This window comes from Burkholderia sp. AU16741, assembly GCF_002223345.1.
Classification (GTDB): Bacteria; Pseudomonadota; Gammaproteobacteria; order Burkholderiales; family Burkholderiaceae; genus Burkholderia; species Burkholderia sola.
The window spans coordinates 746195-790237 of sequence record NZ_NKEZ01000007.1; the positions used below are offsets into that span (position 1 = coordinate 746195).

The following is a 44043-nucleotide window of genomic DNA, read 5'->3' on the forward strand; positions in this document are numbered from 1 at the left end:
CGCCGGCCGCGCATGCGGCTTCGGCGAGCGGGGCGAGTGCCGCGACGGCGGCAGCGGCGGGCGCGTCCGTTTCGAGCGGCGTTTCGGCGTCGATCGGCGCGTCGGCTACCCATGGCGCGTCGGCTGTCGATGGCACGCAGCCGGCTGCGCCCACGGGCGGGGCGAGCGGTCCGCATGTATGGAGCGGTGCGATCCAGTCGGCGCCGTCGTCCGCGAGCGAGGCCACGGCGCAGTCGATGCCGGGCAACCCCGTTTCCGGCCTGCGCGAGCCGGCCGGCGCAGCGCCCGCCGTGGGTGCGTCGCAGCCGCGGCCGTCGAGCCTGCAGCAATTGCTCGCGTTGAAGAACCGCGTGCTGATGGAGTTGCAAAAGCACGGCATCGGCAAGCCGGCGACGACGACCGGCGTCGCGCCTGCTCCGGCGCCCGCCGCGCCTGCGGCCGCGAGTGACGCGGGTGCATCGGCCGCTGCAGCGAGGGCGGACGAAGCCGCGTCGGGAGCGGCAGCCAGTGCGCCGCAACCGGCATCGGCGTCCGTGCAACCGGTCGCGCCTGTCGCGACCCCGGCGCGTCGTACCGAACAGATGGACTGGCGCCCGGCCGCCGCGGCCGGCGCTGCCGTGATCGTGCTCGCGGCCGGCTTTGCGTGGCGCAAACGCCGGAAGGGGCGCCGCGCGGGTGAGGCGGGTTCTGCTGCGACCGCGGCTGCAGTAGGCGCCGCCGCTGCTGCAGAAGCGCAAGCCGCGCCGTCCGTCGAACCCGAACTGCCGATCACGCCCGAGATGCCGGTCGCACGCGATGCGGCAGCCGACATGAATCTCGCCGAGGCGACTGCCGCCGCGGCGGAGACGATCGAGCCGCCGGCAGCGGATACGTCGCCCGCGCCCGAAATGGCGGCGCTGCGCGACGAGTCGCCCGAACTGCCGGCTGCTGACGCTGTCGTGTCGGCCGCGAACGAGGTGACCCCGGTTTCGGCTGAGACCCCGCACGACGCAGAACCGGCGGAAGAACCTCCTGCCGCCGATGAGCCGGCCGAGCCGACCGTCGCACCTACCGCACCTGCTGCGCCTTCGAGCACCGACGCGCAGCACGCGGCACTGATGCAGAACGCGATCAGCGCGCTCAACAGTCTCGACATGCCGTTGCCGCCGCGGACGGGGGACGAGCCGTCGACGGCGGCGGAGGAACCGTCTGCGCGCGCACCGCAGTCCGACGCCGATGAAATTGCAACTAACGGTCAAGCCGCCCAGCACCCGCCGATGAGTGCGGCTGAAACGACACCGGAACATCCAGCCGACCAGGACGACGAGTTCGACTGGGATCCGGACGCGGCGACGCCTGTCGGCCAGGCGGGTATCCCGCCTGCGACAACTTCGCTGCCGCCGCTTGGCGGCGCGCAGTTCGGCGCGCTGAAGCTCGACTTCGATCTCGACCTCCCGTCCACGCCGGGCGTCGCGTTGCCCGCGCTCACGCCGGACGAGCTCGCGCGCATCGCCCGCAACAAGCTCGACCTCGCGGCCGAGTACGTCGAACTGGGCGACCTGTCCGGCGCGCGGACGCTGCTGCAGGAAGTGGTCGACGCGAACGACGCCGCGACGCGCGACGATGCCCGCGCGCTGCTCGCGAAACTGGCGGACGAGGCGTGATGCGGATCGCGCTGGGCATCCAGTACGACGGCGCGGCGTTCTGCGGCTGGCAGGCGCAGCCGCACGGCAAGACCGTGCAGGACCGGCTCGAACATGCGCTGGCCGAGTTCGCGCGGGTGCCGCTGCATACGACGGTGGCCGGGCGGACCGATACCGGCGTGCACGGGCTCGGGCAGGTCGTGCATTTCGACACGGATCTCGAGCGTGAGGTGTTCTCGTGGGTGCGCGGCACCAATGCGTTCCTGCCGCCGACCGTGTCGGTGCAGTGGGCGAAGCCGATGCCGGACACGTTCCATGCGCGCTTCTCGGCGTTCGAGCGCACCTATTACTACGCGCTGTACGTGCATCCGGTGCGTTCGCCGATGCTGGCCGGGCGCGCGGGCTGGATCCACACGCCGCTCGATGACGACGCGATGCGCGCCGCCGCCGCGCACCTGATCGGCGAGCACGACTTTTCGTCGTTCCGGTCGTCGGAATGCCAGTCGAAGACGCCGGTCAAACACCTGTATCAGATCGACGTGCGGCGCGCGGGGCATTTCCTCCATTTCCGCTTCCGCGCGAACGCGTTCCTGCATCACATGGTGCGTAACCTGATGGGCTGTCTCGTCGCGGTCGGGCGCGGCCGCTATCCGGCCGACTGGCTCGCCGACGTGCTGGCCGGTCGCGACCGCAACCTCGCGGCCCCGACGTTCATGGCCGACGGGCTGTACCTCGCCCACGTCGGCTACCCGGCGGAATTCGCCGTCCCGCCCGCGCAGCTCGGCAGCGTGCCGTGGAGCAGCGTCTGGGCGGATCTGGACCCACAAACATGACGGAGCACGCCGTGTCTTCTTCGACTTCCGCCGCGGCCGTCCTGCCGCCGCGCACGCGCATCAAGCTGTGCGGGCTGTCGCGCCCCGAGGACGTGCTGCACGCGGCGGCGCTCGGCGCCGACGCGATCGGCCTCGTGTTTTACCCGAAGAGCCCGCGCGCGGTGACGATCGCGCAGGCGGCCGAGCTGGCGAGCCTGGCGCCGCCGTTCGTGTCGGTGGTCGGGCTGTTCGTGAATGCGACGGAAGCCGAGATCGAAGCCGTCGTGCGCGACGTGCCGCTCACGATGCTGCAGCTCCACGGCGACGAGACGCCGGCGCAGTGCGACGCGCTCGGCCGCGCGGCCCGCCTGCCGTGGCTTCGCGCGGTTCGCGTCGGCCCCTCGACGCAGCGTGCCGATTTGGTAGAATCGGCTCTTCATTATTCGAAAGCGCGCGGCCTCCTGTTCGACACTTTGGTGCCGGATTACGGCGGTAGCGGCAAGGTCTTCGATTGGTCTCTTATTCCCGCAGAGCTCGCGCGTCGGGCCGTTTTGAGTGGTGGCTTGAACGCGCAAAACGTCGGTGATGCGATCCGCCAGCTGTGTCCGTTTGCTGTCGATGTCTCGAGTGGCATCGAAGTGGAGGGCGCGAAGGGCGTGAAGGATCACGCCCGGATGGCGGCGTTCGTACGCGCGGTGCGCGAAGCGGACGCCGGGTGATGCAAGCCGGTGCGGCCCCGAAAGCGGGCGCACCGACCGATCGAGAGAGACACCATGTACAACCTTCCTGATGATCGCGGCCATTTCGGCCCGTATGGCGGCGTGTTCGTCGCCGAGACGCTGATTCACGCGCTGGACGAACTGCGCGCGGCGTATGAAAAGTTCCAGAACGATCCCGACTTCGTCGCCGAATTCGAGCGCGAGCTGAAGTATTTCGTCGGCCGCCCGTCGCCGATCTATCACGCGCAGCGCTGGAGCGAGATGCTCGGCGGCGCGCAGATCTACCTGAAGCGCGAGGACCTGAACCACACGGGTGCGCACAAGATCAACAACGTGATCGGCCAGGCGCTGCTCGCCAAGCGCATGGGCAAGAAGCGCGTGATCGCGGAAACGGGCGCCGGCCAGCACGGCGTCGCGACCGCGACGATCTGCGCGCGCTTCGGGATGGAATGCGTCGTCTACATGGGCTCGGAGGACGTGCGCCGGCAGGCCGCGAACGTCTACCGGATGAAGCTGCTGGGCGCGACGGTCGTGCCGGTCGAATCGGGTTCGCGCACGCTGAAGGATGCGCTGAACGAAGCGATGCGCGACTGGGTCACGAACATCGAAAGCACGTTCTACATCATCGGCACGGTCGCGGGCCCGCACCCGTACCCGATGATGGTGCGCGACTTCCAGCGCGTGATCGGCGACGAGTGCAAGGTGCAGATGCCGGAACTCGCCGGCCGGCAGCCGGATGCCGTGATCGCCTGCGTCGGCGGCGGGTCGAACGCGATGGGCATCTTCTATCCGTACATCGACGACCAATCGGTGCAGCTGATCGGCGTCGAAGCGGCCGGCGACGGCCTCGACACGGGCCATCACGCGGCATCGCTGATCGCCGGCAGCCCGGGCGTGCTGCACGGCAACCGCACCTACCTGCTGCAGGACGACAACGGCCAGATCATCGAGACGCATTCGGTGTCGGCGGGCCTCGACTATCCGGGCGTCGGCCCCGAGCACGCATGGCTGAAGGACAGCGGCCGCGCGCAGTACGTGCCGATCACCGACGATGAAGCGTTGAAGGCGTTCCACGACTGCTGCCGGATCGAGGGAATCATCCCCGCGCTCGAGTCGAGCCACGCGATCGCGTATGGCGTGAAGCTCGCGCCGACGTTGCCGAAGGACAAGATCCTGCTCGTCAACCTGTCGGGCCGCGGCGACAAGGACATGCACACGGTCGCCGAGCGATCGGGCATCGAGCTCTGACCCCGACCGATGCGTGACCTAATCGAAGAGCCGGGCGGCGGCGCCGCGAGCGAGGCGGAGGCGGTTCAGCCCGCCGCTGCCGTGCCGCGCGCGCTGCCGTCCGGTATCGAACTGCACAACCGCGATTTCCTGACCGATGCCGCGCACCTGCCGGACGCGTCGATCGACCTGATCGTCGCCGATCCGCCGTACGGGCTCGGCAAGGACTACGGCAACGATTCGGACAAGCGCTCGGGCGACGATTTCCTCGCGTGGACGCGCGGGTGGCTCGAACTGGCGATTCCGAAGCTGAAGCCGAGCGGGTCGATGTACATCTTCTGCACGTGGCAGTACGCGCCGGAAATCTTCAGTTTCCTGAAGACGCAGCTCACGATGGTCAACGAGATCATCTGGGACCGGCGCGTGCCGAGCATGGGCGGCACGACGCGCCGTTTCACGTCGGTGCACGACAACATCGGCTTTTTCGCGGTTTCCAAGGCGTATTACTTCGATCTCGATCCGGTCCGCATCCCGTACGACGCCGACACGAAGAAGGCCCGCTCGCGCAAGCTGTTCGAGGGCAGCAAGTGGCTGGAGATGGGCTACAACCCGAAGGACGTCTGGTCGGTCTCGCGCCTGCACCGGCAGCACGCGGAGCGCGTCGATCATCCGACCCAGAAGCCGCTCGAAATCATCGAGCGGATGGTGCTCGCGAGCTGCCCGCCGGGCGGCCGCGTGCTCGATCCGTTCATGGGCAGCGGCACGACCGCGGTGGCCTGCGCACGGCAGGGGCGCGACTTCGTCGGCTACGAGATCAACGAAAGCTATTGTGCGATCGCGCACGAGCGCGTGAGCGCGCTCGCCGCGCCGGCGTGCGCGTGAATCGCGCCGCCGCATCGCCGAACGCATCTAGGAAAAATTGCCATGTCCCGTATTCAGCAGACCTTCGCCGCGCTCGCCGAACAAGGCCGTAAGGGCCTGATCCCGTTCATCACGGCCGGCGACCCCGATCCCGCGAAAACCGTCGAATTCATGCACGCGCTCGCCGCAGGCGGCGCGGACGTGATCGAACTCGGCGTGCCGTTCTCCGATCCGATGGCCGACGGCCCCGTGATCCAGCGCTCGTCGGAACGCGCGCTCGCGCGCGGCGTCACGTTGAAGAGCGTGCTCGCCGACGTGAAGCGTTTTCGCGAAACCGACCCCAAAACCCCCGTCGTGCTGATGGGGTATGCGAACCCGATCGAACGGATGGGCGTCGACACGTTCGCGGCCGAAGCGCACGCGGCTGGCGTCGACGGCGTACTGGTGGTCGACTATCCGCCGGAAGAGGCGGGCGTGTTCGCGGAAAAGATGCGTGCCGCGCAGATCGATCCGATCTTCCTGCTCGCGCCCACGTCGACCGACGAACGCATCGCCGACGTCGGCAAGATCGCGAGCGGCTACGTGTATTACGTGTCGCTCAAGGGGGTGACCGGCGCGGGAAATCTGGATGTTTCGAGCATTGCGGGTAAAATCCCGGCCATCAAGTCGCGCGTGCCGGTTCCGGTGGGCGTCGGCTTCGGCATCCGCGACGCCGAAACGGCGCGCGCGGTGGCCGAAGTATCGGACGCCGTCGTGATCGGCAGCCGCCTCGTGCAACTGCTCGAGAGCGCCGCGCCGGAAGGTGCCGCCGCCGCGCTGAAGTCGTTCATCGCCGAGCTGCGCGCCGCCCTGGACGGTGCCGGCAACACGGCGCGGTAAACACAACACAGGAAGCGGGAACGGGCCGGTCGGCCCGCCCCGCCACGGAACAGGAAACCATACGATGAGCTGGCTCGACAAACTGTTGCCGCCGAAGACCAAGCAGACCGACCCGAAAAGCCGCAAGGGCATTCCGGAAGGCCTGTGGGTCAAGTGCCCGTCCTGCGAGGCCGTTCTCTATCGCAACGACGTGGACGCGAACCTGCACGTGTGCCCGAAGTGCGATCACCACATGCGCATCGGCGCGCGCGAGCGCCTCGACGGGCTGCTCGATCCGGAAGGCCGCTATGAAATCGGCCAGGAAATCGTGCCGGTCGACTCGCTGAAGTTCAAGGACAGCCGCAAGTACCCCGATCGTCTGAAAGAAGCGATGGACGAAACCGGCGAAACCGACGCGATGGTCGTGATGGGCGGCGCGATCCACACGCTGCCCGTCGTCGCGGCCTGCTTCGAGTTCTCGTTCATGGGCGGCTCGATGGGTTCGGTCGTCGGCGAGCGCTTCGCGCGCGGCGCGCAGAACGCGCTGGAGCAGCACGTGCCGTTCATCTGCTTCACCGCGTCGGGCGGCGCCCGGATGCAGGAGAGCCTGCTGTCGCTGATGCAGATGGCCAAGACCACCGCGATGCTGACCAAGCTGGCCGAAGCGAAGCTGCCGTTCATCTCGGTGCTGACCGACCCGACGATGGGCGGCGTGTCGGCGAGCTTCGCGTTTCTCGGCGACGTCGTGATCGCCGAGCCGAAGGCGCTGATCGGCTTCGCCGGCCCGCGCGTGATCGAGCAGACGGTCCGCGAGAAGCTTCCGGAAGGCTTCCAGCGCGCCGAATTCCTGCTGAAGACGGGCGCGATCGACATGATCGTCGACCGTCGCAAGATGCGCGACGAGATCGCGCAGTTGCTCGCGCTGCTGCAGCGACAGCCGGCCGACGCGCTGGCCTGACCGGCGCAAGGTTGTGACTCTGCGCGTCGCCTGGCTTCAGCGTCAGGCGGCGCGCTTCGTTTTTTGGCGTAGTGGCGGTACCGATCCAGATTTGATCCGATGAGCACTTTTCCCACTCTCGACGCGTGGCTTTCGCATCTCGAACGCGCGCACCCGGTCGGCATCGACATGGGCCTGACCCGCATCGGGCAGGTCAAGGCGGCGCTGCAGCTCGAATTCGCGTGCCCGGTGATCACCGTCGGCGGCACGAACGGCAAGGGCTCGACCTGCGCGTTCCTCGAGACGATCCTCGTGCGCGCGGGCTACAAGGTCGGCTGCCATACGTCGCCGCACCTGCTCGAATTCAACGAGCGCGCGCGCGTGAACGGGCAGAACGTGACCGACGACGAACTGCTGCCGCACTTCGAGGCCGTCGAAGCCGCGCGCACGTCGCTGGCCGAACCGGTGTCGCTCACGTATTTCGAATTCACGACGCTCGCGATCCTGCATCTGTTCGCGTCGCGCGGGCTCGATGCGGTGATCCTCGAAGTCGGCCTCGGCGGCCGGCTCGATGCGGTGAACATCATCGATACCGATTGCGCGATCGTCACGAGCATCGACATCGACCACACCGAATACCTCGGCGACACGCGCGAGAAGATCGCGTTCGAGAAGGCCGGGATCTTCCGCGCGGGCAAGCCGGCGATCTGCGGCGATCCGGCCGCGCCGCAAACGCTGATCGACCACGCCGAAGCGATCGGCGCCGATCTGTGGCTGGTCGGCCGCGATTTCCGCTACGAGGCGCAGGCGGGCGCCGAGCGTCAGCAATGGAGCTACCTTGGCCGCGACAAGCGTTATCCGGCGCTCGCTTATCCGGCGTTGCGCGGCGCGAATCAGCTGATCAATGCGTCGGCCGCGCTTGCCGCGCTCGAGGCGCTGCGCCCGGTGCTGCCGGTGTCCGCGCAGGACATCCGGCTCGGGCTGGCGAACGTCGAGCTGCCGGGGCGTTTCCAGGTGCTGCCCGGCAAGCCGGCGATCGTGCTCGACGTCGCGCACAACCCGCATGCGTCGGCCGTGCTCGAGCAGAACCTCGGCAACATGGGCTTCTTCCCTTACACGTACGCGGTGTTCGGCGCGATGCACGACAAGGACATCGACGGTGTGCTGCGGCACCTGAAGGGCGAGATCGACCACTGGTGCGTGACCGACCTGCCGCTGCCGCGCGCGGCCTCGGCGGAGCAGCTCGAAGCCGCGCTGCGCAAGGCTGGCGTGGAGGAGGGGCCCGATTCGAGCGTGACGCGCTACGCGTCGCCCGCGGAAGCGTTTCGCGATGCACTAAAAAGAGCATCCGAGAATGATAGAATCGTGGTTTTCGGCAGTTTCCATACGGTTGCCGGCGTGCTGGCCTACCGTAAATCGCAGCAACACTGACTGACGGGCAGTTTCGGACTCAGCCATTCATGGGAATTTTCTCGTTCGGCAAGAAAGACGACGACGCGCCCCCGCGGCGCGGCGGTCGCACCGGGGCCTCCCGGAACGTGCGCACGGAGCGCACTGAGCGCGTCGAGCGACGCTCGCGCCGTACCGAGCGTCCGGAATCGGATGCCCTGCTCCTCGATCCGACCCTTCCAGAAAAGCAACGCGCGCGCCGTCGCCTCGTCGGCGCGATCGCGCTCGTCGTGGCCGCGGTGATCGTCCTGCCGATGGTGCTCGATTCGCACCCGAAGCCGGTCACCGACGACATCGCGATCGACATCCCGAACCGGCCCGCGCATCAGGCGGTCGCGCCGCGCGACGACGATGTGTCCGACGTGCAGGCAGGCGTCGCGCATGACGAACCGCCGGCCTCCGACACGACCGTTGCGGCCGCACCGGCGCCCGCACCCGCGCCGAAGGATGCCGCCAAGCCGGTGGCGAAACCCGATACGACCACCACCGCGAGCGTGACGCCGCCGAAGCCCGCGCCGAAGCCGGCCGCAGCGCCCGCGCCGAAACCTGCCGCGCCGAAGCCCGCCACCGTCGCGAATGACGGCGCCGCGAGCCCGGACAGCGGCGACGCATCGTCGCCGGCGTCGCCGGCCGGTGCGCGCTTCGCGGTACAGCTCGGCTCGTTCAAGGACGACGCGACGGCCCGTTCGTGGGCGACCAAGTTGAAATCGGCGGGCGTGCCCGCATATGTCGAGCATCGCAAGCAGGCAGACGGCAGCACGGCTACACTGTTGCGTGCCGGCCCGTTCGCGGATCGCTCGGCGGCCTCCGCCGCGATCGCGAAGGTGCGCGAAGCCGGCCTGACGCAGTAAGGCCACGATGCTGACGGCTTTCGACTACGCTGTATTGGCGGTGATCGTGTTGTCGGCGCTGCGCGGTGCGTGGCGCGGCTTCGTGTCCGAGATTTTCGGGCTGATCGGCTGGATCGCGGCGATCGTGATCGCGGGCCGCTACGTCGGGATGGTCGTGCCGTACATTCCGGCGAACTGGCCGGGCGGCGCGCTGACGCAGTGGGTGATCGCCTTCGCGTTGCTCGTGATCGGCGTCGTGCTGGTCGCCGGCGTGGCGAACGCGCTGCTGTCGCGGATCGCGCAGGCGAGTGGCCTGGGCGGCGTCGACCGCTCGCTGGGCATGATGTTCGGGCTCGTCCGCGGCTGTGTGCTGGTGGTGCTGCTGGTCGCGGCGGCCGGGCTGACCGAACTGCCCAAACAGGATTTCTGGCGCAATGCGCTATTGCGTCCTTTTGCCGAACAGGGCGTGCGCGAGCTGAAGCAGCTCCTGCCCGACGGCATGGCCCAGTACGTACGCGTGTGACGACGCGGCCGGGCAGGACGGAACCGATTTTGTCATTCTGAAGGACATGCCATGTGCGGCATCGTAGGCGTTATCTCCCAATCCCCGGTCAATCAGCTGATCTATGACAGCCTGCTGCTGCTGCAGCATCGCGGTCAGGACGCGGCGGGCATTGCGACGGCGGATGGCAGCAATTTCCACATGTACAAGGCGAACGGCATGGTGCGCGACGTGTTCCGCACGCGCAACATGCGCAGTCTGCCCGGCACCTACGGCATCGGCCAGGTGCGCTACCCGACGGCCGGCTCGGCGTCGAGCGAGGCCGAGGCGCAGCCGTTCTACGTGAACGCGCCGTTCGGGATCATCCTCGCGCACAACGGCAACCTGACGAACTGGATGCAGCTGAAGGACGAGATGTTCCGGATCGACCGCCGGCACATCAACACCAACTCCGACAGCGAAGTGCTGCTCAACGTGTTCGCGCACGAGCTGCAACTGTCGACCACGGGCCTCGAGCTCGATCCGGCGTCGGTGTTCAAGGCGGTCTCGGGCGTGCATCGCCGCCTGCAGGGTTCGTACGCGATCGTGTCGCTGATCGCCGGCTACGGCCTGCTCGCGTTCCGCGACCCGTTCGGCATCCGCCCGCTCTGCATCGGCAAGCTCGAAACCGAGCACGGCACCGAATGGATGGTCGCGTCGGAGTCGGTGGCGGTCGAAGGCATCGGTTTCGAATTCGTGCGTGACCTGGAGCCGGGCGAAGCCGTCTTCATCGACAAGGCCGGCAACTTCCACAGCCAGCAGTGCGCGGAGAACCCGACGCTGAATCCGTGCATGTTCGAATACGTGTATCTGGCCCGTCCGGATTCGTGCCTCGACGGCGTGCCGGTCTACAACGTGCGCCTGCGCATGGGCGACTATCTCGCCGAGAAGATCAAGCGCGAACTGCCGAACGTGCCGATCGACGTCGTGATGCCGATTCCCGATTCGTCGCGCCCGGCCGCGATGCAGGTCGCCGCGAAGCTCGGCGTCGAGTATCGCGAAGGCTTCTTCAAGAACCGCTATGTCGGCCGCACCTTCATCATGCCGGGGCAGGCGGTGCGCAAGAAGTCGGTGCGCCAGAAGCTCAACGCGATGAGCATCGAGTTCAAGGACAAGCACGTGCTGATCGTCGACGATTCGATCGTGCGCGGCACGACCTCGCACGAAATCGTGCAGATGGCGCGCGATGCGGGCGCGAAGTCGGTGATCTTCGCGTCGGCGGCGCCGCCCGTGAAGTTCCCGAACGTATACGGCATCGACATGCCGACGCGCGGTGAGCTCGTCGCGCACGGCCGCACCGACGAGGAAGTCGCGAAGATCATCGGTGCCGATCATTTGATCTATCAGGACGTCGACGATCTGCGCCGCGCGGTGCGCGACATCAACCCGAAGCTCGAGCGCTTCGAGGCGTCGTGTTTCGACGGCAACTACATCACCGGCGCGGTGACGCCCGAGTACCTCGATGCGATCGAGCGCGCGCGCCTCACGCCGGCGTCGCAGGCCGATCGAGACACGGCCGGCGACACCGAGCGTTCGCAGATGAACCTGCAGCTGTCGGTCGAGTAACGCCGGCGCACGCTTTGATCGAGGCGTGATAGGATGTGGCCTTGCGTCGATTTGATATCAGCTTGCGGACGCGGGGCAACTTCCCAAAACAGCTAAAGCGAAGGCCGGCGGCAGCCGGCCCGAGTCGATCGCTGTCGTACCGCACCCGAAGCCCGCTGATGCCGACGCATAGCGGGCTTTTTGCTTTTTGGCCTCGGTTTTGACCGACGCCGCGCCTCATGCACGACCGTCGGCGCGGCCCTCGAATACGGAAAACGGAACATGGACGACTCCCTCAACTTCGACACGCTCGCGGTGCGCGCGGGCACGCTGCGCAGCGACTTCAACGAGCATTCGGAAGCGCTGTTCCTCACGTCGAGCTTCTGCTTCTCGAGCGCGGCCGACGCGGCCGAGCGTTTTGCGAATTCGGAAGACTATTTCACGTATTCGCGCTTCACGAATCCGACCGTCACCATGTTCCAGGAGCGTCTCGCGGCGCTCGAGGGCGGCGAGGCGTGCATCGCGACGGCGTCGGGCATGGCCGCGATCATGTCGGTCGTGATGTCCGCGCTGCAGGCGGGCGACCACCTCGTCAGCTCGCGCAGCCTGTTCGGCTCGACGCTCGGAATGTTCTCGCAGATCTTCAGCAAGTTCGGGATCACGACGACCTTCGTCGACCCGACCGACCTGAACGCGTGGCAGGAAGCGGTGCGGCCGGAAACGAAGATGTTCTTCCTCGAGACGCCGTCGAACCCGCTGACCGAACTCGCGGACATCGAGGCGATCGGCAAGATCGCGAAGGCGGCGAACGCGCTGTTCGTCGTCGACAACTGTTTCTGCAGCCCGGTGCTGCAGCAGCCGCTGAAGCTCGGCGCGGACGTGGTGATGCACTCGGCGACGAAATTCCTCGACGGGCAAGGCCGCGTGCTCGGCGGCGCGCTGGTCGGCTCGAAGGAATTCATCATGGGCAAGGTGTTCCCGTTCGTGCGCAGCGCGGGCCCGACGCTGTCGGCATTCAACGCATGGGTGCTGCTGAAGGGGATGGAGACGCTGTCGCTGCGGGTCGACAAGCAATCGGCGAACGCGCTGGAAATCGCGCGCTGGCTCGACGCGCATCCGGCGGTCGCGCGCGTGTTCTATCCGGGGCTCGAATCGCATCCGCAACATGAACTCGCGAAGCGTCAGCAGAAGGCGGGCGGCGCGATCGTGTCGTTCGAGCTGAAGGGCGACACGCCCGAGCAGCAGCGCGCGAACGCATGGCGCGTGATCGACGGCACGAAGCTGGTGTCGATCACCGGCAACCTCGGCGACACGCGCACGACGATCACGCATCCGGCCACCACGACGCACGGCCGCATCACGCCGGAAGCGCGCGCGGCGGCGGGGATCACCGAGGGGCTGATCCGCCTCGCGGTCGGCCTCGAGCACGCAGCCGACGTTCGCGCTGATCTGGCGCGTGGTCTGGGCGGCTGAGCGATACAGCCGGTTTTCGCTCGGCATCGGTGAAACGGGCCGCTCTCGAGAGAGAGCGGCCCGTTGTCGTTTCTGCGCATGCCGTCGCGCGCGTGTTGTGCCGTCGTCAGCCGGCGGTGTGCCCTGATGGTGCGGCGCGCATCGCGTCCACCATCCAGCGCAGCGTTTCGTCGAGCGGCGTGACCGGTAATTCGCCCACCGCGCGCCGCAGTTTGTCGCGCGACCCGCTCAGGCTTTTCACTTCGTTGTGCCGCACGAAGCGCGGATCGATCGTCACGTCGATCACGTAGCCGGCGATCCGCGACAGCATCGCCAGTACTTCCTTCAGCGAATACGCACGCTCGGAGCACACGTTGAACGTCTCGCCGGCCGGCGCGGCTTCGACCAGCTTCAGATAGGCGGCGGTCACGTCGCGCACGTCGGAGAAATCGCGGCTCACGTCGAGGTTGCCGAGCGAGATCCGCGGCGCGTTGCTCGCATAGTGCGCGACGAGCTTCGGCACCAGATACGCATCGCTCTGGCCGACACCCGTGTAGTTGAATGGCCGCGCGATCACGATCGGCAGCCGGTCGGCCCACAGCTTCGCCGCATATTCCATCGCGAGCTTGCTGATCGCGTAGTCGTTCGCCGGCGCGGGCGCGACGGTTTCGTCGAGCACGCCGGCCGTCGAGTTGCCGTAGATGTTCGCGCTGCTTGCCAGCAGCACCGCCGACGGGCGGCGGTCGAGGCCGGCCAGCGCCGCCAGCAGGTTGCGCGTGCCGACGATGTTGACCGCGTAGGTCTGCGTCGGTTCGTCGTCGGCGACATGCGCACGGGCGGCGAGATGCACGACCGCGTCGGGCCGTGCGTCGGCAGCGGCCGCGCGCATGGCTTCCGCGTCGAGCAGGTCGACGGGCAGCAGCGTGCAGTGTGCGAATGCCGGATCGGCGGGACGCGGCGTGCCGGGCGCGACCGTGCCCCAGACGTCATAGCCGGCCGCCTGCAGGCGTTCGGCCATGTGGCGACCGGTGAAACCCGTCAGGCCCGTGACGAACGCACGGCGCGACGGACGCCCGGTTTCAGAACGTGTCATGGTGTTGGTTCCGCGTCAAATCCGCTTCGACCATCATCTGACAAAGTTGTTCGAGCGTCGTTTTGGGTGCCCAGCCCAGTTTGCTTTTCGCCTTATCCGCGCAACCGATCAGCAGGTCGACTTCGGCAGGACGGTAGAACTTCGGGTTCACTTCGACGAGCACGTTGCCGGTCGCCGCATCGAGGCCGCGTTCCTGCTCGCCCTTGCCGGTCCATTCGATCTGGTAGCCGGCCGCCGCGAACGCCATCCGCACGAAGTCGCGCACGGTTTCGGTGCGGTTGGTCGCCAGCACGTAGGTGTCGGGTTCGTCGGCCTGCAGCATGCGCCACATGCCTTCGACGTATTCGAGCGCAAAGCCCCAGTCGCGCTTCGCGTCGAGATTGCCGAGCTCGAGCTTAGTCGCCTTGCCCAGCTTGATCTTCGCGATCGTGTCGGTGATCTTGCGCGTCACGAATTCGCGGCCGCGCAGCGGCGATTCGTGGTTGAACAGGATGCCGCTGCTGCCGAACAGGCCATACGATTCGCGGTAGTTCACGGTCATCCAGTGCGCGTACAGTTTCGCGACGCCGTACGGGCTGCGCGGATAGAACGCGGTGGTTTCCGTTTGCGGAATCGCCTGCACCTTGCCGAACATCTCGGACGTCGACGCCTGATAGAAGCGCGTTTTCGGGCTCACGACGCGAATCGCCTCGAGCAGGTTCAGCGGGCCGATGCCGGTCACTTCGGCGGTCGTCGCCGGCTGGTCGAACGACACGCCGACGAAGCTTTGCGCGGCCAGGTTGTACAGCTCGTCCGGCTGCGTGCGTTCGAGCAGGCGCAAGCTCGAGCCTGCGTCGGTCAGGTCGTGTTCGACGAGCGTCAGGTTCGGGTGCGTGTCGACACCCAGCTCGGCGATGCGCCAGAAATTCACCGAGCTGGTGCGGCGGTAGGTGCCGGTGACCTCGTAGCCCTTGTCGAGCAGCAGTTTGGTCAGGTACGCACCGTCTTGCCCCGAAATTCCGGTGATGATGGCCTTTTTACGCGTTTGGCTCATGGCGTTGTCCTGGTAGAAACGTTGGATGATGAAATTCACGCAGCCGTGCCGGCGGCGGCTGGCACCGCGCGGCGCGCGGGCCCGCGCGTCAGGCGCCGTTCGAAGCCGTACCAGCTCAGGGTCGCGTACGCGAGCGTGATCGCCAGCGCGAGCGCGGCCGTGACGAAGCGGTTCAGGTGCAGCGGCCACAGCGCGTACAGCACGCTCAGGTGGATCAGGTAGACGGTGTAGCTGACGGTGCCGACGTAGACGAGCATCGGGTTCGTCAGCACGCGCTGCACGAGGCCGCGCCCGCGCAGCGCGATCACGACGATCGACGTGCACAGCAGCAGCGAGATGCTGTAGAGCGCCGCGTTCGACAGCGGCGTGTTCGCGGCGCGAAAGCGCGGGAACGACAGGTGCAGCCAGCCGAGGATCGCGAGCGACACGAGCGCGCCGACGATCGCGAGCGGATAGAACGGCTCCAGCGCGCGCCGGTCGCGGCGCAGCACGATCGCGAGCAACGCGCCTGCCGCGAGCAGGTCCATCCGGAACGGCGTCAGGTAGTAGATCGGCCAGAACGAATCGAACCACGGCGTCGCGATCGCGCGCAGCACCGGCGCCGCGACGATCAGCGCGGCGGCGACCCACAGCAGCGCACGCTCCGAGCACCACAGCACGACGAACGGCCAGAAGATGTAGAACTGCTCCTCGACCGCGAGCGACCACAGCACGTTCAGGCTGTCATGGCCGATGCTGCCGAGCGACAGCCCGATATTGGTCGAGAAGAACGCGAACCACGGCCAGTGCGGCAGCCAGCTTGCGCCGAACAGCAGCGTCGACACCAGCAGCAGCAGCACGTACGGCGGCAGGATGCGGCGCACGCGGCGCGCGTAGAAGTGGCTGAAGTACGACTGCCCGCGCGCCTTGCGATCGAGCAGGATGCCGGTGATCAGCAGGCCGCTCAGCACGAAGAACAGATCGACGCCCATCCATAGCGGCGCCTTCAGCGCGTGTTGCAGGAATACGGCGCCCACCGCGATCGCGCGCAGCCCGTCGAGCTGCACGATGCGGCCGTGTTGTGGCGGGACGAGGTCGGCGGGGCGCGACGGGGCCGTCATCGCGCGGCTCCTTCACGACCCGCATCGGATGCGTGTACGTATTGCATGCTTTAAATGGAATATGAAATCGAAATCGATTCTAGGGAAAAGAAATCGGTAAAAAAACGCGGGCCATTTATCCGCGGACAAACAGGCAAATGCCGATTATCACGATCACGGGACGAAAGGTTTGCTCGCCGAGGGGCGCGGCAGGCGGCGCGGAACGGAATTTTCTACGCAGCGGCGCGAAAAAGGCGGTCGTTATTGCCGCTTTCGGCGGGCATTTACGCGCTGTTCCGTCTCGATATTTCAGGCGGAAACATCCCCAAATATTTCCAAATTTCTTGTGATTATTTTTGCTTGTAACCTGCATCGCGACGTTTGAAACCCATTTAGCGACAGGGCGCCGCCGCGGGCGATCCGTGGCGGCGCCGGTCGCTGTTGCATCGAGTCTGGAGAAGCGCATTGCGACGTCTGATTCTGGTTGGCATGACGGTATGCGCGGCACTGCTGACGAGCACCGTGCCGGCCGAAACGGTGTTGCCCGCGACGACGTCGTGGATCGGCAACACGTTCGGCTATGGCGACGGCACGTGGACGCAGATCGACATCCGCGCGATCGCGGTGACGCCGGAGGGCAAGGTGTATACGAATGCGCCGTGGGACGAGAGCGGCGCCGAGGCGAGCGTCTATCAGGACGGGAAGATGCTCGGCTTCGCCGGCGGCACGCACGGCTGGGGCAACCTCGGCGGCAGCGCGATCGCGGTGAACGGCAAGTACGCGTATGTCGCGATCGGCGTCGGCAACGAGCGCGGCCACCTGCAGTCGCCCGGCATCTGGCCGGACAAGGGCAAGCAGTGGTTCGGCATCTCGCGGCGCACGATCGGCGACATGAAGCAGCCCGCGCCGTTTCGCGCGGCGCCGCAGGTCGCGCCGGGCGGGCGCGCCGATACCGGCCGCGCACGGATGGCCGCGAGCTTCATGATGATGAACGAGGTGTCGGCGCCCGCGCGCTCGGAAGTGGGTGAGGCGAAGGCGGAAGTAGGCGGCCTCGCGGCCGACGACAAGACGCTGTTCGCGACCAATCCGTCGCGCGACGTGGTGGATGTCTACGACGCGGAGACGATGCAGCAGAAGGGCTCGTGGAGCGCGCACGAGCCGGGCCGCATCGCGCTGGCGGGCGACGGCACGCTGTGGCTGCTGACCGATACGCTCGGCGGCCCCGCGCATCTCGTGCATGTGCGGGCCGACGGCCGCAAGCTCGACGACGCGCCGGCGCTGCCGGAAGGCACCGACGCGGTGGACGTGGCGGTCGACGCGAAAGGGCGCGTGCTCGTCGCGGACAACGGGCCGCGCCAGCAGATCCTGATCTTCTCGAAAGGCGGCAAGGGCTATGCGCCGTCGGGCACGCTCGGCGAGCGCGGCGGCATCTTCGCGGGCCCGGTGCCGGGGCGGCCGGGGCCGCAGCGCTTCAACGGGCTGACGGGCGTCGGCGTCGACCGCGCGGGCAACATCTATGTATCGATGAACGGGATCGGGCCGCGCCACGACACGATCGGCGCGGGGCTCGGCGCGGTGCTGGAAAGCTACACGCCGGACGGCAAGCTGCGCTGGCAGGTGCAGGGGCTGCTGTTCGTCGACGGCGCGTGGCTCGACCCCGCGCGGCCGAACAGCGTGTACACGGGCAACAAGCGCTTCGAGCTCGACCTGTCGAAGCCGCCGGGCCAGGACTGGAAATACGTCGGCTTCCTGTCGAACCGCTTCAAGTATCCGGACGACCCGGTGTTCCACACCGACCAGTATCCGGGCATGCCGATCGCGCGGCGTGTCGACGGCCGCACGTTCCTGTACCTGACCGACATGTACGCCGATCACCTGAAGATCTACCGCTTCGACGCGAAGCGCGACGGCGAGGTCGCGATTCCGTCCGGCCTGATCGCGGGTCGCGCGCGGCCGGTCGACAAGGTGCCGAACAAGCCGCCGGGCGGCGACTGGCTGTGGCGCGACGCGAACGGCAACGGTCGGATCGATGCCGACGAGTCCGAGATCAACACGACCGGCAAGGCGAAGGCCGGCGGCTGGGGCTGGTGGGTCGACACGAAGGGCGACATCTGGCGCACGAGCGACGTTCGAGGGATTCATCGCTTCGGCTATGGCGGCGTCGACAAGGCCGGCAACCCGATCTATTCGTACGACAAGGTCACGACCTACCCGATGCCGCAGCCGTTCACGCAACTGCGCCGCGCGATCTACGAGCCGCAGACGGACACGCTGTACGTGACGGGCTACACGGCCGACGCGCCGCCGCAGGCAGGCATCAACAAGGAAGTCGGCCGCGTGCTGGTGCGTTTCGACAAGTGGTCGAGCGGCTCGCCGGTCGTGCGCTACACCGTCGCGCTGCCGTGGCAGCTCGACGCGAAGCCGATCCTCGACCTGATCGGCATCACGGTCGAGGGCCGCTACATCTTCACGGTGGAGCCGGTCGGCAAGATCCACGTGTACGACAAGGAAACCGGCAAGGAAGTCGGCGTGATGAGCCCGGGCGCGGAGGTCGGCAAGGCGTCGGGCTGGGTCGACGTGCCGTTCGGCATCAGCGCGTTCCGGCGCGAGAACGGCGAGTACCTGGTGTTCGTCGAGGAAGACGCGCGCGGCAAGGTGCTCATGTACCGCTGGAAACCGTGACGGGCGGCGCGCCGTCGGCGTCAACGTCACACAAGGCTTAAAGCATGGACAAAGGCATACTCAAGAACGTTTCGATCAACTTCATCGGGCTGATCCTGCCGACCTTCGTGTCGCTGGTGACGGTGCCCGCGTACATCCACGCGCTCGGCGTCGAACGCTACGGCGTCGTGAGCCTCGTGTGGACGCTGATCGGCTATTTCGGGATCCTCGATCTCGGGATGAGCATGGCCGCGCAGAACCACATCTCGAAGGCGCTCGCGAGCGGCAACGCCGATGAGAGCGCGCGCGTATTCTGGAGCGCGTTCTGGCTGAATCTCGGCACCGGCATCGTCGGCGGGTTGCTGATCTATTTCGGCGCGTTCGTCTACACCGCGTATTTCACGAAGGTGTCGGCCGCGATGCAGCACGAGGTGTATCTCGCGCTGCCGTGGCTCGCGCTCGCGATTCCGCTCGCGAACGTGTCGTGGGTGTTCGCCGGCGCGATCAACGGCGCCGAACGGTTCGGCGTGTTCAACACGAACCAGACGATCGGCACGTTCCTGTTCCAGCTGCTGCCGCTCGGCGCCGCGTGGTGGATCGCGCCGAACCTGCAGACGGTGCTCGCCGCGGCGGTCGTCGCGCGGCTGATTGCGGCCGTGATGCTCGGTCAGGCCAGCATCAAGGTGCTCGGGATCCGCCGCATCGATCCGCCGCAGTGGGGCACCGCGAAGGGACTGTTCAACTTCGGCGGCTGGATGCTGATCGCGAGCACGACGAGCATGATCGCCGACACGCTCGATCGCGTGATGCTCGGCGCCGGCATGGGCGCGAAGTTCGTCACCTACTACACGGTGCCGCAGAACCTCGTCACGCGCCTGAACATGCTGCCGAACGCGCTGGTGCGCACGTTGTTCCCGCGCCTGTCGGCGGTCGGCCGCGATCACGCGGATACGCTCGCGCGCCAGTCGCTCGAATTCCTGAACGGCGTGTTCACGCCGGTCGGCATCGTCGCGATCTTCGCGCTCGCACCGTTCCTCACGCTGTGGGTCGGCGCCGATCTCGCCGCGCATTCGGCGCCGGTCGGCCGCGTGCTGGTGATCAGCGTGTGGCTCGTCGGCCAGGCGAGCGTCACGCGCATCCTGATCCAGTCGCAGGTCAACCCGGCCCGCGCGGCATTCGCCGGGCTCGTCGAGATGCCGTTCTTCGTCGGCGGCCTGTGGTTCGGCATTCATCACTTCGGGTTGATCGGCGCGGCGGTGGTCGTCGCGGCGCGTGCGCTCGTCGACTACGGCGTGCTGCTGTACCTGTCGGCGATCCGGATGCGCGCGATCGTGCTCGACATGCTCGCGCACCTCGCGTTCCTGCTGGCGAGCCTGTTCCTGGCGCAGGCATGGCCGGGGCTGGTGCAGTCGATCGGCATGTGCGCGGTCGTGCTGGTGCTGAACGTCGCGTGGTCGCTCACGATGACGCCGGGATTGCGCGCACTCGTGCGCGATCTGTTTGTCCGTCTCAATGCGAGGAGAACCGCATGAATCGCGATCTGGCGGAACACGCCGTCCTGAATCTCGCCACGGCCGACGCCGCCGCGGTCCACGCCGGCGACGCCGCCGCGCTGCACCCGGCCGAGCGCGCCGGCGCGCGGCAGCCGGCGCGTGCGTTGCGCGTGGCGATCGTCCACGACTGGCTCGTCACCTATGCGGGCGCCGAGCGCGTGCTCGAACAGATCGTCGCGTGCTTTCCCGACGCGGACCTGTTCAGCCTCGTCGATTTCCTCGACGATCGCGCGTTCGTGCGCGGCAAGCCGGTGACGACGTCGTTCATCCAGAAGCTGCCGTTCGCCCGCACCAAGTACCGCAGCTACCTGCCGCTGATGCCGCTCGCGATCGAGCAGCTCGACGTGTCCGAGTACGACCTCGTGATCTCGAGCAGCCACGCGGTCGCGAAGGGCGTGCTCACCGGGCCGGACCAGGTGCACATCAGCTACGTGCATTCGCCGATCCGCTATGCGTGGGACCTGCAGCACCAGTATCTGGAACAGTCGAACCTCACGCACGGGCCGAAATCGCTGCTCGCGCGGATGATTCTTCATTACATCCGCAACTGGGACACGCGCACCGCGAACGCGGTGGACGGCTTCGTCGCGAACTCCGCGTTCATCGCGCGGCGCATCAAGAAGGTCTACCACCGCGACGCGGCGGTGATCTTTCCGCCGGTCGACGTCGACGCGTTCTCGCTGAACGCGGTGAAGGAGGACTTCTACCTGACCGCGTCGCGGATGGTGCCGTACAAGAAGATCGACCTGATCGTCGAGGCGTTTTCGCGCACGCCCGAGCGCAAGCTCGTCGTGATCGGCGACGGCCCCGAGATGCAGAAGATTCGCGCGAAGGCCGGCCCGAACGTCGAGATCATGGGCTACCAGCCGTTCGCGGTGCTGCACGACCGGATGCGGCGCGCGAAGGCGTTCGTGTTTGCGGCCGAGGAGGATTTCGGGATCTCGGTCGTCGAGGCGCAGGCGTGCGGCACGCCGGTCATCGCGTATGGCAAGGGCGGTGCGCTCGAGACCGTGCTCGACCCGCAGTCGAACCTGAACCCGACCGGCCTTTTCTTCGATGAACAGACGCCGCACGCGATCGTCGCGGCCGTCGACGATTTCGAGCGCGCGCCGCTGCGCTTCACGCCCAATGCGTGCCGCGCGAACGCGGAGCGGTTTTCCGCCGACACGTTCCGGCGGCGCTTCCTCGATTACGTGGAGCACGCGCTGCCCGGCTCGACCGCGCAGCGCGGCACGGCCGCCCCGCTGCCGGCCGCGCGCGGCCCGGCGACGCTCGTGCTCGACCAGAGCGGCGTGCTCGGCGGCGCCGAGCTGTCGCTGCTCGAGATCATGAAGCACATGCGCGCGAACGCCGACGTGCTGCTGTTCGACGACGGCCCGTTCCGCGCGGCGCTCGACGAGATCGGCGCGCGGGTCGACGTGGTCGACCAGGGCGCGCTCGCCGGCGTGCGCAAGCAGGGCGGCGTGTCGTTTGGCGCGGTGAAGCAGCTCGTGCGGCTGGTGCGCGACGTCGCCCGGCGCGCGCGCCGCGCCGAGGTGATCTACGCGAACACGCAACGGGCGATGGTGGTTGCCGCGCTCGCCGGGCGGCTCGCGCGCAAGCCGGTGGTCTGGCATTTGCGCGACATCGTCAGCACCGACCATTTCGGCGGCAAGCAGTTGCAGGCGATCAAGTACTGCGCGCGGCTCGGCGTCACGCGCGTGATCGCGAACTCCGACGCATCCGCGCAGGCGTTCCGCGCGCTGACGGGCTTCACGCCGCAGCACGTCGACGTCGTGTTCAACGGCATTTCGGCCGAACCGTTCGATGCGCTGGAAGGCGTGAGCCAGGCCGCGCTGCGCGCGCGCCTCGGGTTGCCCACGGACGCATGGCTGGTCGGCTCGTTCAGCCGTCTGGCGCGCTGGAAGGGGCAGCACGTGCTGCTGGAGGCGGCCGCGCGGCATCCGGACATGCATGTGGTGCTGGTCGGCGCGCCGCTGTTCGGCGAGGACGACTATGCGGCGCAACTGCACGAATACGTCGCGCAGCATGCGATGGACGAGCGCGTGCATTTCCTCGGGTTCCAGCGCGACGTGGCCGCCTGCATGGCGGCGGTCGACGTCGTCGCGCACACGTCGATCACGCCGGAGCCGTTCGGGCGCGTGATCGTCGAGGGGATGCTCGCGCGCCGGCCGGTCGTCGCGGCGCGTGCGGGCGGTGTCGTCGAGATCATCGAGGACGGCGACAACGGGCTGCTCTGCGAGCCGGGCAACGCGACCGCGCTGGCCGATGCGCTGGCGACGCTCAAGCGCGACCGCGCGCTGCGCGAGCGGCTCGTCGCGAGCGGCCGCGCGACCGCGGTGCGCCGGTTCGGGACCGAAACCTACGTGGAGCGGGTCGAGAAGATCCTCGCGGATACGGCGAAGGCCGCCAAGGCCGCGAACGCGAAGAAGTAGCAGTCGGCGGAAAGCGGCGGAAAACGGGCCCCCATGCGGCGTTGCGCTGCGTGGGGGCTTTGTTTTTCAGCGGGCGAGGCGTCTGATTTTGACGGAGGCTGGTTTGCGCCCCGAACCCGCGTCGCGCGTGAGCGTGGCCGATCGTCATCTGGAACAGGATCGGGCCGTCGCGAACGTGAAGCGTGCCGTCGCACGCGTGCTTCTGCAATCGCGCAGAAGGCGCCCGTGCGGGCCGTAGCGCGGTCGGAGGGCGACAGGCTGCCCATTCCTTGTCGACCCGGCCAGCAACCGCGTGCCGGCCACGAAAAAGCCCCCGCGCAGCGGCGCGCTGCGCGGGGGCTCCGGAACCGGACGGCCGGTCGAGCCGTCCGGCCCGCGTCAGGCAGCCTGTTCGGGCGTCGACGCGACGACGCGGGTGGTGCGGGTCGGCTTGAAGCTGGCCGACCACATCATCGCCGGCCGTTCGAACATCCGGTAGAACAGGTACGCGACCGGAACCGCGACGGCCATGAACGCGAACGACGGCCAGATCGACAGTTGCAGTTCGGAGTGGAACAGCACCGAGCCGAGGCAGACGAACAGCGGCAGGTGGATCAGGTACAGCGAGTAGCTGAAGTCGCCGAACCAGCTCAGCACGCGCAGCGGCGGCGTCGCGCGCGGCGGCCGGGCGAGCGCGCGGTACAGCAAGCATGCGAAGCCGGCCGACCACAGCTGGAACGCGCCGTACTGGCCGAAATGGAATGCGCCGCAGCCGGCGGCGAGCAGTGCGGCGGCCGCGACGTACCACGCGCGCGACGGCACGACGGCCGTGCCGCGCGACTGCTGCGCGCGCACGTCGGCGATCCATGCGCCGATCGTCCAGGACAGCCAGTACGACGTGAAGAATTGCAGGTCGTGCCGTTCGAGCAGCCACGCCGACGCGACGTTGACGAGCGCGACCGCGGCCACGACGGCCGGCATGCCGATGCGCCGGCGCAGCGCGAACAGCAGCGGGTAGATCGCGTAGAACTGCACTTCGAGCGACAGCGTCCACAACGCGCCGTTCGACCCGTACGTGTAGCCGGCGACGCCCTGCAACGAGAACAGGTTCACGAGGAACGCGACGAGGCCGACGTCGCGGATCTTGTGGCTGACGGGCTCGATCTGCAGGCTGACTGCGTCGAGCGCGAGCGTGAACAGCAGTGCCGCGAGCAGCACCGGGTAGATGCGCGCGAAGCGGCGCAGCCAGAAGTTCGGCGCGTCGAGCCGGTACGCGGGATTGGCCGCGAGCTTGAGCGCCGCGTTGCGGTGGATGCAGTAGCCGCTGATCACGAAGAAGATCGGGACGCCGGCCGAGCCCCACGCGAACGGGAAGGTCAGGTAGCCGGCGATCGCGCCCGGGCTGAGGGCATGACCGTAAGCGTGATGGAAGCTCTGCATGCCGACCCAGACGACCTGGCGGCAGTGGAAATAGGCGACGAGCAGCGCCGCGAAGCCGCGCATCGCGTCGATCACGTGTTCCTTGTGGTCGGCGACGGGCGGCGCGGCCAGAGACGATCCGCTGAAAGCTTGCATGCGATTCGATTCCTTGCGACGGATGGACGGGAAGTTTCATCCAATCGTAATGCGCAAGAATTCGGTCAATGAATAAAAAAATCTTGCCCGGAAATATCGCTATTCCACATCATGGGTTTATCGCGGCCTGAAAGCGGTCCCTCGAAGAGCGCGAATTATTTGCCGATTTTTTTTCTGATAGTTTGAAGCTCCAGTTGATTGATGCAAGGAGCGGCAAGATGGACATGCATTGGATCGCGAGCGCTGCAGTACTGCTGGTCATGGCCGTGCTGTCGGCGTACCGCGAGGCGCTGAAGAACGAACCGATCCGCCCGGGCCTCGAGCGGGGCGGCGTGCCCTATATCGAGGAATTCGAATCGTAAGAATTTGTATCCGGAAAATCGGTAATTTGTTTCTGTCCCGGGAATCGGTTCGGCAATATCGACCGGATTGAAACGATTATATTTTTTCCGGGAATAATTGGGCAATCAGTTCATATCGAAAATGAGCGGAGCGGAATTGGCAGTGCCGCCGATTCTCGATATGCCGATCGGAACACAATCGCGCCGGGTCGCGGGTCGACGCGGCGCAGTCAACGCTATCAGGATGCGAACATGTTGAAAGTCACCAAGGCCGTGTTCCCCGTTGCCGGTCTCGGCACGCGGTTCCTCCCGGCAACGAAGGCGAGCCCGAAGGAAATGTTGCCCGTCGTCGACAAGCCGCTGATCCAGTACGCGGTCGAGGAAGCGATCAACGCCGGTATCACCGAGATGATCTTCGTCACCGGGCGCAGCAAGCGCGCGATCGAGGATCATTTCGACAAGTCGTACGAGATCGAGGCCGAGCTCGAGGCGCGCGGCAAGGAAAAGCTGCTCGAGCTCGTGCGCGGCATCAAGCCCAGCCACGTCAACTGCTTCTACGTGCGCCAGCCGGAAGCGCTCGGTCTAGGCCACGCGGTGCTGTGCGCGGAGAAGCTCGTGCACGGCGAGCCGTTCGCGGTGATCCTCGCCGACGACCTGCTGCACGGCGAACAGCCGGTGCTCAAGCAGCTCGTCGACGTGTTCGACCACTATCACAGCTCGGTGATCGGGGTCGAGACGATCCCGCGCGAGGACAGCCGCTCGTACGGCGTCGTCGAAGGCCGGGAGTGGGAAGAGGACATCATCAAGCTGTCGGGCATCATCGAGAAGCCGGCGCCCGAGGATGCGCCGTCGAATCTCGGCGTGGTCGGCCGCTACGTGTTCATGCCGACGATCTTCGATCATCTGCGCAAGCTCAAGCCGGGCGCGGGCGGCGAACTGCAGCTCACCGACGCCGTCCAGTCGCTGCTCGCGAACGAACAGGTGCTCGCGTATCGCTACTACGGCACGCGCTTCGACTGCGGCAGCAAGATCGGCTATCTGAAGGCCACCGTCGAGCTCGCGCTCCAGCACCCGGAGGTGAGCCGCGAATTCGAGGCGTACCTGCGTACCTGCTTGCCCGCGCTGGCTGCCGTCGCTTAAGCGGCCGCGCGCTTCGTCGTTTCAGGTGGTGGTTGTTCCGTTGGCCCCGGCCGCTCGCGCGCCGGGGCTTTTTTGTTTTTTGGCGGGCGCACGGGCATGCTGCGCGACGTGTGGATGCCGCACCTCCGGCGGGCGGACGGCGGTGGCTCGCGACGGGCGAACCAGGCCGATGAGGCGGAGCGTCGCGCGCGAAACCGGTGCCGACGCATTCGTCGCGTGACCGGATCGGTGGAGGGGTTGCGCGGGTAGCACGGGTGCCGCGGCATGCAGGCGAGTGTCGCGCGACGACGCGGCATCGGCTGCCATACCGCTGGCCGCCGGGCGTCACCGGTATCGGTGCGTTCCGGCCTGGTTGCCGCCGCGCCCCGCTCAGCGCGGCGACGTGCTCGGCTGTGCGGCGAAGTGCCGGGCCAGCATCGCGGCGATCGGCTTCTTGAAGTCGAGCAGCCGTTTTTCGAGATAACGCCAGGACAGGTGCGCGAGCAGCACGGCGAGCGCGAATTGCAGCATTTCCGGCAGCGCGTCGCGGACGATTTCCGGCATCGGCACGTGCGCGAAGGACGCGGGCAGCGCGCCGAAGCGGGCCGGAATCAGGTTGTGGAACAGGTAGAAGCCGTAGCTGATCGTGCCGAGATACGCGAGCGGCGCCCAGTCGAGCAGCGCGACGGCGGGATGCTCGGGTGCGCTGACGATCCACAGCATCAGCGCGCCGAGCGACACCGACAGGCCGAGATCCGCGAGCCCGGCGACCGCATCGGGCAACGCGGTGCAGGCCGGCAGCACGAGGAAGAAGGCGACGCCGGCCGCGCCGAGCCAGCCGGGCGGCACGCGGCGCGCGGCGGCCGCGCCGCGATCGGCGAGCACCATCGCACCGACGCCGCCGAGCGCGATCAACGCGAAATTCCACGGGGAAAACGCGTAGATCAGCACCGGCGACGCGTCGGACAGGTAGAGCGCGAGATGCGCGAGCGCGCACAGCGCGACGGCCGCGATGCCGAGCGCGACGTGTCGCGCGGCGGGCACCGCGAGCAGCGCGAGCGGGGCGATCAGATAGAACTGCTGTTCAACGGCGAGGCTCCAGAAGTGCGACGTTGAGCCCGGCCAGCCGTCCTTGACGACGCCGATCCAGTAATTCGACAGGAACACCGCGTGCCATGCGAGCCCGAGGTTGACGCCGCGCTGGTAGAACAGCGCGTGCGCGATCGCGAGCGCGGCGAGCAGCAGGTAGTAGACGGGGAAGATCCGCAGCGCGCGCTTCGCGAGGAACAGCGCGAGCGCGTGGCGACGCGTCATGGCGCCGCGCTCGACCGCCTGGCGGTTGCGATGCAGCTCGCCGACGATCAGGAATCCGCTGATGAGGAAAAACGTCCACACGCCAAGCTTGCCGACGTCGACGGCAAGGACGTGGCCCTTGTGGGACAGGAAAACGAGGATGACGGCGAGGGCTCGCAGGCCGTCGAGTCCTTTGACGTATCTGACTTCGCGCATGGAGGCATCCGGGCATTGAGCAAGCCCAGTATAGGTGCGCAAATATCGAACGTAATTCGCGTTCGGGCTCGTTTGGGCCCATACGTGAAGGTGTTTTTAGACCCTCGAGCGTCGACGAAGTCTGTCGCGCGCAACAAAACCTGCGGGAAACCCCGCGAAAACGCATAAAAGTACTGCACGAAGCGTCGAGGCGCTTGTAGAATCCGGCGTTGAAGCGCGCGCGTTGCACGCTTCGTGTATCCAACGACCACACCTGGTAGGAGAAACATGGCGACTTCCGCAAAAAAGGTGGCCAAGAAGGCTGCCGCACCGGCGACCAAGAAAGTGGCTGCCAAAAAGGCTGCGCCCGCGAAGAAAGTAGTGGCCAAGAAGGCTGTCGCAAAGGCAGCACCGGCTGCTCCGACGCCGCTGAAGGACAAGTTCACGAAGGCATCGCTCGCAACGCACATCGCTGAGCGCGCAGCTGTCGAAGTGAAGGCGGTCAAGGCAGTGCTCGTCGCACTCGAGAACGTCGTGCTGGGCTCGGTTCACAAGAAGGGCGCAGGCGAGTTCACGCTGCCGGGTCTGCTGAAGATCACGGCGCAAGTCGTGCCGGCGAAGAAGAAGCGCTTCGGCAAGGATCCGTTCACGGGCGAAGAGCGCTGGTTCCCGGCGAAGCCGGCCAGCGTGCGCGTGAAGGCACGTGCGCTGAAGAAGCTGAAGGACGCGGCAGCGTAATGCCGCGCAGCGACTGCCGAATGCATGTCGGCAGCCGCTGCGATGTCCCGAGATCCCCGTACGCGAAAGCGTGCGGGGATTTTTATTGCGCCGCGCATGACGCGCGGAGGATCGTATGTCGCGCATCGGCGTCCCTGTCGCCGAGCGGCGAGCTTCGTTCGCGCGACGCGTGTCGGTATCGGTGCGCTAGGGCGAAACGCTCGGCGTCGTCGGCGAATCGGGATCGGGGAAGTCGCCGCGCGCGATAGTGCTTCCCGGGTGTCGTTTCTTCGCGTTCCGTTGCGAGCGTCTCGCCAGGTTTGCCGCCTTGACCAACTTCATCCCGCATGAGATCGCCGCACAGCTCGCCGCCGCACGCGCCGTAATCGAACGGCATTTCGGCGCGCGACGTGCTCGCGCTCGCACGCATCTGGTACAGCGCCGCGACCGGCAGGATCGCGCCGAAGGACGTCGCCGCGACGTGTGTGCTGGCGCGCTTGCCGGACGCGCACCGGCCGGTCGTAGCGGCTGCGCGTGCTGCCTATCTCGATGACGAAGCGGGCACGACGACCGTGTCGGACGAGCCGCTGGCCGAATTCATCGGCTACGCGCGGCGCGCGATCGAGTCGATGCTGTCGGCGTAGCAGCGGCCGCCGACGAAGCACGTGAGCGGCGCACGGCCCGCCTGCCACGGATAGCGAACGCGGTGGTGCCGGCTGCATGCGCGAACCGTCGAGCCGAATATAGGCAGACGATCCGGCGCGGCATCGCGCATGCGCAGCCGGACGCCTGTCGTCAGCCTGCGGTGCCCGCAAAGGCGGCCTTCAGCGCGGCGTCGTCGAACTTCGTCATCTGCATCATCGCGGCGGCCACGCGTCCCGCCTTGACCGCGTCGCGGTCGGCCATCATCGGGATGAGCGCTTCCGGAACGATCTGCCATGACACGCCGTAGCGATCCCTCAGCCAGCCACAGCCGTCGGCCGTGCCGCCGTTGTCGAGCAGGGCGCTCCAGTAGCGGTCGAGTTCCGCCTGGTCCGCGCAGCTGACGAGCAGCGAGATCGAGTGATTGAACGCCTCCGTGCGCGGGTGGCTCATCGCAAGGAATGGCTGCCCGAACAACTCGAATTCGACCATTCGCGTGCCGTCGGTGCCGGGCACCGCCGTGACGCGCACGATGCGCGAATCCGGAAAGATGCCGGCATAGAAGGCCGCGGCTTCTTCGGCTTCCGTCGAATACCAGAGGAAAGGCGTGATCTTCTGAATCGTCATGACGAGTCTCCTGTCTGTATGGGTGCGGGGCAAACCTGTGCCGCCATCGATACGACGGACGACGCCCGCCGGAATCGACACGCGGCGTAAACAAATCCCGCGTCGGTCGGACCTGGGCAGGGCCGGCTGTGCGGATGGTAGTCGCTCAACGGAGAAGCGGCGACCTCTCCGGACCCCGGAAACGGTGTTGCGGATGCATTGCAGCCGCCAGGCGCCGCTGCCGGCCCGCGGACCTGTGTCGGGTCCCGGCTGCGGCGCGGAGGCCCTGCCGGCGATGTCGGCCTCGCCTGCCGGAGACGGACGAAAAAAAGCCAGCCGCGGCCGAAACCGGGCTGGCTTTCCAGGTCGGCGGCAAGGCGTCGAAGACGCCGTGCACACCGGATACTTCGTTTTTAGAACTTGTGACGCAGGCCGAGTGCGACGATTTCCTGCGAGCTCTTGCCGGCGATGCCGTACGAGCCGATCGCCGCTTGCGCATCGCTGCCGTCGGCGTTGTGGCCGCTTGCGTGCTGGTATGCGCCAACCAGGTACACGTCGGTGCGCTTCGACAGCGAGTAGTCCGCGCCGAGCGAAACCTGATGGTACTTGGCGTTGTTGTCGCCGCTACCCTTCGTGTAGATGTAGCCGAGGCCCAGCAGCAGCGGTGCCGATGCTTGGTACGTGACGAAGCCGCGACCCGTGTTGTACTTCTGGTTCGTGCCGAACGTCGACGCGCCGTCAGCCTTGTACTGGGCGTTGCTGTAGCCGGCACCGACCGTCACCGGGCCGAATGCGTACTGGGCTGCCACTTGCGCGATGCCGATCGACGTCGACGACGTGAACGCGTTGTTGATGAAGGTCGTGCCCGAGTCGCCGTCGAAGATTGCGTCGGACGTACCGGTCCAGCCGCCGCGCTTGCCGTCCGTGAGCGCCGAAGCGTTGTTCGCGTGGAAGTAACCGGCAGCCACACCGAGCGGGCCGTTGTTGTAGGCTGCAGCTGCCGCCCACGTCTGACCCTTGCCGGTCGAGCCGGCGACGCCGCCGAGCGCGTACATGCCTTCGAACTGGAGGCCGGCGAACACCGGCGACGTGTACTTGATCGCGTTGCTGACGCGCAGGCTGTTGTCGTTGTTGTCGACGTCGCCCGGCGTGGCGAACACGCTGCCGAAGTAGTTGTCAGCCGTGACTGCCTGAACCAGGTCGACCAGCGGGTCGTACTGGCGACCCAGCGTCAGCGTACCGTACTGGTCGCTTTGCAGGCCGACGAATGCCTGGCGGCCGAACATGCGCTGGCCTTGGCCCAGTGCGCCCGTTGCCGAGTTGAAGCCGTTTTCCAACTGGAAGATCGCCTTCAGGCCGCCACCGAGGTCTTCCGAACCCTTCAGGCCGAAGCGGCTGCCTTGCAGGTTGCCGCTACCCATCGACCACGAATTGTTACCTTGACCGGCGTTACCGTGAACGTACGTGATCGACGTATCGATCACGCCGTACAGCGTCACGCTCGACTGAGCCTGGGCAGCACCAGCGGCGCCCAGCAGGGCGAGCGAGAGGGTCGAGAGAGCAAGTTTCTTCATCGTTGAGTTTCTCCACGCAAGTGATTCATCGTTATTTGTTGCGGATTGGAGAATAGCTCAGTGCCATACACGCAAGAAAGCTCAAAAAATAAAGTGTCTCGAAAAGGTAACAACGGGAAAAAGTCCATATAGATCAAGCACATCAGCAACTGTTCCTGTTTATGAAACAGTTGACAATTGCTGCGCCGCGATTGTTTCAATAGTTGATGCGCATGGCGGTAGATTCCTTGTTTCAGCCCGTTGCGACACGGAAACGAGGGCGTGCAAACGTTTGCGGTTGCAGGTGGGAGCACGACGCCATGGCAAGCGCGCGCCGACACGGCGCGAACGCGAGGCAGACACGACAGTTGCAAATGAGCGGGCGGTTATGCCGGCCGCGCGAGATCGATGCGCGGCCGTTTTCAGGCGGTGGGTCGATCAGTCGTCGCGCGGGCGGTGATCGGCCTGACCGGGTTGAGCGGCTTGAGCGGACGCCTCCGGCGCCGAACCCGCGGCCGGCCGATGGGCGTCGCCGCGGGCCGCGGCGAATTCCGCGCCGAGCAGCAGCACGATCGCGGAGAAGTACAGCCACATCAGCAGGACCGCGAACGATCCGGCCGCGCCGAACGCGCTCGCGGTGCCCGCATGCGCGAGATACAGCGCGAACAGCTTCTTGCCGCCGGAGAACAGGATCGCGGACACGATGCCGCCGACTGCGGCGTCGCGCCACGCGACGCGCGCATCGGGCAGGAATTTCATCAGCGCCGCGAACGCGGCCGCGAGCACCGCGATGCCGACGAAGAACTGCACGATGTTCGTGACGACCACATATGGCGAATCGCCCAGCAGCCAGGTCCCGACGAACGTGATCGCGGTGTCGAGCACGAGCGACACGATCAGCAGGAACGCCACGCCGAGCACGAGCCCGAACGAGATCAGCCGCACGCGTACGAGGCCGAGCATGCTCGACCAGCGGCTTTCGGTGGCCGGCCAGATCACGCTGAGCGCCGCGCTGAGCGACGCGAAGGTGGCCGACGCGCCGATCGCGAGCGCGGCGAACGAGATCAGCGTGGCGAGGCCGCCGCGCTCTCCCGCGCGGTGCGCGTTCTGCACGATCGTCTGGATGGAGGCCGCCGCGTCGTCGCCGATCAGTTGGTGCGCCTGTTCGAACACCTGGCCGCGCGCGGCGTCGTCGCCGTAGAACCAGCCGGCCACCGCGATCACCATCACGAGGGTCGGCGCGAGCGAGAACGCGGAGAAAAACGCGATGCCCGCGGCCATCGCGGAGCAGCGGTCGGACGAGAAGCGCTTGAACGCGGTGAGGGCCCAGTTGGCCTGCTGCTGGGCGAGACGGGTGGCTTCGGAAGTGATCTGTCGTTTCATGACGGGTCGGTTGCGCGCGGAACGCGGATCATCGCAGTTGGATCGCAAGTTAATCGGACAAATCGGTATTGATCCGAGGATTCGATCATAGTTGCCTGAACTGTCTATAATTCCTTTCAGTTGCACCCCACCCCACAATAACGCCGAGACCGCCATGCTACAAATGTCCCGGCGCCAGTTCCTGAAGGTGACGGCCACGTCGCTTGCCGGATCGAGTCTTGCCCTGATGGGCTTTTCTCCGTCCGAAGCGCTGGCCGAAGTCCGACAGTACAAACTGGCGCGCACCGTCGAAACGCGCAACACCTGTCCTTATTGTTCAGTAGGTTGCGGCATCCTGATGTATAGCCTCGGAGACGGCGCGAAGAACGCACAGCCGAGCATCATCCACATCGAAGGCGATCCCGACCATCCGGTCAATCGCGGCACGCTGTGCCCGAAGGGCGCGAGCCTGATCGACTTCATCCACAGCCCGAACCGCCTGACGCACCCCGAGTATCGTGCACCCGGCTCGGACAAGTGGGAACCCATCTCGTGGAACGACGCGCTCGACCGCATCGCGAAGCTGATGAAGGCCGACCGCGACGCGAACTTCGTCGAGACGGCCGAAGACGGCGCGAAGGTCAACCGCTGGCTCACGACCGGCATGCTGGCCGCGTCGGCGGGCAGCAACGAGGTCGGCTACCTGACGCACAAGACCATCCGCAGTCTCGGGATGCTCGCATTCGACAATCAGGCGCGTGTCTGACATGGCCCGACGGTGGCAGGTCTTGCCCCGACGTTTGGCCGTGGAGCGATGACGAACCATTGGGTCGACATCAAGAACGCGGACGTGATTCTCGTGATGGGCGGCAATGCAGCCGAGGCCCATCCGTGCGGTTTCAAGTGGGTAACGGAGGCGAAGGCGCACCGCAAGGCGCGGCTGATCGTCGTCGACCCGCGCTTCACGCGTACGGCCTCGGTGGCCGATTACTACGCGCCGATCCGCACCGGCACCGACATCGTCTTCCTGGGCGGTGTCATCAATTATCTGCTGACGAACGACAAGATCCAGCATGAGTACGTGAAGAACTACACGGACTTCTCGTTCATCGTGCGCGAGGACTTCGCGTTCAACGACGGCATCTATTCCGGCTACGACGCCGAGAAGCATGCGTACCCGGACAAGTCGAGCTGGGACTACGAGCGCGGCGACGACGGTTTCGTGAAGGTCGACCCGACGCTGCAGCATCCGCGCTGCGTCTACAACCTGCTGAAGCAGCACTACGCGCGCTATACGGCGGACAAGGTCCAGCAGGTCTGCGGCACGCCGAAGGACAAGTTCCTGAAGGTGTGCGAGATGCTCGCGACCACGGCCGTTCCCGGCCGCGCCGGCACGGTGCTGTACGCGCTCGGCTGGACGCACCACTCGATCGGCGCGCAGATCATCCGCACCGGCGCGATGGTGCAACTGCTGCTCGGCAACATCGGCATCGCCGGCGGCGGGATGAACGCGCTGCGCGGCCACTCGAACATCCAGGGGCTGACCGACCTCGGGCTGATGTCGAACCTGCTGCCGGGCTACATGACGCTGCCGATGCAGGCCGAGCAGGACTTCGACGCGTACATCAAGAAGCGCGCGCAGGAACCGCTGCGGCCGAACCAGCTCAGCTACTGGAAGAACTACAAGGCGTTCCACGTCAGCTTCATGAAGTCGTGGTGGGGCGACGCGGCCACCGCCGAGAACAACTGGGCGTACGACTACCTGCCGAAGCTGGACAAGCAGTACGACCTGCTGCAGGCGATCGAGCTGATGAATGCCGGCAAGATGAACGGCTACATCTGCCAGGGCTTCAATCCGCTCGCGGCCGCGCCGTCGAAGGTGAAGACGGCGGCGGGCCTCGCGAAGCTGAAGTGGCTCGTGATCATGGATCCGCTCGCGACCGAGACCTCCGAGTTCTGGAAGCATCACGGCGACTACAACGACGTCGATGCGTCGAAGATCCAGACCGAGGTGTTCCGTCTGCCGACCACCTGCTTCGCGGAGGAAAACGGTTCGCTCGTGAGTTCGAGCCGCGTGCTGCAGTGGCACTGGAAGGGCGCGGAGCCGCCGGGCGAAGCGCGGAGCGACCTGGAGATCATGTCGGGGCTGTTCCTGCGCATGCGCAAGCTGTACCAGAAGGACGGCGGCAAGTACCCTGACCCGATCGTGAACCTGACCTGGCCGTACGCGAACCCGGAAAGCCCGACGCCCGAAGAACTGGCGATGGAGTTCAACGGGAAAGCGCTCGCCGATTTGCCCGATCCGAAGGACCCGGCGAAGACGCTCGTGAAGAAGGGCGAGCAGCTTGCCGCGTTCGCGCAACTGAAGGACGACGGCACGACCGCGAGCGGCTGCTGGATCTTCTGCGGCGCGTGGACGCAGGCCGGCAACCAGATGGGGCGGCGCGACAACTCGGATCCGACCGGCATCGGCCAGACGCTGAACTGGGCGTGGGCGTGGCCCGCGAACCGGCGGATCCTGTACAACCGCGCGTCGTGCGACGTTGCCGGCAAGCCGTTCGACCCGACCCGCAAGCTGATCGGCTGGAACGGCAGCGCGTGGAAGGGCGCCGACGTGCCGGACTTCAAGGCCGACGAACCGCCCGAGAACGGGATGAATCCGTTCATCATGAACCCGGAAGGCGTCGCGCGCTTCTTCGCGCGTGCGGCGATGAACGAAGGTCCGTTCCCCGAGCACTACGAGCCGTTCGAGACGCCGCTCGCCGCGAACCCGCTGCACCCGGACAACCCGCTGGCGCTGAACAACCCGGCCGCCCGCGTGTTCGCGGACGACCGCGCGTCGTTCGGCAAGGTGGCGGATTTCCCGCACGTGGCGACCACGTACCGGCTGACCGAGCACTTCCACTACTGGACCAAGCATGCGCGGCTGAACTCGATCATCCAGCCCGAGCAATTCGTCGAAATCGGTGAAGACCTCGCGAAGGAAGTCGGCGTCGCGCATGGCGAGCGCGTGAAGGTGTCGTCCAAGCGCGGCTACATCGTCGCGGTCGCTCTCGTCACGAAGCGGATCAAGCCGCTGACGATCGACGGCAAGAAGGTCCAGACGGTCGGCGTCCCGTTGCACTGGGGCTTCAAGGGTCTGACGAAGCCCGGCTATCTCGCCAATACCCTGACTCCGTCCGTGGGCGACGGCAACTCCTATACACCGGAATTCAAGTCGTTCCTGGTGAAGGTCGAAAAGGCGTAAGGGGAAAGAGATGGCATTGCAATCGCTGGATATCAAGCGGGTCTCGGCCACCACGACGCCACCGCCCACGGTGCGCGAACCGGTGACCGGGAGCGTCGCGAAGCTGATCGACGTATCGAAGTGCATCGGCTGCAAGGCATGCCAGACGGCGTGCATGGAGTGGAACGACCTGCGCGACGAAGTCGGCACCAACGTCGGCGTGTACGACAACCCGGCCGACCTGACCGAGCATTCGTGGACGGTCATGCGGTTCTCCGAATACGAGAACCCGGCGGGCGACCTCGAGTGGCTGATCCGCAAGGACGGCTGCATGCACTGCGAGGATCCGGGCTGCCTGAAGGCGTGTCCGTCGCCGGGCGCGATCGTGCAGTACAACAACGGGATCGTCGACTTCCACGAGGAGAACTGCATCGGTTGCGGCTACTGCGTGACCGGTTGCCCGTTCAACGTGCCGCGGATCTCGAAGAAGGATCATCGCGCGTACAAGTGCACGCTCTGTTCCGACCGCGTCGCGGTCGGCCAGGAACCGGCCTGCGTGAAGACCTGCCCGACGGGCGCGATCGTGTTCGGCACCAAGGAGGACATGAAGCAGCACGCGGCCGAGCGGATCGAGGACCTGAAGGAGCGCGGCTTCGAGCATGCGGGGCTGTACGACCCGCAGGGCATCGGCGGCACGCACGTGATGTACGTGCTGCACCACGCGGACAAACCGTCGCTGTATCACGGCCTGCCCGACAACCCGTCGATCAGCCCGATGGTGAAGCTGTGGAAGGGCATCGCCAAACCGCTGGCGGTCGCCGGCCTCGCGCTGACCGCGCTGGCCGGGTTCTTCCACTACACGCGGGTCGGTCCGAACGAGGTCACCGAAGACGAGGAAGCCGCCGCCCGCGACGAGGCGCGACGCATCAAGGAGGACGCGAAATGAACCACGACGACCCCAACCTGATCGTCCGCTACACGCCGAACGAGCGCACGAACCACTGGATCACCGCGATCACGTTCGTGCTGCTCGCGTTGTCCGGGCTCGCGCTGTTCCATCCGTCGATGTTCTGGCTCACCGCGCTGTTCGGCGGCGGCCAGTGGACGCGGATTCTGCACCCGTTCGTCGGCCTCGTGATGTTCGTGTCGTTCGCGATTCTCGTGGTGCGCTTCTGGCACCACAATGCGCTCGACGCGGACGACCGGCAGTGGCTCAAGCAGATCGGCGACGTGCTGACCAACCAGGAAGACAAGCTGCCACCGGTCGGGCGCTATAACGCCGGGCAGAAGCTGCTATTCTTCACGCTGGTGGCGTGCCTGCTGCTGCTCCTGCTGTCGGGAATCGTGATCTGGCGGCGCTACTTCTCGTTCTACTTCCCGATCGGGGTGATCCGCGCGGCCGCTGTCGTGCATGCCGTGGCGGCCTTCGTGCTGATCGCGAGCATCATCGTGCACATTTACGCGGCGTTGTGGGTGAAGGGTTCGATCGGCGCGATGGTGCGCGGCACCGTCACGCTGGGCTGGGCCCGCAAGCATCACCCGAAGTGGTTCCGTGAAAGCGTGAAGTAACGCAGCGGCGCGGGGCGGTACGCCGATTGCGGCGTATCGTTCTGCCAACCGCAGGAATCGCCCGAAAGCGCCGATTCGTCGGCGCTTGTTTTTTTGGAAGATATTTTCGTGACACAACGCATTCTGGAGCCGACCGAGATCTCGGCACTCGATCATTCGGCCATTCCGCGCTTTCGCCTGCCGGAGCGCGCGACCGCGTTCGCGGCGCGCGCCGCGCGGCTGCGCAAGCTGGCCGACCTGAACCCGATCAGCGGCTACCTGCGGCTGATGGCCACCGTCGCCGAGGCGCAGCACGCGACGCTGCAGACGCTGGAGTTGCCGCTGCCGTCGAAGGAAGCAATCGCACGCGCCCAGGAACATTCGATGCCGCTCGTGCCGGCGCTCGACGGCGAGCGCGATTCGCGCTGGCGCGCCGTGCTGTATGAACTGCTCGACCGCGTCGAAAGCGCCGGGCTCGTCAATCCGCAGTTGGCGAAGCTGCTCGACCGGTTGCGCCTGATGGCGCCGGCCGAACTCGACGCGCAAGCCGACGCGATCCTCGCGCTGCGCTTCGCCGAGGTCGACCCGGCCACCGCGCCGTTCCTGATGGCCGCGCTGCAGGTCGTGTGGACGGACCTCGCGAGCCGCGTGACGCCGACCGACGTTCCGTATCTCGACCAGCCGGGGCTGTGCCCGGTGTGCGGCACGCATCCGGTCGCGAGCGTCGTGCGGGTCGGCGGCCAGTATCAGGGCTACCGTTTCCTGCAATGCGGGCTGTGCACGACCGAGTGGCACATGGTGCGCACCAAGTGCTCGCACTGCGATTCGACGAAGGGCATCGCGTATCACGGGATCGAAGGCGGCAGCGAAGCCGTCAAGGCCGAATCGTGCGACGAATGCAAGACCTATCGCAAGATCGGCTATCAGGAGAAGGACTACGAGTTCGAGCCGCTGGCGGACGATCTCGCGAGCCTCACGCTCGACCTGCTGATGAACGAGGCTGGCTACCAGCGCAGTTCGCCGAACCCGTTGCTGTGGCCGGACGTGTCGCGGGAAGCGGACTGACGCTACGGGCCTGGGCGGTGCGCGAGCGTCGGCCCGGCCGACTGCGAAGCATGAGACTGGAGCGATAACGACGTGACCGAACCGGGTGTGAATGAACTGAATGCCGTGCTGGCGCGTGTGCCGTCGGTCGAGCGCGTGCTGTCGTCGGCGCCGCTGCAGCCGCTCGTCGCCGACTATGGCCGCACGCGCGTGCTGAATGCCGTGCGGGCCGAACTGGAACGCTGGCGCACGGCCGCGCAGCATGATCCCGCCGCGGCCGAGCCGCTCGACGAGCCGCGCATCGCCGCTGCCGTCTCGCATACGTTGGCCGCGCAGAGCGCGGGCGCGGTGCGCGCCGTGTTCAACCTGACCGGCACCGTGCTGCACACGAACCTCGGGCGCGCGCTGCTGCCCGACGAGGCGGTGCGCGCGGTCGTCGACGTGCTCACGCGGCCCGTCAATCTCGAGTTCGATCTCGCCACCGGTCGCCGCGGCGATCGCGACGACCTGATCGACGCTCTGCTGTGCGAACTGACGGGCGCGGAAGCGGCGACCGTCGTCAACAACAATGCGGCGGCCGTGCTGCTGACGCTGTCGGCGCTCGCGACGAAACGGGAAGTCGTCGTATCGCGCGGCGAACTGGTCGAGATCGGCGGGGCATTCCGCATTCCCGACATCATGAGCCGCGCCGGCGCGAAGCTGCGCGAGGTCGGCACGACCAACCGCACGCATCTGCGCGACTACGCGAATGCGATCGGCCCGCGCACGGCGCTGCTGATGAAGGTGCACTGCAGCAACTACGCGATCAGCGGCTTCACGAAGGAGGCGACGCTCGCCGAACTCGCGCCGCTCGCGCGCGAGCACGGCGTGCCGGTCGCCGTCGATCTCGGTAGCGGCACGCTGGCCGACCTGTCTCAATGGGGCCTGCCGCACGAGACCACCGTGCAGGAAACCGTCGCCGCCGGCGCAAACGTTGTCACGTTCAGCGGCGACAAGCTGCTCGGTGGCCCGCAGGCCGGCCTGATCGTCGGCGATCGTGCGCTCATCGCGAAGATCAAGAAGCATCCGCTCAAGCGCGCGCTGCGCGTCGGCAAGCTGACGCTCGCGGCGCTCGAACCGGTGCTGCGCCTGTATCAGTCGCCCGAATTCCTGCGCGACCGGCTCACGACCCTGCGCCTGCTGACGCGTCCGCAGCGCGAGATCGCCGAGGCGGCCGAACGCGTGCGCCCGGCGTTGCAGGCTGCGTTCGGCAGCGGTTTCGACGTGAGCGTCGAGCCGATGTTCAGCCAGATCGGCAGCGGCGCGCTGCCGGTCGACCAGTTGCCGAGCGCGGGGCTCGTGGTGCGCTCGGCGGACGGCAAGCGCAACGGTCGCGCGCTCGCGCAGCTCGAGAAGCGGCTGCGCGAATGGCCGCGCCCGGTGATCGGCCGCATCGCCGACAACGCGTTGCGGCTCGACCTGCGCTGCCTCGAAGCGGCCGACGAAGCGGCGTTCGTCGCGCAATGCGTGCCGCTCGCGGGGCCCGCCGCATGATCGTCGGGACCGCGGGGCACATCGACCACGGCAAGACCACGCTCGTGCGCGCGCTGACGGGCGTCGACACCGATCGCCTGAAGGAAGAGAAGGCGCGCGGCATCTCGATCGAGCTCGGCTATGCGTATACGCCGCTCGACAACGGCGACGTGCTCGGCCTGATCGACGTGCCGGGCCACGAAAAACTGATTCACACGATGGCGGCCGGCGCGTGCGGGATCGACTTCGCGCTGCTCGTGATTGCCGCCGACGACGGCGTGATGCCGCAGACGCGCGAGCATCTCGCGATCCTGCAACTGCTCGGCGTCACGCATGGCGCCGTCGCGCTGACGAAATGCGATCGCGTCGATGCCGCGCGCGTCGCCGAGGTGCGCGACGAGATCGCCGCGTGGCTGCACGACTCGACGCTGGCCGGCGTGCCGATTGTCGAAACGCGTGCGACCGTTGCAGACGATCCGGGCGTCGCCGCGTTGAAGCAGCACCTCGCCGACGCGGCGATCGCATGGCGCGCGCGTCGCGACGACGGGCTGTTCCGGCTCGCGGTCGATCGCGTGTTTACGCTTGCCGGGCAGGGCACCGTCGTGACGGGTACCGCGTTCGCGGGCCGCGTCGCGACGGGCGACACGCTCGCGATCGTGCGCACGGGCGGCGCGGCCCGCGTGCGCAGCATTCATGCGCAGAACCGGCCGGTCGAGGCCGGCCGCGCGGGCGAGCGTTGCGCGCTGAACCTGGCCGGCGTCGACAAGGCCGACGTCGAGCGTGGCGACACCGTCGCCGACGCGCGGCTCGTCGCGACGTCGCCGCGCCTGGACGTCGAGCTGACGTTGCTCGCGGACGCGGGGCTGACGCTGACCCACTGGGCGCCGTTGCATGTGCATCTCGGCACGCTGCATCGTGTGGCCCACGTCGCGCTGCTCGACGGCGACACGCTCGCGGCCGGCCAGCGGATGCGCGTGCAACTGGTGTTCGACGAGCCGGTGTTCGCGCTGCCGGGCGACCGCTTCATCGTCCGCAATCCGCAGGCGACGCGCACCGTCGGCGGCGGCCGGGTGCTCGATCCGTTCGGGCCGGCCCGCAAGCGCCGCACGCCCGCGCGTCGCGCGTGGCTCGATGCGCTCGCGGCGTGGCTCGACGAAGGGCGCGTCGATGCGTTGCTCGCGCAGGCCCCGCTCGGCATTGCGCGCGCGACGCTCACGCATCTGACGGGGTTCGCGCCGAATGTGCTGGCGTTGCCCGGCGATGCGCTGGCGATCGGGCAACGCGATGCCGCGTCGAACGAAGGCGCGGTGATTTCGCATGCGCACTGGCGTGCGTTGCAGACGCGGGCGGTCGATACGCTGCATGCGTATCACGAGCGCATGCCCGACGAGCAGGGGCTCGACGCCGCACGCTTGCGGCGGATGGCCGCGCCGCTCGCTGGCGATGCGCTGTGGCGCGCGCTCGTCGACGCGCTGGTGTCCGGCGGCGAAGTCGTGCGCAGCGGGCCGTGGTTGCATCTGCCGTCGCATTCGGTGAGTCTCGATCCGCGCGAGGAAGCGCTGGCGCGGCAACTGCTGCCGCTGATTCACGCGGGGCGCTTCGATCCGCCGTGGGTGCGCGACCTGGCACGCGATACGGGCACGGCCGAGGACGCGGTGCGCGCGCTGCTGCGCAAGCTCGCACGGCGCGGCGACGTGCAGCAGGTCGTGCGCGACCTGTTCTATCATGCGGACGTCGCGCGCGAGCTGGCGGAACTGGTTGCGCATCTCGCGCCGTCGCGCGGCGGGCTCGATGCGGCGACGTTCCGCGACGCGACGGGGCTCGGTCGCAAGCGCGCGATCCAGATTCTCGAGTTCTTCGATCGGGTTGGGTATACTCGCTTCCACCGCGATCTTCACTACCTGCGGCCTGACAGCGGTTGGGCGGGTATTCAGGCGTAGGCGCTCGTCGTTCTTCGGTTTCTTTTTCCCACGGAAGGCATTCGTATCCGGTGGTACGGCTGGACTTCAAATCCAGTTGGGGGTGTCGGACACTCCCGGGTAGGTTCGACTCCTGCTGCCTTCCGCCAGTCATGGCTTCCCGCGCATTCCGGCGACTTCCGTCAACGCGCCGTAGGTCGCTGATTTCAAAGCGATTTGTGGGTAACAGCATGCTTGCGACTTCCGCCTCGGCTCCGCACAATCTCCCCATGAAATATGGGTAGCGGCGTGGGTTTGGTGGGTAGGAAAGGAGGGCGATATGGCGGGACGACAATTGCATCGACTCAGCGCGCTGCGCGTCCCGAAGGCGGTGAATCCCGGGCATTACTCGGACGGTGGCGGCCTCTACCTGCAGATTGCAGACAGCGGTGCGCGCTCATGGGTGTTTCGCTTCAAGCTTGATGGTCGCATGCGCGAAATGGGCCTTGGACCGCTGTCGCGGGTTTCGCTTGGTGAAGCGCGGAAGCTGGCTACGGGATATCGCGAGATGGTCGGCAACCAGATCGATCCCATCCTCGCCCGGCGTGAAGAACAGCATCGGCGACGGCTCGAAATCTCGGTCGATGCCAATGTAACGTTCCGTGAGGCGGCTGAAGCGTTTATCCGTGCGCGTGAACCGGAATGGCGAAACCGTAAGCACGTCCAGCAGTGGGGCAATACACTGGCGACCTACGCTTATCCCGTTATTGGCGATGTGCAGGTGCGCAACATCGACACCGCGATGATTGTGTGCATTCTTCAGCCGATCTGGACGAAAAAGGCCGAGACCGCACGGCGGGTGCGCGGGCGCATCAAGGCGATCCTCGACGCGGAGACCGTGATGGGGCACCGCACCGGCGGCAACCCTGCCTGGTACGTCGACCACCTCCAACTGGTGTTGCCACGCTCGAAGAAGCGCTCGCAGATTAAGCATCATCCGGCGCTGCCTTGGGAAGACCTGCGAACCTGTCCGCATTTTTGTGGGCGAGGCGGTTGAACAACGTGTTACCCACGCGCCTACATAAATCGCTCTCCGAACAGGATAGCAAACTGATTCATTGCTGATTTCCAGTCGAATGCGGACCGCACGGTCTTGGCCAGTACGTTGCGCATCGCCAGCCAGAGCAGCTTGATGGCCGCCTCGTCATTCGGGAAGTGGCCACGGGTCTTGATGATCTTGCGCAGTTGCATGTTCAGGCTCTCGATGGCGTTTGTCGTATAAACGACCCGTCGAATCTCCGGCGGAAACACGTAGAACGGCACGACGTGCTCCCACGCGCGTTGCCAGGACTGCACGATCGTCGGGTACTTTGCGCCCCAAGGTCCGTCGGCGAAGTCTTGCAGCGCCTGCCGTGCCGCCTCTTCGCTGGCAGCCGCGTAGATCGGGCGCAGCGCTGCGGCGAGCACCTTGCGGTCCTTGTAGCTGGCGTATTCGAGGCTGTTGCGGATCAGATGCACGATGCAGGTCTGAACGGTGGTCCGCGGATAGGCCGCGCCGATGGCCTCAGTCAATCCTTTCAGGCCATCGACCACGGCGATCAGGATGTCCTGGCAGCCGCGCGTCTTCAGTTCGTTGAACACTTTGAGCCAGAATTTGGCCCCCTCGGTCTGCTCGATCCAGAGGCCCAGCACGTCGCGCTGGCCGTCGGCCTGAATGCCCAAGGCCAGATAGACGGCCTTGTTGCTGACCACGCCGTCGTCGCGGATCTTGACCCGCAGCGCGTCGAAGAAGACGACCGGATACATCGCCTCAAGCGGGCGGCTTTGCCAGCTCAGCGCCTCGGCCATACATCACGGGGGCAGATTGTGAACGTCGATAGCGAGATGTTCATCTCCTCTGCTAGTTGAGAGAGGCCGCAGGAGATTTCCACGGCCTCTTGAGCTTTACTCAAGCAAGGCAAGTTTAAGCACGGTGTCGCCGCAAGCTCGTGCTACTTCTGCGCCTTTCACGACAAAGTGATCGGTGAAGAACTTGACATGTTCCTTGCTGTGGTGAAAGTGATGCGGCGTCAGAACTGCAGAAAACACCGGCGTGCCCGTTTCAAGCTGGACCTGCATCAAGCCCGAAATGACGGCCTGAGCGACGAATTCATGGCGATAGATGCCTCCATCGACGACGAGCCCAGCCGCGACGATGCCGGCATATCGGCCGCTCTGCGCGAGTCGTTTCGCGTGCAGCGGAATCTCGAATGCGCCGGGCACTTCATACAGGTGGATATCGTCGGCAGCGTAACCAAATTCCTTGATGACGTTCAGGAACGAGTTCTTGCACTGGTCAACGATATCACGGTGCCAGCACGCCTGGATGAATGCGATGCGCTTGCGATTGCCGCCGGAAACGAATGCTGCTTGTGCTTCGATTGAGAGTGACTTGTTCATGGACTTCAGCCTGTTTTGTGTGAACACCGCGAAGAGCAGCCGTTTCCCGCACGCGCGGAATGCCGGCTGTCCTGTTCTCTTTCCTGGCTGGCGGCTGCCAGCCCAAAACGTTGGCTAGCAGTTTTCGGGCAGCCTTCTCCAAAAACTACACGGGATGCCACCCCCGTGTAGACAAATGGCGGCACCATTTCAGCATTCTGACGTGATGGCGTGGCGATCTTTCAGATCACGACTTCGGAGGTGGCGGCGGCCCGAGAACGATTTCCTCGCTCTTGTCCCGCTTCGTA

Annotated in this window: 37 protein-coding genes, 1 tRNA gene and 1 pseudogene (1 of these 39 running past the window's edge); 28 read left to right on the forward strand and 11 right to left on the reverse strand. The window is 66.6% G+C overall.

Features of this window, described 5'->3' with window-relative positions; genetic code table 11:
• The 12 genes from CFB89_RS20235 to CFB89_RS20290 form a co-directional block, all read left to right on the forward strand.
• Positions 1-1643: the 3' portion of a FimV/HubP family polar landmark protein gene (locus CFB89_RS20235; protein ID WP_089469379.1), read on the forward strand. The gene continues 490 nt to the left of window position 1, outside the view; only the last 1643 of its 2133 coding nucleotides appear in the window; its start codon lies beyond the left edge, outside the window; the stop codon is at positions 1641-1643.
• Positions 1643-2455 (forward strand): tRNA pseudouridine(38-40) synthase TruA, encoded by an 813-nt coding sequence (gene truA / locus CFB89_RS20240; protein WP_179233483.1) that lies wholly within the window; start codon positions 1643-1645, stop codon positions 2453-2455. Before CFB89_RS20235 ends, truA begins: the two co-directional genes overlap by 1 nt.
• Positions 2452-3153, forward strand: a complete 702-nt coding sequence (locus CFB89_RS20245) for a phosphoribosylanthranilate isomerase (RefSeq protein WP_089469381.1) — start codon at positions 2452-2454, stop codon at positions 3151-3153. Before truA ends, CFB89_RS20245 begins: the two co-directional genes overlap by 4 nt.
• 54 nt (positions 3154-3207) lie before the next feature.
• Positions 3208-4401, forward strand: coding sequence for a tryptophan synthase subunit beta (trpB, locus tag CFB89_RS20250; protein WP_089469382.1), 1194 nt, complete (start codon positions 3208-3210; stop codon positions 4399-4401).
• Positions 4402-4410: 9 nt separating this feature from the next.
• Positions 4411-5262: a site-specific DNA-methyltransferase gene (locus CFB89_RS20255; protein WP_089469383.1), complete on the forward strand. Its 852-nt coding sequence runs from the start codon at positions 4411-4413 to the stop codon at positions 5260-5262.
• 42 nt (positions 5263-5304) lie between these two features.
• Entirely contained in the window at positions 5305-6120 is an 816-nt protein-coding gene (trpA, locus tag CFB89_RS20260) for a tryptophan synthase subunit alpha (RefSeq protein WP_089469384.1), read from the forward strand.
• A 64-nt stretch (positions 6121-6184) separates the two neighbouring features.
• Positions 6185-7057 (forward strand): acetyl-CoA carboxylase, carboxyltransferase subunit beta, encoded by an 873-nt coding sequence (accD, locus tag CFB89_RS20265; protein ID WP_089469385.1) that lies wholly within the window; start codon positions 6185-6187, stop codon positions 7055-7057.
• A gap of 99 nt (positions 7058-7156) precedes the next feature.
• Positions 7157-8467, forward strand: a complete 1311-nt coding sequence (folC, locus tag CFB89_RS20270; RefSeq protein WP_089469386.1) for a bifunctional tetrahydrofolate synthase/dihydrofolate synthase — start codon at positions 7157-7159, stop codon at positions 8465-8467.
• 29 nt (positions 8468-8496) lie between these two features.
• Positions 8497-9336: an SPOR domain-containing protein gene (locus CFB89_RS20275; RefSeq protein WP_089469387.1), complete on the forward strand. Its 840-nt coding sequence runs from the start codon at positions 8497-8499 to the stop codon at positions 9334-9336.
• Positions 9337-9343: 7 nt separating this feature from the next.
• Positions 9344-9838: a CvpA family protein gene (locus tag CFB89_RS20280; protein ID WP_089469388.1), complete on the forward strand. Its 495-nt coding sequence runs from the start codon at positions 9344-9346 to the stop codon at positions 9836-9838.
• Between the two features lie 51 nt (positions 9839-9889).
• A complete protein-coding gene (gene purF / locus CFB89_RS20285) occupies positions 9890-11422 on the forward strand; it encodes an amidophosphoribosyltransferase (RefSeq protein WP_069618451.1) in 1533 nt (510 codons plus the stop codon).
• Positions 11423-11683: 261 nt separating this feature from the next.
• Entirely contained in the window at positions 11684-12874 is a 1191-nt protein-coding gene (locus CFB89_RS20290; RefSeq protein ID WP_089469389.1) for an O-succinylhomoserine sulfhydrylase, read from the forward strand.
• A gap of 106 nt (positions 12875-12980) precedes the next feature.
• Here the strand turns inward: CFB89_RS20290 and CFB89_RS20295 are convergent, their stop codons facing one another.
• From CFB89_RS20295 to CFB89_RS20305, 3 genes are read right to left on the reverse strand one after another with little or no spacing between them, the layout of a single operon-like run.
• Positions 12981-13946: an NAD-dependent epimerase/dehydratase family protein gene (locus tag CFB89_RS20295; RefSeq protein WP_089469390.1), complete on the reverse strand. Its 966-nt coding sequence runs from the start codon at positions 13944-13946 to the stop codon at positions 12981-12983.
• Positions 13933-14979, reverse strand: coding sequence for a GDP-mannose 4,6-dehydratase (gene gmd, locus CFB89_RS20300; protein ID WP_011548084.1), 1047 nt, complete (start codon positions 14977-14979; stop codon positions 13933-13935). The genes CFB89_RS20295 and gmd overlap by 14 nt, the downstream gene beginning before the upstream one ends.
• A gap of 35 nt (positions 14980-15014) precedes the next feature.
• Complete coding sequence (locus CFB89_RS20305; RefSeq protein WP_089469391.1) at positions 15015-16079, reverse strand: acyltransferase; 1065 nt, start codon at positions 16077-16079, stop codon at positions 15015-15017.
• 54 nt (positions 16080-16133) lie between these two features.
• Between CFB89_RS20305 and CFB89_RS34990 the strand changes: the two genes are divergently transcribed.
• From CFB89_RS34990 to CFB89_RS20320, 4 genes are all read left to right on the forward strand, one after another.
• Positions 16134-16424 carry a hypothetical protein gene (locus CFB89_RS34990; RefSeq protein ID WP_179233484.1) on the forward strand — a complete coding sequence of 97 codons (291 nt, stop codon included), beginning with the start codon at positions 16134-16136 and terminating at the stop codon, positions 16422-16424.
• 123 nt (positions 16425-16547) lie between these two features.
• Positions 16548-18740, forward strand: a complete 2193-nt coding sequence (locus CFB89_RS20310) for a hypothetical protein (protein ID WP_179233493.1) — start codon at positions 16548-16550, stop codon at positions 18738-18740.
• 44 nt (positions 18741-18784) lie between these two features.
• Complete coding sequence (locus CFB89_RS20315; RefSeq protein WP_050011262.1) at positions 18785-20251, forward strand: flippase; 1467 nt, start codon at positions 18785-18787, stop codon at positions 20249-20251.
• A complete protein-coding gene (locus tag CFB89_RS20320; protein ID WP_179233485.1) occupies positions 20248-22707 on the forward strand; it encodes a glycosyltransferase family 4 protein in 2460 nt (819 codons plus the stop codon). The genes CFB89_RS20315 and CFB89_RS20320 overlap by 4 nt, the downstream gene beginning before the upstream one ends.
• Before the next feature lie 378 nt (positions 22708-23085).
• Here the strand turns inward: CFB89_RS20320 and CFB89_RS20325 are convergent, their stop codons facing one another.
• On the reverse strand, positions 23086-24261 hold the full coding sequence (locus tag CFB89_RS20325; protein ID WP_089469393.1) for an acyltransferase: 1176 nt from the start codon (positions 24259-24261) through the stop codon (positions 23086-23088).
• A gap of 218 nt (positions 24262-24479) precedes the next feature.
• Here CFB89_RS20325 and CFB89_RS34995 point away from each other — a divergent pair, with 218 nt between their 5' ends.
• Positions 24480-24623 (forward strand): hypothetical protein, encoded by a 144-nt coding sequence (locus tag CFB89_RS34995; RefSeq protein WP_006479318.1) that lies wholly within the window; start codon positions 24480-24482, stop codon positions 24621-24623.
• 231 nt (positions 24624-24854) lie between these two features.
• Positions 24855-25742, forward strand: coding sequence for a UTP--glucose-1-phosphate uridylyltransferase GalU (galU, locus tag CFB89_RS20330; protein ID WP_011548079.1), 888 nt, complete (start codon positions 24855-24857; stop codon positions 25740-25742).
• 369 nt (positions 25743-26111) lie between these two features.
• Here the strand turns inward: galU and CFB89_RS20335 are convergent, their stop codons facing one another.
• Positions 26112-27230, reverse strand: a complete 1119-nt coding sequence (locus CFB89_RS20335; protein ID WP_089469394.1) for an acyltransferase — start codon at positions 27228-27230, stop codon at positions 26112-26114.
• Between the two features lie 267 nt (positions 27231-27497).
• Here CFB89_RS20335 and CFB89_RS20345 point away from each other — a divergent pair, with 267 nt between their 5' ends.
• Entirely contained in the window at positions 27498-27947 is a 450-nt protein-coding gene (locus CFB89_RS20345; RefSeq protein WP_011548077.1) for an HU family DNA-binding protein, read from the forward strand.
• Between the two features lie 82 nt (positions 27948-28029).
• Here the strand turns inward: CFB89_RS20345 and CFB89_RS34390 are convergent, their stop codons facing one another.
• Positions 28030-28323, reverse strand: coding sequence for a hypothetical protein (locus CFB89_RS34390; RefSeq protein WP_144030136.1), 294 nt, complete (start codon positions 28321-28323; stop codon positions 28030-28032).
• A gap of 13 nt (positions 28324-28336) precedes the next feature.
• Here CFB89_RS34390 and CFB89_RS20350 point away from each other — a divergent pair, with 13 nt between their 5' ends.
• Positions 28337-28570: an aminoglycoside adenylyltransferase domain-containing protein gene (locus CFB89_RS20350; RefSeq protein ID WP_373559869.1), complete on the forward strand. Its 234-nt coding sequence runs from the start codon at positions 28337-28339 to the stop codon at positions 28568-28570.
• 151 nt (positions 28571-28721) lie between these two features.
• Here CFB89_RS20350 and CFB89_RS20355 read toward each other — a convergent pair whose 3' ends face one another.
• From CFB89_RS20355 to CFB89_RS20365, 3 genes are all read right to left on the reverse strand, one after another.
• Positions 28722-29195 (reverse strand): VOC family protein, encoded by a 474-nt coding sequence (locus CFB89_RS20355; protein ID WP_027782646.1) that lies wholly within the window; start codon positions 29193-29195, stop codon positions 28722-28724.
• Positions 29196-29587: 392 nt separating this feature from the next.
• The gene (locus tag CFB89_RS20360) at positions 29588-30748 is read right to left on the reverse strand and encodes a porin (protein WP_089469397.1); all 1161 of its coding nucleotides are present in this window, start codon (positions 30746-30748) and stop codon (positions 29588-29590) included.
• 417 nt (positions 30749-31165) lie between these two features.
• Positions 31166-32110: a YihY/virulence factor BrkB family protein gene (locus CFB89_RS20365; RefSeq protein ID WP_089469398.1), complete on the reverse strand. Its 945-nt coding sequence runs from the start codon at positions 32108-32110 to the stop codon at positions 31166-31168.
• A 154-nt stretch (positions 32111-32264) separates the two neighbouring features.
• Here CFB89_RS20365 and fdnG point away from each other — a divergent pair, with 154 nt between their 5' ends.
• The 8 genes from fdnG (at position 32265) to CFB89_RS20410 (ending at position 42374) form a co-directional block, all read left to right on the forward strand.
• Positions 32265-35336, forward strand: coding sequence for a formate dehydrogenase-N subunit alpha (gene fdnG, locus CFB89_RS20375; protein ID WP_144030137.1), 3072 nt, complete (start codon positions 32265-32267; stop codon positions 35334-35336).
• 10 nt (positions 35337-35346) lie between these two features.
• Positions 35347-36261: a formate dehydrogenase subunit beta gene (fdxH, locus tag CFB89_RS20380; protein ID WP_089469400.1), complete on the forward strand. Its 915-nt coding sequence runs from the start codon at positions 35347-35349 to the stop codon at positions 36259-36261.
• The gene (locus tag CFB89_RS20385; RefSeq protein WP_027805740.1) at positions 36258-36884 is read left to right on the forward strand and encodes a formate dehydrogenase subunit gamma; all 627 of its coding nucleotides are present in this window, start codon (positions 36258-36260) and stop codon (positions 36882-36884) included. The genes fdxH and CFB89_RS20385 overlap by 4 nt, the downstream gene beginning before the upstream one ends.
• Before the next feature lie 108 nt (positions 36885-36992).
• Complete coding sequence (fdhE, locus tag CFB89_RS20390; protein ID WP_179233486.1) at positions 36993-37928, forward strand: formate dehydrogenase accessory protein FdhE; 936 nt, start codon at positions 36993-36995, stop codon at positions 37926-37928.
• A 72-nt stretch (positions 37929-38000) separates the two neighbouring features.
• On the forward strand, positions 38001-39440 hold the full coding sequence (gene selA, locus CFB89_RS20395; protein WP_089469402.1) for an L-seryl-tRNA(Sec) selenium transferase: 1440 nt from the start codon (positions 38001-38003) through the stop codon (positions 39438-39440).
• Entirely contained in the window at positions 39437-41359 is a 1923-nt protein-coding gene (gene selB / locus CFB89_RS20400; RefSeq protein ID WP_089469403.1) for a selenocysteine-specific translation elongation factor, read from the forward strand. The genes selA and selB overlap by 4 nt, the downstream gene beginning before the upstream one ends.
• A gap of 32 nt (positions 41360-41391) precedes the next feature.
• Positions 41392-41487, forward strand: a tRNA-Sec gene (locus tag CFB89_RS20405).
• Between the two features lie 170 nt (positions 41488-41657).
• Positions 41658-42374, forward strand: a complete 717-nt coding sequence (locus CFB89_RS20410) for an integrase arm-type DNA-binding domain-containing protein (protein WP_256979718.1) — start codon at positions 41658-41660, stop codon at positions 42372-42374.
• A 20-nt stretch (positions 42375-42394) separates the two neighbouring features.
• Here CFB89_RS20410 and CFB89_RS20415 read toward each other — a convergent pair.
• A pseudogene (locus CFB89_RS20415) lies at positions 42395-43165 on the reverse strand (IS256-like element ISBcen18 family transposase); the annotation flags it as partial.
• A gap of 96 nt (positions 43166-43261) precedes the next feature.
• Positions 43262-43756: a 6,7-dimethyl-8-ribityllumazine synthase gene (locus tag CFB89_RS20420; protein WP_089469404.1), complete on the reverse strand. Its 495-nt coding sequence runs from the start codon at positions 43754-43756 to the stop codon at positions 43262-43264.
• Between the last annotated feature and the right edge of the window lie 287 nt (positions 43757-44043).

Excerpts from the sequence above, each read along its gene's own strand:
- truA (WP_179233483.1), top strand. The coding sequence starts at position 1,643 with ATGCGGATCGCGCTGGGCATCCAGTACGACGGCGCGGCGTTCTGCGGC.
- CFB89_RS20245 (WP_089469381.1), top strand. The coding sequence starts at position 2,452 with ATGACGGAGCACGCCGTGTCTTCTTCGACTTCCGCCGCGGCCGTCCTG.
- trpB (WP_089469382.1), top strand. The coding sequence starts at position 3,208 with ATGTACAACCTTCCTGATGATCGCGGCCATTTCGGCCCGTATGGCGGC.
- CFB89_RS20255 (WP_089469383.1), top strand. The coding sequence starts at position 4,411 with ATGCGTGACCTAATCGAAGAGCCGGGCGGCGGCGCCGCGAGCGAGGCG.
- trpA (WP_089469384.1), top strand. The coding sequence starts at position 5,305 with ATGTCCCGTATTCAGCAGACCTTCGCCGCGCTCGCCGAACAAGGCCGT.
- accD (WP_089469385.1), top strand. The coding sequence starts at position 6,185 with ATGAGCTGGCTCGACAAACTGTTGCCGCCGAAGACCAAGCAGACCGAC.
- folC (WP_089469386.1), top strand. The coding sequence starts at position 7,157 with ATGAGCACTTTTCCCACTCTCGACGCGTGGCTTTCGCATCTCGAACGC.
- CFB89_RS20275 (WP_089469387.1), top strand. The coding sequence starts at position 8,497 with ATGGGAATTTTCTCGTTCGGCAAGAAAGACGACGACGCGCCCCCGCGG.
- CFB89_RS20280 (WP_089469388.1), top strand. The coding sequence starts at position 9,344 with ATGCTGACGGCTTTCGACTACGCTGTATTGGCGGTGATCGTGTTGTCG.
- purF (WP_069618451.1), top strand. The coding sequence starts at position 9,890 with ATGTGCGGCATCGTAGGCGTTATCTCCCAATCCCCGGTCAATCAGCTG.
- CFB89_RS20290 (WP_089469389.1), top strand. The coding sequence starts at position 11,684 with ATGGACGACTCCCTCAACTTCGACACGCTCGCGGTGCGCGCGGGCACG.
- CFB89_RS20295 (WP_089469390.1), bottom strand. The coding sequence starts at position 13,946 with ATGACACGTTCTGAAACCGGGCGTCCGTCGCGCCGTGCGTTCGTCACG.
- gmd (WP_011548084.1), bottom strand. The coding sequence starts at position 14,979 with ATGAGCCAAACGCGTAAAAAGGCCATCATCACCGGAATTTCGGGGCAA.
- CFB89_RS20305 (WP_089469391.1), bottom strand. The coding sequence starts at position 16,079 with ATGACGGCCCCGTCGCGCCCCGCCGACCTCGTCCCGCCACAACACGGC.
- CFB89_RS34990 (WP_179233484.1), top strand. The coding sequence starts at position 16,134 with ATGGAATATGAAATCGAAATCGATTCTAGGGAAAAGAAATCGGTAAAA.
- CFB89_RS20310 (WP_179233493.1), top strand. The coding sequence starts at position 16,548 with ATGACGGTATGCGCGGCACTGCTGACGAGCACCGTGCCGGCCGAAACG.
- CFB89_RS20315 (WP_050011262.1), top strand. The coding sequence starts at position 18,785 with ATGGACAAAGGCATACTCAAGAACGTTTCGATCAACTTCATCGGGCTG.
- CFB89_RS20320 (WP_179233485.1), top strand. The coding sequence starts at position 20,248 with ATGAATCGCGATCTGGCGGAACACGCCGTCCTGAATCTCGCCACGGCC.
- CFB89_RS20325 (WP_089469393.1), bottom strand. The coding sequence starts at position 24,261 with ATGCAAGCTTTCAGCGGATCGTCTCTGGCCGCGCCGCCCGTCGCCGAC.
- CFB89_RS34995 (WP_006479318.1), top strand. The coding sequence starts at position 24,480 with ATGGACATGCATTGGATCGCGAGCGCTGCAGTACTGCTGGTCATGGCC.
- galU (WP_011548079.1), top strand. The coding sequence starts at position 24,855 with ATGTTGAAAGTCACCAAGGCCGTGTTCCCCGTTGCCGGTCTCGGCACG.
- CFB89_RS20335 (WP_089469394.1), bottom strand. The coding sequence starts at position 27,230 with ATGCGCGAAGTCAGATACGTCAAAGGACTCGACGGCCTGCGAGCCCTC.
- CFB89_RS20345 (WP_011548077.1), top strand. The coding sequence starts at position 27,498 with ATGGCGACTTCCGCAAAAAAGGTGGCCAAGAAGGCTGCCGCACCGGCG.
- CFB89_RS34390 (WP_144030136.1), bottom strand. The coding sequence starts at position 28,323 with ATGCCGTTCGATTACGGCGCGTGCGGCGGCGAGCTGTGCGGCGATCTC.
- CFB89_RS20355 (WP_027782646.1), bottom strand. The coding sequence starts at position 29,195 with ATGACGATTCAGAAGATCACGCCTTTCCTCTGGTATTCGACGGAAGCC.
- CFB89_RS20360 (WP_089469397.1), bottom strand. The coding sequence starts at position 30,748 with ATGAAGAAACTTGCTCTCTCGACCCTCTCGCTCGCCCTGCTGGGCGCC.
- CFB89_RS20365 (WP_089469398.1), bottom strand. The coding sequence starts at position 32,110 with ATGAAACGACAGATCACTTCCGAAGCCACCCGTCTCGCCCAGCAGCAG.
- fdxH (WP_089469400.1), top strand. The coding sequence starts at position 35,347 with ATGGCATTGCAATCGCTGGATATCAAGCGGGTCTCGGCCACCACGACG.
- CFB89_RS20385 (WP_027805740.1), top strand. The coding sequence starts at position 36,258 with ATGAACCACGACGACCCCAACCTGATCGTCCGCTACACGCCGAACGAG.
- selB (WP_089469403.1), top strand. The coding sequence starts at position 39,437 with ATGATCGTCGGGACCGCGGGGCACATCGACCACGGCAAGACCACGCTC.
- CFB89_RS20410 (WP_256979718.1), top strand. The coding sequence starts at position 41,658 with ATGGCGGGACGACAATTGCATCGACTCAGCGCGCTGCGCGTCCCGAAG.
- CFB89_RS20420 (WP_089469404.1), bottom strand. The coding sequence starts at position 43,756 with ATGAACAAGTCACTCTCAATCGAAGCACAAGCAGCATTCGTTTCCGGC.